Origin of the sequence: Pseudomonas sp. PDM25 (assembly GCF_019219045.1) — a bacterium.
Taxonomy (GTDB): domain Bacteria; phylum Pseudomonadota; class Gammaproteobacteria; order Pseudomonadales; family Pseudomonadaceae; genus Aquipseudomonas.
This window is the reverse complement of sequence record NZ_JAHUWL010000002.1, coordinates 1-57671: the sequence shown is the minus strand read 5'-3', so window position 1 is coordinate 57671 and position 57671 is coordinate 1. Positions and strand designations below refer to the sequence as shown.

Annotated in this window: 49 protein-coding genes, 1 rRNA gene and 2 pseudogenes (1 of these 52 running past the window's edge); 18 read left to right on the top strand and 34 right to left on the bottom strand. The window is 59.8% G+C overall.

What is annotated here, in order from left to right:
- Nucleotides 1-70, top strand: the end of a protein-coding gene (locus KW848_RS02740; protein ID WP_218535509.1) for a queuosine precursor transporter. The gene continues 809 nt to the left of window position 1, outside the view; the window shows 70 of its 879 coding nt (coding positions 810-879); the start codon falls outside the window, past its left edge; it ends in the stop codon at nucleotides 68-70.
- A 52-nt stretch (nucleotides 71-122) separates the two neighbouring features.
- Here KW848_RS02740 and queC read toward each other — a convergent pair whose 3' ends face one another.
- A complete protein-coding gene (gene queC, locus KW848_RS02735) occupies nucleotides 123-812 on the bottom strand; it encodes a 7-cyano-7-deazaguanine synthase QueC (protein WP_218535501.1) in 690 nt (229 codons plus the stop codon).
- Between the two features lie 256 nt (nucleotides 813-1068).
- On the opposite strand from queC, the gene KW848_RS02730 reads away from it, so the two are divergent.
- Together KW848_RS02730 and KW848_RS02725 are read left to right on the top strand one after the other, a co-directional pair.
- Nucleotides 1069-2190 carry an HlyD family secretion protein gene (locus KW848_RS02730; protein ID WP_218535491.1) on the top strand — a complete coding sequence of 374 codons (1122 nt, stop codon included), beginning with the start codon at nucleotides 1069-1071 and terminating at the stop codon, nucleotides 2188-2190.
- Nucleotides 2187-3779: a DHA2 family efflux MFS transporter permease subunit gene (locus KW848_RS02725; RefSeq protein WP_218535489.1), complete on the top strand. Its 1593-nt coding sequence runs from the start codon at nucleotides 2187-2189 to the stop codon at nucleotides 3777-3779. Before KW848_RS02730 ends, KW848_RS02725 begins: the two co-directional genes overlap by 4 nt.
- A 9-nt stretch (nucleotides 3780-3788) precedes the next feature.
- Here the strand turns inward: KW848_RS02725 and KW848_RS02720 are convergent, their stop codons facing one another.
- The 4 genes from KW848_RS02720 to KW848_RS02705 form a co-directional block, all read right to left on the bottom strand.
- Nucleotides 3789-4229, bottom strand: coding sequence for a carboxymuconolactone decarboxylase family protein (locus tag KW848_RS02720; protein WP_218535479.1), 441 nt, complete (start codon nucleotides 4227-4229; stop codon nucleotides 3789-3791).
- Between the two features lie 164 nt (nucleotides 4230-4393).
- Nucleotides 4394-5836, bottom strand: coding sequence for a mechanosensitive ion channel family protein (locus tag KW848_RS02715; protein WP_218535477.1), 1443 nt, complete (start codon nucleotides 5834-5836; stop codon nucleotides 4394-4396).
- A 194-nt stretch (nucleotides 5837-6030) separates the two neighbouring features.
- Nucleotides 6031-6657, bottom strand: coding sequence for an isochorismate family cysteine hydrolase YcaC (gene ycaC / locus KW848_RS02710; RefSeq protein ID WP_074878621.1), 627 nt, complete (start codon nucleotides 6655-6657; stop codon nucleotides 6031-6033).
- Between the two features lie 128 nt (nucleotides 6658-6785).
- A complete protein-coding gene (locus tag KW848_RS02705) occupies nucleotides 6786-7652 on the bottom strand; it encodes a pirin family protein (RefSeq protein ID WP_218535475.1) in 867 nt (288 codons plus the stop codon).
- 104 nt (nucleotides 7653-7756) lie between these two features.
- Here KW848_RS02705 and KW848_RS02700 point away from each other — a divergent pair, with 104 nt between their 5' ends.
- Both KW848_RS02700 and dkgB read left to right on the top strand, forming a co-directional pair.
- Nucleotides 7757-8665 (top strand): LysR substrate-binding domain-containing protein, encoded by a 909-nt coding sequence (locus KW848_RS02700; RefSeq protein WP_218535473.1) that lies wholly within the window; start codon nucleotides 7757-7759, stop codon nucleotides 8663-8665.
- A 266-nt stretch (nucleotides 8666-8931) separates the two neighbouring features.
- Entirely contained in the window at nucleotides 8932-9735 is an 804-nt protein-coding gene (dkgB, locus tag KW848_RS02695) for a 2,5-didehydrogluconate reductase DkgB (RefSeq protein WP_218535471.1), read from the top strand.
- A 3-nt stretch (nucleotides 9736-9738) separates the two neighbouring features.
- Here dkgB and KW848_RS02690 read toward each other — a convergent pair whose 3' ends face one another.
- The 6 genes from KW848_RS02690 to KW848_RS02665 form a co-directional block, all read right to left on the bottom strand.
- Nucleotides 9739-12957 (bottom strand): transporter substrate-binding domain-containing protein, encoded by a 3219-nt coding sequence (locus KW848_RS02690; protein ID WP_218535469.1) that lies wholly within the window; start codon nucleotides 12955-12957, stop codon nucleotides 9739-9741.
- A gap of 12 nt (nucleotides 12958-12969) precedes the next feature.
- Nucleotides 12970-13596 carry a response regulator transcription factor gene (locus KW848_RS02685; protein ID WP_218535467.1) on the bottom strand — a complete coding sequence of 209 codons (627 nt, stop codon included), beginning with the start codon at nucleotides 13594-13596 and terminating at the stop codon, nucleotides 12970-12972.
- Nucleotides 13597-13706: 110 nt separating this feature from the next.
- Nucleotides 13707-14120, bottom strand: coding sequence for a response regulator (locus tag KW848_RS02680; protein WP_218535465.1), 414 nt, complete (start codon nucleotides 14118-14120; stop codon nucleotides 13707-13709).
- Nucleotides 14121-14342: 222 nt separating this feature from the next.
- Nucleotides 14343-17045: a magnesium-translocating P-type ATPase gene (gene mgtA, locus KW848_RS02675; protein WP_218535462.1), complete on the bottom strand. Its 2703-nt coding sequence runs from the start codon at nucleotides 17043-17045 to the stop codon at nucleotides 14343-14345.
- A 589-nt stretch (nucleotides 17046-17634) separates the two neighbouring features.
- Entirely contained in the window at nucleotides 17635-18369 is a 735-nt protein-coding gene (locus KW848_RS02670) for a thioesterase II family protein (RefSeq protein ID WP_218535454.1), read from the bottom strand.
- A 168-nt stretch (nucleotides 18370-18537) separates the two neighbouring features.
- Entirely contained in the window at nucleotides 18538-19710 is a 1173-nt protein-coding gene (locus tag KW848_RS02665) for an MFS transporter (protein WP_218535451.1), read from the bottom strand.
- Between the two features lie 209 nt (nucleotides 19711-19919).
- Here KW848_RS02665 and KW848_RS02660 point away from each other — a divergent pair, with 209 nt between their 5' ends.
- The 5 genes and pseudogenes from KW848_RS02660 to KW848_RS32365 all read left to right on the top strand — a co-directional run.
- Nucleotides 19920-21443 (top strand): family 2 encapsulin nanocompartment cargo protein terpene cyclase, encoded by a 1524-nt coding sequence (locus tag KW848_RS02660; RefSeq protein ID WP_218535449.1) that lies wholly within the window; start codon nucleotides 19920-19922, stop codon nucleotides 21441-21443.
- A 152-nt stretch (nucleotides 21444-21595) separates the two neighbouring features.
- Nucleotides 21596-21718, top strand: a pseudogene (locus KW848_RS31675) (sugar dehydrogenase); the annotation flags it as partial.
- A 25-nt stretch (nucleotides 21719-21743) separates the two neighbouring features.
- The gene (locus KW848_RS02655; protein ID WP_218535447.1) at nucleotides 21744-23570 is read left to right on the top strand and encodes a glycoside hydrolase family 15 protein; all 1827 of its coding nucleotides are present in this window, start codon (nucleotides 21744-21746) and stop codon (nucleotides 23568-23570) included.
- A 166-nt stretch (nucleotides 23571-23736) separates the two neighbouring features.
- A complete protein-coding gene (locus KW848_RS02650; protein WP_218535445.1) occupies nucleotides 23737-24126 on the top strand; it encodes a hypothetical protein in 390 nt (129 codons plus the stop codon).
- 11 nt (nucleotides 24127-24137) lie between these two features.
- Nucleotides 24138-24236: pseudogene (locus KW848_RS32365) on the top strand (alpha/beta hydrolase); the annotation flags it as partial.
- Here KW848_RS32365 and KW848_RS02645 read toward each other — a convergent pair.
- Nucleotides 24205-25188 (bottom strand): GlxA family transcriptional regulator, encoded by a 984-nt coding sequence (locus KW848_RS02645; protein WP_218535442.1) that lies wholly within the window; start codon nucleotides 25186-25188, stop codon nucleotides 24205-24207. The pseudogene KW848_RS32365 and the gene KW848_RS02645 sit on opposite strands and share 32 nt — an antisense overlap.
- 90 nt (nucleotides 25189-25278) lie before the next feature.
- Here KW848_RS02645 and inhA point away from each other — a divergent pair, with 90 nt between their 5' ends.
- Nucleotides 25279-25974: an isonitrile hydratase gene (gene inhA / locus KW848_RS02640; RefSeq protein WP_218535440.1), complete on the top strand. Its 696-nt coding sequence runs from the start codon at nucleotides 25279-25281 to the stop codon at nucleotides 25972-25974.
- Between the two features lie 575 nt (nucleotides 25975-26549).
- Here the strand turns inward: inhA and KW848_RS02635 are convergent.
- Nucleotides 26550-27038, bottom strand: a complete 489-nt coding sequence (locus KW848_RS02635) for an SRPBCC family protein (protein WP_008145327.1) — start codon at nucleotides 27036-27038, stop codon at nucleotides 26550-26552.
- Nucleotides 27039-27269: 231 nt separating this feature from the next.
- On the opposite strand from KW848_RS02635, the gene KW848_RS02630 reads away from it, so the two are divergent.
- Together KW848_RS02630 and KW848_RS02625 are read left to right on the top strand one after the other, a co-directional pair.
- Nucleotides 27270-27659 carry a GFA family protein gene (locus KW848_RS02630; RefSeq protein ID WP_218535438.1) on the top strand — a complete coding sequence of 130 codons (390 nt, stop codon included), beginning with the start codon at nucleotides 27270-27272 and terminating at the stop codon, nucleotides 27657-27659.
- A gap of 66 nt (nucleotides 27660-27725) precedes the next feature.
- Entirely contained in the window at nucleotides 27726-28127 is a 402-nt protein-coding gene (locus tag KW848_RS02625) for a lysozyme inhibitor LprI family protein (protein WP_218535435.1), read from the top strand.
- Between the two features lie 138 nt (nucleotides 28128-28265).
- Here KW848_RS02625 and peaD read toward each other — a convergent pair whose 3' ends face one another.
- The 4 genes from peaD to peaA form a co-directional block, all read right to left on the bottom strand.
- The gene (gene peaD / locus KW848_RS02620) at nucleotides 28266-29384 is read right to left on the bottom strand and encodes a quinohemoprotein amine dehydrogenase subunit beta (protein ID WP_218535433.1); all 1119 of its coding nucleotides are present in this window, start codon (nucleotides 29382-29384) and stop codon (nucleotides 28266-28268) included.
- A 22-nt stretch (nucleotides 29385-29406) separates the two neighbouring features.
- The gene (gene qhpC, locus KW848_RS02615) at nucleotides 29407-29730 is read right to left on the bottom strand and encodes a quinohemoprotein amine dehydrogenase subunit gamma (protein WP_008145336.1); all 324 of its coding nucleotides are present in this window, start codon (nucleotides 29728-29730) and stop codon (nucleotides 29407-29409) included.
- 1 nt (nucleotide 29731) lies between these two features.
- Complete coding sequence (gene peaB / locus KW848_RS02610) at nucleotides 29732-31162, bottom strand: quinohemoprotein amine dehydrogenase maturation protein (protein WP_111452476.1); 1431 nt, start codon at nucleotides 31160-31162, stop codon at nucleotides 29732-29734.
- 81 nt (nucleotides 31163-31243) lie between these two features.
- Nucleotides 31244-32824: a quinohemoprotein amine dehydrogenase subunit alpha gene (gene peaA, locus KW848_RS02605; RefSeq protein ID WP_218535417.1), complete on the bottom strand. Its 1581-nt coding sequence runs from the start codon at nucleotides 32822-32824 to the stop codon at nucleotides 31244-31246.
- A gap of 344 nt (nucleotides 32825-33168) precedes the next feature.
- Between peaA and KW848_RS02600 the strand changes: the two genes are divergently transcribed.
- Entirely contained in the window at nucleotides 33169-33528 is a 360-nt protein-coding gene (locus KW848_RS02600; protein WP_192410398.1) for a hypothetical protein, read from the top strand.
- A gap of 50 nt (nucleotides 33529-33578) precedes the next feature.
- Here the strand turns inward: KW848_RS02600 and KW848_RS02595 are convergent, their stop codons facing one another.
- The gene (locus tag KW848_RS02595; RefSeq protein WP_008145342.1) at nucleotides 33579-33833 is read right to left on the bottom strand and encodes a DUF1652 domain-containing protein; all 255 of its coding nucleotides are present in this window, start codon (nucleotides 33831-33833) and stop codon (nucleotides 33579-33581) included.
- Nucleotides 33834-34107: 274 nt separating this feature from the next.
- Here KW848_RS02595 and KW848_RS02590 point away from each other — a divergent pair, with 274 nt between their 5' ends.
- Nucleotides 34108-35598 carry an aldehyde dehydrogenase gene (locus KW848_RS02590; protein WP_218535408.1) on the top strand — a complete coding sequence of 497 codons (1491 nt, stop codon included), beginning with the start codon at nucleotides 34108-34110 and terminating at the stop codon, nucleotides 35596-35598.
- 137 nt (nucleotides 35599-35735) lie between these two features.
- Here the strand turns inward: KW848_RS02590 and KW848_RS02585 are convergent, their stop codons facing one another.
- The 7 genes from KW848_RS02585 to KW848_RS02555 all read right to left on the bottom strand — a co-directional run bounded on the left by KW848_RS02585 (nucleotide 35736) and on the right by KW848_RS02555 (nucleotide 45267).
- Nucleotides 35736-37025, bottom strand: a complete 1290-nt coding sequence (locus KW848_RS02585; protein WP_218535406.1) for a tryptophan 7-halogenase — start codon at nucleotides 37023-37025, stop codon at nucleotides 35736-35738.
- Entirely contained in the window at nucleotides 37022-37699 is a 678-nt protein-coding gene (locus KW848_RS02580; protein WP_218535404.1) for a S8 family serine peptidase, read from the bottom strand. Before KW848_RS02580 ends, KW848_RS02585 begins: the two co-directional genes overlap by 4 nt.
- Nucleotides 37689-39407 (bottom strand): ABC transporter ATP-binding protein, encoded by a 1719-nt coding sequence (locus KW848_RS02575; protein ID WP_201182516.1) that lies wholly within the window; start codon nucleotides 39405-39407, stop codon nucleotides 37689-37691. The genes KW848_RS02580 and KW848_RS02575 overlap by 11 nt, the downstream gene beginning before the upstream one ends.
- The gene (locus tag KW848_RS02570; RefSeq protein WP_218535402.1) at nucleotides 39407-41311 is read right to left on the bottom strand and encodes a sigma-54-dependent Fis family transcriptional regulator; all 1905 of its coding nucleotides are present in this window, start codon (nucleotides 41309-41311) and stop codon (nucleotides 39407-39409) included. The genes KW848_RS02575 and KW848_RS02570 overlap by 1 nt, the downstream gene beginning before the upstream one ends.
- 247 nt (nucleotides 41312-41558) lie before the next feature.
- Entirely contained in the window at nucleotides 41559-42584 is a 1026-nt protein-coding gene (locus KW848_RS02565) for a histone deacetylase family protein (RefSeq protein ID WP_218535400.1), read from the bottom strand.
- A 118-nt stretch (nucleotides 42585-42702) separates the two neighbouring features.
- Nucleotides 42703-43932: a Zn-dependent hydrolase gene (locus tag KW848_RS02560; protein ID WP_218535398.1), complete on the bottom strand. Its 1230-nt coding sequence runs from the start codon at nucleotides 43930-43932 to the stop codon at nucleotides 42703-42705.
- Between the two features lie 24 nt (nucleotides 43933-43956).
- Nucleotides 43957-45267: an MFS transporter gene (locus KW848_RS02555; protein WP_218535396.1), complete on the bottom strand. Its 1311-nt coding sequence runs from the start codon at nucleotides 45265-45267 to the stop codon at nucleotides 43957-43959.
- A 162-nt stretch (nucleotides 45268-45429) separates the two neighbouring features.
- Between KW848_RS02555 and KW848_RS02550 the strand changes: the two genes are divergently transcribed.
- On the top strand, nucleotides 45430-46362 hold the full coding sequence (locus KW848_RS02550; RefSeq protein ID WP_192410389.1) for a LysR family transcriptional regulator: 933 nt from the start codon (nucleotides 45430-45432) through the stop codon (nucleotides 46360-46362).
- A gap of 9 nt (nucleotides 46363-46371) precedes the next feature.
- On the opposite strand, the gene KW848_RS02545 is transcribed toward KW848_RS02550, so the two are convergent.
- The 7 genes from KW848_RS02545 to KW848_RS02515 all read right to left on the bottom strand — a co-directional run bounded on the left by KW848_RS02545 (nucleotide 46372) and on the right by KW848_RS02515 (nucleotide 53253).
- Nucleotides 46372-47682, bottom strand: a complete 1311-nt coding sequence (locus tag KW848_RS02545; protein WP_218535394.1) for an OprD family porin — start codon at nucleotides 47680-47682, stop codon at nucleotides 46372-46374.
- A gap of 48 nt (nucleotides 47683-47730) precedes the next feature.
- Entirely contained in the window at nucleotides 47731-48351 is a 621-nt protein-coding gene (locus KW848_RS02540) for an RraA family protein (protein ID WP_192410387.1), read from the bottom strand.
- Nucleotides 48344-48736: a RidA family protein gene (locus KW848_RS02535; RefSeq protein ID WP_008145457.1), complete on the bottom strand. Its 393-nt coding sequence runs from the start codon at nucleotides 48734-48736 to the stop codon at nucleotides 48344-48346. The genes KW848_RS02540 and KW848_RS02535 overlap by 8 nt, the downstream gene beginning before the upstream one ends.
- 18 nt (nucleotides 48737-48754) lie before the next feature.
- Nucleotides 48755-50134 (bottom strand): MFS transporter, encoded by a 1380-nt coding sequence (locus KW848_RS02530; RefSeq protein WP_218535392.1) that lies wholly within the window; start codon nucleotides 50132-50134, stop codon nucleotides 48755-48757.
- Nucleotides 50135-50261: 127 nt separating this feature from the next.
- Nucleotides 50262-51203, bottom strand: a complete 942-nt coding sequence (locus KW848_RS02525; RefSeq protein WP_218535390.1) for a glyoxylate/hydroxypyruvate reductase A — start codon at nucleotides 51201-51203, stop codon at nucleotides 50262-50264.
- Nucleotides 51200-51955, bottom strand: a complete 756-nt coding sequence (locus KW848_RS02520; protein ID WP_218535388.1) for a class II aldolase/adducin family protein — start codon at nucleotides 51953-51955, stop codon at nucleotides 51200-51202. The genes KW848_RS02525 and KW848_RS02520 overlap by 4 nt, the downstream gene beginning before the upstream one ends.
- A complete protein-coding gene (locus KW848_RS02515) occupies nucleotides 51952-53253 on the bottom strand; it encodes an MFS transporter (RefSeq protein ID WP_056741990.1) in 1302 nt (433 codons plus the stop codon). Before KW848_RS02515 ends, KW848_RS02520 begins: the two co-directional genes overlap by 4 nt.
- A gap of 156 nt (nucleotides 53254-53409) precedes the next feature.
- Here KW848_RS02515 and KW848_RS02510 point away from each other — a divergent pair, with 156 nt between their 5' ends.
- The gene (locus KW848_RS02510; RefSeq protein ID WP_192410382.1) at nucleotides 53410-54369 is read left to right on the top strand and encodes a LysR family transcriptional regulator; all 960 of its coding nucleotides are present in this window, start codon (nucleotides 53410-53412) and stop codon (nucleotides 54367-54369) included.
- A gap of 12 nt (nucleotides 54370-54381) precedes the next feature.
- On the opposite strand, the gene mrdA is transcribed toward KW848_RS02510, so the two are convergent.
- Nucleotides 54382-56274 carry a penicillin-binding protein 2 gene (gene mrdA, locus KW848_RS02505; RefSeq protein WP_008145469.1) on the bottom strand — a complete coding sequence of 631 codons (1893 nt, stop codon included), beginning with the start codon at nucleotides 56272-56274 and terminating at the stop codon, nucleotides 54382-54384.
- 273 nt (nucleotides 56275-56547) lie between these two features.
- Between mrdA and KW848_RS02500 the strand changes: the two genes are divergently transcribed.
- Nucleotides 56548-57471, top strand: coding sequence for a TIGR03571 family LLM class oxidoreductase (locus KW848_RS02500; RefSeq protein ID WP_218535381.1), 924 nt, complete (start codon nucleotides 56548-56550; stop codon nucleotides 57469-57471).
- 115 nt (nucleotides 57472-57586) lie between these two features.
- On the opposite strand, the gene rrf is transcribed toward KW848_RS02500, so the two are convergent.
- Nucleotides 57587-57671 (bottom strand): 5S ribosomal RNA (gene rrf, locus KW848_RS02495); the annotation flags it as partial.

Here is a 57671-nt window from a genome sequence, read left to right as displayed (position 1 = left end):
TAATATTCTACCTGCCTACGGGGCGAGGTCATTGTTTAAAAGGTACACCGCTCGTATCCAAACAGCATAAAACCAAGGGGAGCTAGCAGCTAATAGCTCCCCTCTGGTCAGGAAGTTTCATTTCAAATACCTAGTTTAATTTTTAGACTGCTCCAGACCTCCGCTCTGTTCCCCAAAAACTCACTCAACCCTTTCGCACGAAGAGCACAAGCATCACAGTCGCCGCACCCACTTCCCATTATCCCGTTGTAACAAGTCAACGTATGGTAACGAATCAAATCCAGCTGCTTATGGTAATCAGCCAAAGCCCAGGTCTCAGCTTTATTCAGCCGCATAAGCGGCGTCTCGATCCGTACCTTATAGTCCATGCCCAACTGAATGGCGCTATTCAACACCTTAACAAACTCTTCACCACAATCCGGGTAACCAGAGCTCTCTGTTTCACACACACCCGTGATGACAGCTTCGGCACCCACTTGATAGGCATAAATAGAAGCCAACGTTAAAAACAGAATATTCCTGCCGGGCACGAACGTATCAGGCACGCCCTCCCCCGTACTCCTTGCAATTAGAATGTGGTCCCGCGTCAAACTGCTAATGGCCAGTTCGCTTAACAACGAAGTGTCCAATACCTTGTGCACCTTCACGCCAAGCTGTTTTGAAAGCTGTTGCGCCACTTCGATTTCCGCACGATGACGCTGGCCATAATCAAAGGTAATGCAGTGAATTTCATCGTATATCGGCAATGCATGGATCAAGCAGGTGGTTGAGTCTTGTCCGCCGCTGAAAACGATAACGGCCTTTCTGGTCATGGTTCGTTCTTCCTTGGAGGTGCCCCGGCAGGACGCCGGGGGCCGTTGACCCTACCGGGAAGCTCAAATTCTGGGTGTGGGAGGTTTCCGAAATGATCGTCTCCGATTTCCGTTTGTGTGATTTCCCTGTTGAGGGTCAACAGCCAGCCCTCCTCCGCTACCACCTGACGACCGGCAACAAAAATCAATTGCCACAAAATATTACCTACGTCATATTACACGCGTAATAAGGACCCGTTTCCCACAGGTAATCTCCATGACCAGCATGCCCACCCTTGAACCCGACCTTGCTGTCCCGGTGAGCACACCCAAGCCTCCCCTGCTCAAACGGTTGATCTTGCTGACTGCGGTCATCGCTGCCCTGGTGTTCGCCGGGCTGTATGCGACTCACTGGTGGACCGCCGGCCGTTTCATCGAAGAGACCGACGACGCCTACATCGGCGGCGATGTGACGGTGATCGGGCCGAAGGTGGCGGGTTATATCGAAGAGGTGTTGGTGACCGACAACCAGAAGGTCAAGGCCGGCGATGTGCTGATTCGTCTCGACTCCCGCGATTACCGCGCCAACCTGGCCAAGGCCGAAGGTGCGGTGGCCGCCGAAGAAGCGCTGCTCGCCAATCTCGATGCCACCGAAGAATTGCAACACGCGGTGATCGGCCAGGCCCGCGCGGGGATCGATGCCGCTGGCGCCGAAACCGCCCGTTCACGGGATGACGATGCTCGCTATAAAAAACTGGTCGGCAGCAACGCCGTCTCGGTGGAAAGCGCCCAACGCGCCAACGCCACCTTCAAAACCGCCCAAGCCCTCAGCGCCCGGGCCCAGGCGGAATTGCTCGCCGCACAACGTCAGTTGAATGTGATCGCAACCCAGAAACAACAAGCCCGCGCTGCACTGATGCAGGCTCGCGCCGAACGTGATCTGGCGCAGTTGAACGTGGGTTACACCGAACTGAAGGCCCCGGTGGACGGCGTGATCGGCAATCGCCGGGCGCGGGTCGGCGCTTATGCCCAGGCCGGTTCGCAATTGCTGTCAGTGGTACCGGCCAGCGGGCTGTGGGTTGATGCCAACTTCAAGGAAGATCAGCTATCGCGAATGACACCGGGGCAACGGGTGATCATTCATGCCGACGTGCTTTCGGGGCAGGAATTCCACGGTCATCTGGACAGCCTCGCGCCGGCCAGTGGTTCGCAGTTCAGTGTGCTGCCGCCGGAAAACGCCACCGGCAACTTCACCAAAATTGTTCAGCGGGTGCCGGTGCGCATCGTGCTTGATCCGGCCGATGGTGTGCTCGGCCATCTGCGTCCGGGCCTGTCGGTCACCGCTGAAGTGGACACTCGCAAGGAACCTGCAACCCCGGCCGTGGCCAGCGCGCCATGAGCCGCGCCCTCGCCGCCCCCGCGCAACCGTTCAATGCCGCCGATATGGCAACGGCGACCAAGGTGTTTGCCTTCGCCACGATGTGCATCGGCATGTTCATCGCGCTGCTGGATATCCAGATCGTCTCCGCTTCGCTGCGCGACATCGGCGGCGGGCTCTCGGCGGGCACCGATGAAACGGCGTGGGTGCAAACCAGTTACCTGATCGCCGAAATCATTGTGATCCCGCTGTCCGGCTGGCTGTCCCGAGTGTTCTCGACGCGCTGGCTGTTCTGCGCTTCAGCGGTGGGTTTCACCCTGGCCAGCCTGCTGTGTGGCGCGGCCTGGAACATTCAGAGCATGATCGCCTTCCGCGCCCTGCAAGGGTTTCTCGGCGGTTCGATGATCCCGCTGGTGTTCACCACCGCGTTCTTTTTCTTCACCGGCAAGCAACGGGTGATCGCGGCTGCAACCATTGGCGCAGTGGCGTCGTTGGCACCGACCCTGGGGCCGGTCATCGGCGGCTGGATTACCGACATTTCATCCTGGCACTGGCTGTTCTACATCAATTTGGTGCCGGGGATTTTCGTCGCGGTGGCGGTGCCGATGCTGGTGAAAATCGATCAGCCGGAATTGTCGCTGCTCAAAGGCGCCGACTACTTGAGCATGGTGTTCATGGCGCTGTTTCTCGGTTGCCTGGAATACACCCTCGAAGAAGGCCCGCGCTGGAACTGGTTCAGCGACAGCACGATTCTGACCACGGCATGGATCAGCGGACTGGCCGGCCTGGCGTTCATTGGTCGAACCTTGCACGTCGCCAACCCGATCGTCGACTTGCGCGCCCTGAAAGACCGCAACTTCGCCCTTGGCTGTTTCTTTTCGTTCGTCACCGGCATCGGCCTGTTCGCCACCATTTACCTGACGCCGCTGTTTCTCGGCCGGGTGCGTGGCTATGGCGCGCTGGACATTGGTCTGGCGGTTTTCTCCACCGGGGTGTTCCAGATCATGGCGATTCCGCTGTACGCCTTTCTGGCCAACCGCATCGATCTGCGCTGGATCATGATGATCGGCCTGGGGTTGTTCGCATTGTCGATGTGGGATTTCAGCCCGATCACCCATGACTGGGGGGCCAAGGAATTGATGCTGCCGCAAGCGCTGCGCGGGATTGCCCAGCAACTGGCGGTGCCGCCGGCGGTGACGTTGACCTTGGGTGGTCTGGCACCGGCGCGGCTCAAACATGCTTCGGGGTTATTCAACCTGATGCGAAACCTGGGGGGTGCCATCGGTATCGCCGCGTGCGCGACCATTCTGAATGACCGCACCAACCTGCACTTCACCCGGTTGGCGGAAAACCTCAACAGCACCAATGAAGCACTGAATCAGTGGCTGTCCCAGGTCGGCAACAACTTCGCCGCCCTTGGCCAAAGCGGTGACGCGGGTGTCACCGCCAGCCTGCATCAGCTGTGGCTGCTGACCTACCGCGAAGCGCAGACGCAAACCTACGGCGATGCATTCCTGATGATCATGGTCTGCTTCATCATCGCCACGGCGATGGTGCCCTTGATGCGCAAGGTGCAACCACCGGCCGCGCCGAGTGCCGATGCGCATTGAGCCCAGGTGTCACTCCTGAGGCATTTTGCGGAAGCCTACTGCCAGGCGGTTCCAGCTGTTGATGGTGGAAATCGCCACGGTCAGGTCGACCATTTCCTTAGGCGTGAACTGTGCGCAGACCAGTTCGTAGTCTTCATCAGGGGCGTGGGTCTGGCTCAGCAGCGTCAAGGATTCGGTCCAGGCCAGCGCCGCACGTTCACGGGGTGTGAAGAACGGCGTTTCACGCCAGACCGACACCGCGTACAGCCGACGTTCGGTTTCACCGCCCTTGCGGGCATCGGCAGTGTGCATGTCGACACAGAAGGCGCAGCCATTGATCTGGGAGGCGCGCAGCTTGACCAGTTCAATCAAGGTTTTTTCCAGAGGCAGCTTCGAAACAGCGGTTTCCAGCGCGATCATGGCTTTGAGTGCATCGGGGGAAGCGGTGTAGAAATCGATACGCGGTTGCATGGTGGGCTCCAGTCATAAAGGGCGTGGAGCTACGTTAATCCCGCACTGAGATGCAGCAAATAGCCAATTATTGGGAAGTTGAGGATGCCAATGGGGTACCTCCTGCCCATGTCGTCCTCATCCGAAATGCCTTTGCCACACCCGCGCCCATGACCTTCAAGCCCCTACGCTCGATTGCGCAGCCACTGCAAAAACCCCTTCTTCTGCACAACCCTAGGCGCTTCCTGAGTCAACGTCTGCGCCTTGTTCAAGCGGAAATCCAGTAACGCCTTCATCGCTTCGCTGATGTCATGTCGCGCATCCAGACACGGTTTGAGGTATTCCTTCTCGATCCGGTACAAGCTGCAGAACGTCTTGGCGCTGAAGTCCGCCGGTAGCGCCGTATCGGACAAAATACCGCCCTCGCCGATCACCTCACCCGGCCCCATGCGCCCGGACTCGAACTTGACCCCACCACGGCTTAGCTCCACCGACACGACACCGGATTCGATGATGAACAAATGATCGCTGACCTCCCCCGCTGGCAGGATCATTTCACCGGCGCGGAAGTTCTGCAGGGTCATGTTCTGGCTGAAGGTTTCTTTCTCTTCCTGACGCAGGGTCGAGAAAATGTTCGACGCCTCCAGCAATGCCCGTGGCCGCGACAGGTTGGCAGGTGCATTGGGTTCGACGTTCGACAACAGGCTGACACCGCTGGCCTGCAAGTGCCGGAATGCCAGGTCGAACAGCAGATTACGGACCATGCGCTTCTGGTCCATGGAGACCACGAAACCACTGATTTCGTATTCCACGCCGGTGGCGCTGGAGCCTTTCAACGCGACACACGGCGCCGGTTTGCTCAACAGATAACGGCACCCTTGCATCGCCCGTTCCAGCGCGTCGATCACCGTTTGCGGACGCGCGTGCGGGCTCAGTTGCAGGCTGATGGAGACACCAAAAATGTCGCTGGGACGGCTGAAGTTGATGATCTTGGCCTTGGCCGCCAGCGAGTTGGGAATCACCGCCATGCTGCCTTGCGAGGTTTGCAGGCGCGTCGCGCGCCAGTCGATATCGATGACCCGACCTTCGGTGCCGTCGATCGAGATCCAGTCATCCAGTTGATAGGGTTTGGTGGTGTTGAGGACGATGCCGGAGAACACGTCGCTGAGGGTACTTTGCAAGGCCAGGCCGACGATGATCGCCAATGCGCCTGAAGTCGCCAGCACACCCTTGACCGGCAGATCGAGTACGTACGCCAAAGCCGCGATGATCGCGATCAGGAAAATCACCGCGCCGAGCAAATCCTGGAGCAAGCGCCCGGTGTGCCCGACCCGTTGCATCATCACCGCGCCGATCAGCACCGTCAGGGTACGCGCACCGAACAGCCACCAGCCGATCTGCAATCCGGTGGCGGCCAGGTGCAGCGGCACGTTGTCGGCCCAGGGCGCCGTTTCCATGGGGTTCAGACCTTCGTTGAACAGCAGGACACTGAACAACGAAAAAATCACCACCCGCACCAACAGTTTCCAGTTGCTGCCATTGGCACTGAGCAGGCGCCACAGCCCCAGATCGATAAGGATCAAAGCCATTGCGCAGATCAATGGATGATCGGTAAGCAGTGACAGCATCAAGCAACTCCAGCAAGGACCATTGGCGCGAAGATCTCACAGATTGGCCACATTGTAGGAGGATTTAACGCAAAACCAATGTGGGAGCGGGCTTGCTCGCGAAGGCTGATTAACATTCAACAACTATGTTGACTGTTACACCGCTTTCGCGAGCAAGTCGAATCGTCGCACCGCCGCTCCCACAGGGGATTGTGTTACTTGCTGTTGGTCAGGGTGTTGTAGCTGGTCATCAGGTTGCGATAGTCCGGGATGTGGTTGGAGAACAACGTGGCCAAGCCTTCCACGTCATTGCGCCAGTCGCGATGCAGCTCACAGGCCAGGCCGAACCAGGTCATCAACTGCGCGCCGGAGGCCGACATGCGGTCCCAGGCCGATTGACGGGTCAGCTCGTTGAAGGTGCCGGAAGCGTCAGTCACCACGAACACCTCGAAGCCTTCAGCCAGTGCCGACAGCGCCGGGAACGCCACGCATACTTCGGTCACTACGCCAGCGATGATCAGTTGTTTCTTGCCGGTGGCCTTGATCGCCTTGACGAAGTCTTCGTTGTCCCAGGCATTGATCTGGCCAGGACGGGCAATGTACGGCGCATCCGGGAACAGCGCTTTGAGCTCAGGCACCAGCGGGCCGTTGGGACCGGTTTCGAAACTGGTGGTGAGGATGGTCGGCAACTTGAAGTACTTAGCCAGGTCAGCCAGGGCCAACACGTTGTTCTTGAAACGGTCCGGCTCGATGTCGCGCACCAGAGAAAGCAGACCCGCCTGGTGATCAACCAACAGAACGGCGGCGTTATCCTTGTCGAGACGTTTGTAAGAGGTAGTCATGGGAGTAATCCTCGCTTTTTATCGATGCCGAACGGGTCGGCGTGAGAGAAACCTGATAGTTCGTTAAAACGCGGCCAAGCAAGGCTAGTCGCCCTCGCCCGACACGCCACAGCGTTACAACATTGAGTTCAACCGTGCATCCGACCGAACCGACCGGACTGGAAGTCGGCGAAGGCCTGGTGAATCTCTTGCTCGGTGTTCATCACGAACGGACCGTGACCGACGATCGGCTCGTCGATCGGTTCGCCACTGAGCAGCAACACGACGGCGTCGTTATTGGCTTCCAGGCTGAGCTGCTGGCCATTGCGTTCGAACAACGCCAACTGCCCTTCGCGCACCAGTTCCACACCGTTGACCTGAACCGTGCCACGCAACACTACAAGTGCCGTGTTACGACCTTCGTGCAGGTCCAGGGTCAGCAACTTGCCGCCGTTGAGGCGCAGGTCCCAGACGTCAATCGGGGTAAACGTGCGCGCCGGGCCGGTGTGGCCATCGAACTCACCGGCGATCAAACGCAGGCTGCCGGCCTGGTCCTTGAGCGCGATGCTCGGGATGTCGCCATCGAGAATCGTCTGGTAACCGGCGTCGGCCATTTTGTCCTTGGCCGGCAGGTTGACCCACAGCTGCACCATTTCCAGGGTGCCGCCGGTTTTGGCGAAACCTTCTGAGTGGAATTCTTCGTGGAGAATCCCCGAGGCTGCGGTCATCCATTGCACGTCGCCTGGCCCGATCTTGCCGCCGCTGCCGGTGGAGTCGCGGTGCTCCAGTTCGCCCTTGTAAACGATAGTCACGGTTTCGAAACCACGGTGTGGATGCTGACCAACGCCACGACGCTCGGTGGTCGGGGTGAATTCAGCAGGACCGGCGTGATCGAGCAGCAAAAACGGACTGATGTGTTTGCCCAGGTTGTCGTAGGAAAACAGCGTGCGAACCGGAAAACCGTCGCCGACCCAATGGGTCCGTGGGCTGGTGTAGATACCGATGATGTTTTTCATTCCGCCTCCGAATCTGGTGTGTGACGCGATGGACAAAGCTTAAAACTGAACCCTTTGATGCACTAGACTGCAAAAATCAGCCTTAGCGTTCTATATGGAGAACGATGGTGGAAGACCTCAACACCCTCTATTACTTCACCCAAGTGGTGGAACACCACGGTTTCGCCCCGGCCGGTCGGGCGCTGGACATGCCCAAGTCGAAGCTGAGCCGACGCATTGCCGAGCTCGAAGACCGCCTCGGCGTACGCCTGCTGCACCGCACCAGCCGGCATTGTTCACTGACGGAAATCGGCCAGGCCTATTACCAGCGTTGCCTGGCGATGCGCGTGGAAGCGGAAAGCGCCGCCGAACTGATCGAACGCAACCGCTCCGAACCCCAGGGCCTGGTGCGCATCAGTTGCCCGACCGCGCTGCTCAACTCCTGGGTCGGGCCGATGCTGACTCGCTACATGCTCAAGTACCCGCTGGTGGAGTTGTTCATCGAGAGCACCAACCGCCGGGTCGACCTGATCCACGAGGGGTTCGACATCGCCCTGCGGGTGCGCTTTCCGCCGCTGGAAAATACCGACATGGTGATGAAGGTGCTGGGCAACAGCACCCAGTGCCTGGTGGGCAGTCCGGCCTTTGTGCCGCGCCTGTCATCACCGGCCTCCCCAGCCGACCTCAGCGGGTTGCCAAGCCTGCACTGGGGCGCGGCGCAGCGTGAGTATCAGTGGGAATTGTTTGGGGCCAATGGCGCCAGCGCGGTGATCCGGCATGCGCCACGAATGGTCACCGATGACCTGCTGGCGCTGCGTCATGCCGTGGTGGCCGGGATCGGCATCGCTCACCTGCCCAGTGTGGTGGTGCGCGATGACATTGCCGCGGGCCGACTGGTGGAACTGGTGCCGGGCTGGGCCCCCAAGTGCGGGATCGTCCACGCGATTTTCCCGTCACGCCGTGGGCTGCTGCCGTCGGTGCGCGCATTGATCGACTTTCTGGGCGAGGAATTCAGCCACAGCGATATTGCCTAGAAGCCCGAACACGGGGGTAAGGACCTTAAACCGAGTCGCGGCTATCGCGAGCAGGCCCACTCCCACATTGGGATTTGCGTACACCACAAATCCCCTGTGGGAGTGAGCCTGCTCGCGATAGCGTCCAACCAAACACTACCAATCCCCCAGACTGCCCCCCGATTCATGACTTGCGGTAAACATTGCTTTGCCGATCCAGCGGTTTTTCCCATGGGTGCGGGCGGGGATACTCGTGCCCATTCCCACTGCAACCCCTGGAGTCATTGATGTCTATTCCCGCATTCGGCCTTGGTACTTTTCGCTTGCAAGGCCAGGTGGTCATCGATTCGGTGAGCACTGGCCTGGAACTGGGCTATCGAGTCATCGATACCGCGCAAATCTACGAGAACGAAACCGAGGTCGGCGAAGCCATTGCCGCCAGTGGCATCGCCCGTGACGAGTTGTTCATCACCAGCAAGATCTGGGTGGCCAACTTCGCCAGGGATCGCCTGATCGACAGCCTCAAGGAAAGCCTGCAAAAGCTGCAAACCGACTACCTGGACCTGACACTGATCCATTGGCCGTCCCCGGAAGATCAGGTGCCGGTCGAGGAATTCATGGGCGCCCTGCTCGAAGCCAAACAACTGGGCCTGACCCGGCAGATCGGCGTGTCCAACTTCACCGTGGACCTGATGAAACGGGCGATCGCCGCGGTCGGTGCCGAACACATCGCGACCAACCAGATCGAATTGCACCCGTACCTGCAAAACCGCAAGGTCGTCGAATTCGCGCAGAGCCAGGGCATCCAGATCACCTCGTACATGACCCTCGCTTACGGCGAAGTGCTGAAAGACCCGGTGATCCAGCAGATCGCCGATCGCCTGCAGGCGACGCCGGCACACGTCACATTGGCCTGGGCCATGCAACTGGGTTACGCAGTGATCCCCTCGTCGACCAAACGCACCAACCTGCAAAGCAACCTGCACGCCCGCACACTGACCTTGAGCGACGCCGACATGGCGCTGATTGCGGGTCTGGATCGTGGCCAGCGACTGACCAGCCCCAAAGGCATCGCGCCCCAGTGGGATTAAGCGTCAGTCTCGCTTGAGGTTCTGATCCAGGCGTGCCATGGCGTGTTGCAATTGATCGACGGCCTCGTCGATCAACGCCGCGCGCCCTTCGGCGCAGGCACGTTCCAGATGTTCGCAGCACTCGATCAAACGTTTTGCACGAACCATCCGCGCCCCCCCTTTGATGCGGTGCGCCAGGTCTTGCAGTCGGTGACGATTGCCAATGACGTGCGCAGCAAGCAGATCATCGCGATCATAGCGATTGGTCTCGGCCAGTTCGTGCAACAACTGATTGATCAGCGTCCGGTCTTCACCGACGTAGAGCTCCAGGCCGGTCAGGTCGATTTCGGACGTTGATTTTTCTGCAGCCGGCGCTGGCGGCTCATTCACAAATCGGGACGCCAGCCAGGCACTCAAATCTGCCAGCCGGATCGGTTTGAACAGACAATCGTCCATGCCCGCTTCAAGGCAACGGATCTTTTCCTCCGGCTGCGCATTGGCGCTAACCCCCAGAATCAGCGTGGGAGGCAAACCATTGGCGCGCTCTTCATCGCGTATTGCACCCGCCAATTCATAACCATTGACCACCGGCATGTTGCAATCGGTGATGACCAAATCGAGCTCATGCTCGCGCCACTTCACAAGACCCTGCTCGCCATTCTCAGCCTCCAGCACCTGATGCCCCAGGTAACTCAGCTGCCGCGACAGCAACAATCGATTGGCCGGGTAATCGTCGACCACCAGAATCGTCAGCAGCCGAGTGGTCACCTGCAATCCGCTATCGGCACACTCGCCGCAGGTCAACGGTTGCAACGCAATCAGATCAACGCTGATGTCGACTTGCGTACCCAGTCCGAGGACGCTGTCGAGCTGCAATCGGCCGCCCATCATTTCGCACAGCGTGCGGCTGATCACCAGTCCCAGACCGGAGCCATTGTGGCCTGACTGCTGGCTGTTACCGGCCTGCACGAACGGGCTGAACAGCCGTTGCTGATCGACCACACTGACACCGATGCCGCTGTCCTCAATACGCACATTGACTGCCAGATGTCCCGCTATACCGGGCTCCACTCGCAGTGTCAGACTCACCTCACCTTCACGGGTGAACTTGATCGCGTTGCTCAGCAGATTGGACAGCACCTGCTTGAAGCGCGTGGGGTCGACTAACACGTCACGATCGCTGTGTTCGGCCAATTCGACCCGCCACTGCAAGTTCTTCTGCCGTGCCAGGCCTTCGAAAACCCGGCACACCGACTCCACCAGCGTGCGTAGATTGGCCCGCTCAGGGGTCAGCGACAAATGCCCGGACTCGATGCGGGCGATGTCCAGGATGTCGCCGATCAGCGCCAGCAATTGCTGCGCGGCAGTGGAGGCCACTTCGATGGCGGAGCGATCAGTGAAGCCCTCTTGCGCTCGCTTCAGCGCCAGTTCGAGCATGCCGATCAGGGCATTCATCGGTGTGCGGATTTCATGACTCATGGTCGCCAGAAAGGTGGTTTTGGCGCGGTTGGCATCGTCGGCGGCGTTCTTGGCATCCTGCAATTGCGCGAGCAGTTGTTGGCGTTGAGTGATCTGCCGACGCTGCCAGGCAATCCAGGCCAGTGCGAGCAACAGCAAAACGCCCGCAGCGGCAAACGCCTGGAGAATGCGTTGGCGATGCCGCAGCCAGTAGCTGTCATCGACCACCACATCGTTGCTCCAGCGGGCTAACAGCTCATCCATCTCCCGGGGCGAAATGCTCAGCAGTGCCTTGTTCAGAATCGAGTGCAACTCCAGCGCACCACGGCTGGTGGCCAGAGCGATACGCGCCGGTTCATCCCCCACGGTGCTGCTGATCCGCAGACGCTCGCGGTATTGCCGGGTGACCAGATACCGAGCCACGATCAATGAGCTGACGACCCCGTCGGCCTGGCCCTTGATCACCCATTCCATCCCCTGCGCCGGACTCGCCACTTCGACCAGACGTACAGTGGGCGCCCGAGCGCGGATGAACTCGAGCAACGGATGACCGCGATAAATCGCCAGGCGTTTACCGGCCATATCGTCCAGGCTCCTGGGGCTTCCCGGGGTGCTCGCACTGACCAGTACAAACGGATTGTTCAGGTAGGACCGAGTGAAGCGCAGTTCGGCTTCGCGTTCGATTCCGGGCGTGACCACCGGTAACACGTCGATCGTGCCGTCCTTGAGTTGCTGGATCTGCTGATCGAGGGAGTTGCCCCGCTGCACCTTGAAGGTCAAGCCGCTGCGCTGGCTGATCAGCGTCAGCAATTGCGCGGTCAACCCGCTGAGTTGTCCCTGTGCATCGTAAAAAGTCAGCGGTGCGAAGTCCTCGACAACTCCCACTTGCACCGTCGGATGTCGATCCAGCCAACGTTGCTCGCTGGCGCTCAAACGTACTCGCTCTTGACCCGCCATGTTGGCTCTTCCAGCACTCCAGCGCTGCTCGATGGCCGTGCGTTGATCCATGGAAATTGCCGCCAGAGTCTTATCGACAATGCTCTTCAGACGAGGGTTGCCCCTACTGAAGGCAAAGCCGAACGGATTGGCGTCCAGGCCGGAAGGCCCCACCAGGCGTACGTTGCTGAGGTAGTTGTTATTGATGAGGTAATTGGCGCTGATGAAGTCCCCGAGGTACACATCATCCTGCCCGAACGCCACCGCCCCGATCGCGTCGAGTGCCGAGGGGTAGCGTTGCAAGCTCGCATCGGGATAGAAGGCTTCGACAGTCTGCGCCTGCAGATAGTCATCGACCATGGCGATGCGCTTGCCCGCGAGGTCGGCGGGCATCCAGTCGTCCAGGCGGGTAACCAGCATCGGCTGATCTTCGGCATAGGCACTGGATCGGGTCAGCTGCGGGTCAGCCGCCTCAAAGTTGTTGGACGTGCCGAGCAGGTCCAGATCATCGCGCTTGAGCGCCTCCATGGCCGCCTCGCGTGTGCGATAACGAAGCACGTCGATTTTGACGTGCAGCAGTTGCCCCAACAGGGCGGCATAGTCTGCGGTGATGCCTTCCAGCTCATCAACGTTTCGCGTGATCTCGAACGGCGGGTAGTCCGGCCCCGACACCCCGAGGCGCAAGACTCGCTTGCCACGCAACCACTGCCAGTCTTTTTCATCCAGCTGGACCTGATAATCCTCCACCGCTGAATGTCCCAGCACATGCAAAAGCTTTGGCTCATCGGCTGCGGTCACCGATGCTCCCAGTCCACAGAACAGCAACAGAGCCCACAAACAATTGCGCATGATCGGGCTCACTCAGATCAGATGATTACGCTTGGCAAAATCCCTCAAGTACACCGCTGATTCCACGTTGAGTTTTCCAATCAGACGGGTCTTGTAGGTGCTGACGGTCTTGTGACTCAAGTGCATGATTTCAGCGATCGCCTTGTTACTGATGCCCCGGGCCAGATGCTGAAAGATCGTCAGTTCCCGGTCGGAGAGTTTATCGATCATCTGTTTTTCACTCAGTTGTATCGAGTTCAGCGACACCGACGCCGAGGGTAGCTGGGCGAAATAGGTGTAACCGCCCATCACGGCGTGCACGGCTCGGTGCAAGTGCTGCAAGTCGTTGGTCTTGGCGATATAGCCTGCGGCGCCGGCGTGCATGCAACGATCCTGATAAAACGTGGGTTCCTGGGACGTGAAGACCAGTACTCGACAGGGCACCCCACTGGTCTTGATCCGCGCCAGTACATCCAGCCCGTCGAGCGAGGGCATCACCAGATCCAGGATCACCAGTTCAGGCTTGTGTTCGCGGATCTTCGGCAAAACCTCATTACCACACGCCGCTTCGTATATCTGCTTGAAACCTTCCTGCACCAGTACGATTTTGACTGCGGCGCGAACCACCGGATGATCGTCCACAATCAGCACTGACTTCATGGCAACTCCCTGAGCAACAAAAACGACGATTGAATAATCAATGCCAATGAGCCCGGCCCGGTTGATCGCACCGGCTGCGCAAAGACTTTTGCATGGAAAACCGGGCGCAACTACCTGACAGAAATGACAGAGCCGACGAACGGTAGACGAGGGTCGATGATCGCCATCAGCCGCGTAATGGACGCCAGATCAGGCAATATTGCGTGGCTCACCTCAACACTCTGTTGAACGCAGGCAGGAATGGGCGGCAGTTGCGCCTGCTGACCGTCATAGATCAAGGCGTGATGAACCTGCTGGTTATCAAGAAAAAAATCGAACAGGTTCAACGCCCCGCCCGCCAGCGAGGCATTGATGACCACCAGATCAAATGGCTCGCCACTGTATTCGACCAGGGTCAACAGCTCTTCAAGGCTGTGCACCGGTGCTATCCGGTAGTAGTCGAGTTGATTGAACAATCGCTCGACCTTCATGCGGTGAAAATGCAACTCGTCGGCGATCAGGATACGTAAGGCTTTGTTCGACAACGTGGGCCCCCAGAAGGGTATCGAATTCGTGAGGGCGCAAGGCTACGGAAGAGCCGTCGAGCTTTCTGTAGGACTTTTCCTAAAAATCGGGACGATTCACTTCAGCCTTAGTACGATTTTCTGTAGGAGCAAGGCTTGCCCGCGATGAACGATGACGCGGTGTATCAGTTAAACCGCGTCATCGTTCATCGCGGGCAAGCCTTGCTCCTACATTTGGCAGCATTACTGCCAGCCAAACCGGCGAACATAAAATCCTTTCACTGCCTGCGTCAGGCCCATGTACGCCAACAGAATCACCGGCAGGAACACGAAGTACAGCGACGGCAGCGCCTGCAATTTGAAGTAGTGCGCCAGCGGTCCCATCGGCAGGAAGATGCCGACGGCCATGATGATTCCAGTCATCACCATCAGTGGCATCGCTGCGCGGCTTTGCAGGAACGGGATTTTCGGCGTGCGGATCATGTGCACGATCAGCGTCTGGGTCAGCAGCCCGACCACGAACCAGCCGGACTGGAACAGGGTTTGATGATCCGGGGTATTGGCATCGAAGACGTACCACATCAAGGCAAACGTGGTGATGTCGAAGATCGAGCTGATCGGCCCGAAAAACAGCATGAAACGCCCGACGTCCGCCGGCTGCCAGCGTTGTGGTGTTTTCAACATGTCCTCGTCGACGTTATCGAACGGGATGGCGATCTGCGAAATGTCATAGAGCAGGTTCTGCACCAGCAGGTGCATCGGCAGCATCGGCAGGAACGGGATGAACGCACTGGCCACCAGCACCGAGAACACGTTGCCGAAGTTAGAACTGGCAGTCATTTTGATGTACTTGAGCATGTTGGCGAAGGTCCGACGCCCTTCCAGCACGCCCTCCTCCAGCACCATCAGGCTTTTCTCCAGCAGGATGATGTCCGCCGCTTCCTTGGCGATGTCCACGGCGCTGTCCACCGAAATGCCGATGTCGGCGGTGCGTAGCGCTGGCGCGTCGTTGATGCCGTCGCCCATGAAGCCGACCACATGACCGTTGCCCTTGAGCAAACGCACGATGCGTTCCTTGTGCGACGGAGTGAGTTTGGCGAAGACGTTGGTGCTCTCCACCGCCACCGCCAGTTCGGCGTCGCTCATGCGTTCGATGTCGTTGCCCATCAGCAGGCCTTGTTGCTCCAGGCCGACTTCGCGGCAGATCTTCGCGGTCACCAGTTCGTTGTCGCCGGTCAGCACTTTCACGGCCACGCCGTGAGCGGCCAATGCCTTGAGCGCCGGCGCGGTGCTTTCCTTGGGTGGATCGAGAAACGCCACGTAACCGATCAGCGTCAGCGCCTGTTCATCCGCCAGGCTGTAGGTATCGCGCCCTTCACTCATTGGCCGTGCGGCAACGGCAACGACACGAAGTCCTTCGGCGTTGAACGATTCGGTGACCTGACGAATCCGCGCCAACAGTTCATCGGTCAGCGCTTCATCGACCTCGCCATGACGCACCCGCGTGCACACCGCCAACACTTCTTCCACCGCGCCCTTGCAGATCAGCAGGTGCGAATGATCGCGCTCGGCGACCACCACCGACATGCGCCGGCGAGTGAAGTCGAACGGGATCTCATCGACCTTGCGAAACGCGGTGCCGACTTTGAGTTCACGGTGGACTTCCACGTGTTCGAGCACCGCCACGTCCAGCAGGTTTTTCAGGCCGGTCTGGTAGTAGCTGTTGAGGTAGGCCATTTCCAATACGTCATCGGAATCGTTGCCCCACACATCGACGTTACGCGCCAGAAAGATCTTGTCCTGAGTCAGGGTGCCGGTCTTGTCGGTGCACAGCACATCCATGGCGCCGAAGTTCTGGATCGCGTCGAGGCGTTTGACGATGACTTTTTTACGCGACAGGAACACCGCGCCCTTGGCCAGGGTCGAGGTGACGATCATCGGCAGCATTTCCGGGGTCAGGCCCACGGCAATCGACAGCGCGAACAGCAGCGCCTGGGTCCAGTCGCCCTTGGTGAACCCGTTGATGAACAGCACCAGCGGCGCCATGACGAACATGAACCGGATGAGCAGCCAGCTGACTTTGTTGACTCCGGTCTGGAATGAAGTGGGTGCGCGATCGGTAGCGCCGACCCGCTGGGCCAAGGCACCGAAATAGGTGTTATTGCCGGTGGTGAGGATCACCGCCATGGCCGTGCCGGACACCACGTTGGTGCCCATGAACAGGATGTTGTCGAGGTCCAGCGGGTTGCTGGTGTCACTGTCCTGCTGACGGGGGAATTTTTCCACCGGCATTGATTCGCCGGTCATCGCGGCCTGGCTGACGAACAAATCCTTGGCGCCGATCACCCGGCAATCGGCGGGAATCATGTCGCCAGCCGAGAGCACGATCAGGTCGCCTGGCACCAGTTGCTTGATCGGCAGCTCGGTGCGCGACGCATCCCGACGCAACACCGTGGCGGTGTTGCTCACCATCGCCTTGAGCGCGTCGGCGGCCTGGTTGGATTTGGTCTCCTGCCAGAAGCGCAGCAAGGTCGAGAGCACCACCATGGAGAAAATCACGATGGCGGCTTTCATGTCTTCGGTCAGCCAGGAGATGACCGCAAGCAAGGTCAGCAGCAGGTTGAACGGGTTCTTGTAGCAGTGCCACAAGTGGGTCCACCAGGGCAGAGGCTGTTCGTGCTCGACTTCGTTGAGGCCGTATTGCACACGCAGCGCATCGGCTTCGAGTTCGCTCAGGCCATCGGTGTGGCTGCCGAGGTTGTTCAGCAGTTGGCCGATGTCGCTGTTGGCGGCGCTCACCAGGGTTTGCGCCAGGGTGGGCGGCACCTCGCGGCTGACCGTGGTGTCGGTGAAGTTTTCCAGCAGCGCCAGGCGACGGAAGTGTCGGGCGATGTGGCGCGTGCGCAGGAATCCGGCGAAGAATTCTTTGAGCAGGGTCAGGTTCATGGCAGTTCCCCCAGGGTCAGCCGGGAAACCGTCGAGCAGGCGTGTCGATACGCCGCGATGGCGACACAAAGTCGAACATCACGCACGGTTCAGCGTCGATGAGAGTGACGTCGGGACACGGACCAGGACTGGCCGCGATCGGGATGCCGCTGCTCGCTTTTGGGCGAGACAACGGCAAAAAAGGTTGCGCGTTATCTTGCCGGGAAGGTGCCGGTTATCGAAACCGGCCGACTACTGTCACTCGAACAAGTACCCACTGTGGGTCTCCGCTATTGATTGAAAACGCGCGAAGCTTACGTTCCGATTTCTGCAGAGTAAACGATGCAAAGCCGTGTGGAGGGGGAATTGCGGGGTTCTTCAGGAAGGGTTCAGGATTCTGGATTTGTGCTGTTCTTCAGGGCCTCTTCGCGAGCAAGCCCGCTCCCACAGTCGATCTTCAGTGAACACAGAATCTGTATACGACCGAGACCAAATGTGGGAGCGGGCTTGCTCGCGAAGGCGGTGTGTCAGGCAACAATGTTTTTGACTGTGCCATCGCCTTCGCGAGCAAGCCCGCTCGCACAGGAATTGAGTGACGGCTGGGATTGCGTCAGGCGCTGGCGGCCATGGCATGCCGCCGATGATGAACGTCCAGTTGATCCTTGATCACCCGCAACACCTTGGCTTCGTGTTCATGGATAAAGAAGTGCCCGCCCGCCAGCATGTCCACCGAGAAACTGCCACGGGTTTCCTTGCTCCAGCCGATCAACTGCTCGGTGGTGGTGCGATCAGCTTTGCCGCCGAGCACATGGATCGGGCACTTGAGCAACGGGCGCTGTTGCGGTTCGAAACGTCCGCACAACAGAAAGTCCGCACGCAGCACCGGCAGCCTCAGGCTCATCAGCTCGTCGTTGGCCAGCACCTCTTCACGGGTGCCGTTGAGGGTGCGCAATTGCTCGATCAATTCAGCATCGGTTTTGGGCTCGGCGAAACCCCGGTCGTAGTCAGCCCGCAGTGTCGGTGCAGCCGTCCCCGAAGCAAACAGCGCCACCGGTTCCGGGCAGCCCAGCGAGCGAAACGCGTGGGCCATCTCACAGGCGAGCAACGCGCCAAGGCTGTGACCGAACAGCGCGTACGGCGCCTTGAGCGTGGCTTTTTGTTCCTGCGCGAGTTGCAGCGCCAGACGTCGCATGTCGGTGTGCAAGGGTTCGCCAAACCGGGTGCCCCGTCCCGGGAGTTCCACGGGTTGCAGCTTGAGCCACTCCGGCAGTTTGCGCCGCCAGCGGCTGTAGACCATGGCACTCGCGCCCGAATAGGGCAGGCAGAGCAATGTCAGCTGGGTCACCGGGTTTACCTCAGAAAGTTGTCTGTTAAGAGAACGGATGAGGCAGGTCTTGAATTAGTCGAAGATCCCATGTGGGAGCGGGCTTGCTCGCGAATGCGGTGGGTCAAACAACATCAACGTTGACTGACACACCGCATTCGCGAGCAAGCCCGCTCCCACATTCGTTCTTTATTTCAAGTGGCGGAAGCTTTGCACTGCGGAACCGAGGACCACCGCGCCAGCGGCGACGGCGACCCAGAATCCGCTCCGGGCTCCAAATGCATCGATAAGCCAACCCGAACTGGCCGCGCCAATCGCCACGCCGATACTCAATCCAGTCACCAGCCAGGTCAGGCCCTCAGTGAGTTTGGCCGGCGGCACGATGCGCTCCACCAACGCCATCGCCACAATCAGCGTCGGCGCAAAAAGCAGCCCCGCGACGAACACCGCCAGCGACAGCCCGAGAATGTCCGTCGCCAGCAGCAACGGCAGCGTGGTCACCGCCGTCGCCACCCCGCCGTACAGGAACAGTTGCGGCAGCGGCAGTTTCGAGCGCAACGCCCCGAACGCCAAACCGGCCAGGCACGAGCCGATGGCATACACCGACAACACAATGCTCGCCGCCGCCGGCTGGCCCTGCTGCTGGGCGAACGCCACGCTGACCACATCCACCACACCGACGATGGTGCCCATGGCGACCATCAACAGCATCAGCAGCTGAATCTCGCTGGAACGAATGATCGAGACCTGATGATGGTCTTCATGAGGATGAATCGCCGGCTCGGTGTCACGTTGCAGCACAAACGCCGTCACTCCGATCGCCAGCATCAGCAACGCCGCCAATGGCCCCGCCTCGGGGAACGCCACCACGCACAACCCCACCGACAGTGGCGGCCCGACGATAAAACAGACCTCGTCCAGCACCGACTCCAACGCATAAGCGGTTTGCAGTTCAGGCTGGCCGCGATACACCTCGGTCCAGCGTGCTCGCACCATCGCCGACATGCTCGGCATGCAACCCGCCAGCGCGGCGAACACAAACAACGTCCACTGCGGCGCCTGCAAGCGCGTGCAAAGCAACACCAGCAACAACGCCCCGCCACCGATCAGCGCCGAGACCGGCAAGATCCGACGCTGCCCGAAGCGGTCCACCAGCCGCGAAACCTGCGGCGCACAAAATGCCGTGGCCAGGGCAAACGTCGCCGCCACTGCGCCAGCCAGTCCATACCCGCCCTGCCGTTGCGAGAGCATGGTGATCAGGCCGATGCCGGTCATGGAAATCGGCATGCGCGCGATCATCCCGGCCAGTACAAAAGCTCGAGTGCCCGGGGAGTTGAACAATTCGCGGTAGGGGTTTGCCATGGAGTCCTCTCATCTTTGCGGATGCACGGTGCCACAAACCCGACTGACAGTAAAAAGTACCAGGACGCAAGCCTCTGCAACGCCTTGCGACGCCTTGCGACGCCATCGAAACTGAACTAGATTTTCTATTCCCGAAAACAAGTCTGAAGTTCACTACGAAGTCTGGTCCGAAGTAATGTCCAGTAGCGAAGGCACGCTGGAGTCTTGCTATGGAAGAGTTACTGATTCTGGTCAGCCCGAAAGATCGCCAGACCGGCTTCGCCCCCAAATTGCAGGTCCATCAACAAGGCCTGCGACACCGCGCATTTTCCATTTTCGTTTTCGATCACAACGGGCATCTGCTGCTGCAGCAACGCGCGCTTGGCAAATACCATTCGGCGGGGCTGTGGACCAATACCTGTTGTGGCCATCCTCGCTTGGGTGAGCGAACGCTCGCAGCGGCGCAACGGCGGCTGCGCGAAGAAATGGGCATCACCTGCAAATTGTTCAAGGTCTCGACGCTGCTCTATCACGAGCCCGTCTCGAACCAGCTTATCGAGCATGAATACGATCACGTATTTGCTGGCGTCTGCGATATCGATCCCGTCGCCAACGCCGAAGAGGCCGAAAACTGGCAATGGATGGATCTCTCGAAAATCCCAGCCGCCATCGACGCGGCACCGAAGACGTTCACCACATGGTTTCGCAAGATGTTCGAACAATTCGGCCTGAACGGCATACGCCAATGGCATGAGCTCGCACGGAGCGGCACACCGCGCAGCCAGGCAGTCTCGAACTGGAAGGTACCGCCGCTGCATTGCGTGGCGCCTTTGCGAATCGATGAAACACTCGCCTCAGAGGTCGATGACCGGCTCATGCACTGGATTGAAAAAACCGGCATTTTCGCGGGTCAACAGGAAAAAATTCGTGCCTCGGGATTCGGCCGCTTCGCCATGTTGTGCCACACGGACACCGACGATCCTGACCGCCTGCTTTTATCCGCTCAATGCATCGCTGCGTTGTTCGCCGTGGACGATTACTACTGCGACGATGAACGGACCGGCTCCATACCGGCGCTGGTCGGCCCTCGCCTGTCGGTCGCGCTCGCCGCGCTTGAGCCTGTGCATTTAACCGAGGATTATCGCCTGGCACTTGAAACTGCCCTGGAAAGCGACCCTGTCCTGGTAGGCCTGCGCGCGTACATGGCACGCGTCGCCGAGTTCGCCACATTCAGCCAGATCGCCAGGGTCCGCCATGAAATCATCGCCATGTTCGTCACCATGACCGCCGAAGCGGCCTGGCGCTTCAGTGGCGTCACACCTGCCCTCTGGGAATATCTGGCCCAGCGCCAGACCAATAGTTTTCTGCCCTGCATGTCGCTGATTGACGTCATCGGCGGCTATGAGCTGCCGGCCAATGTCTATTCCTCTCCCGCGGTGCGCCGTGTCACTACGTTGGCGGCCAGCGCGACAATCATCGCCAACGACCTGTATTCAGCCCCCAAGGAAAACCTTGCCCAAGTCGGTGACTTCAATCTGCCGTTGCTGCTGGCGAATGAGAGGCAATGCTCTATCGCACAAGCCATGAAACTGAGCGCGGCAGTTCATGACGACGTCATGCGTCTGTATGAAGCCGCCGAAAAAGAGTTGCTCGTGGATGCTTCGCCCCTGCTCAAGCGCTTTCTGGCAGGCATGAAAAGCTGGGTAGCAGGAAGCCTGGAGTGGCATCGCCACAGTGGCCGCTACCGGACCTGAGCCATGAACACATGACTGTCTGCCTATGGGAAAAGGCCGGCGGTTGCAGATAAAGATCTTTTCATGGCCGAATCTGAACTCTCGCCACCGTGTGCCAGTCAGCTAGTTAAGCCCTCTATTCAAGGCTTTAACCTTGATGCAGATTTCTCTCGACCAACCAGTTTTTCTGCACCCGCGCGGCCCTGCGAATTTTCAATCAACAGGGTATCCGCGAAGGCGTGTCCCGTGCCGCTGACAAAATCATTCACATGAGCTCGGCGCACCAACGGGTTCCCTGTCTTTATCCGGAGTTTCGCGGCAATGACTGATCATCATCCCGAACGACAAAGCGCTATCGATGCCCATGGCATCATCGGCGACATGCGCAGCGTGGCACTGGTCAACGACAAGGGCAGCGTGGACTTTTTCTGCTGGCCGGAATTCGACAGCCCGTCAATCTTCTGCTCGCTGCTGGACACCCCTGAGGCCGGGATTTTCCAACTGTCCCCGGATTTACCCGACGCTCGCCGCGAGCAGATTTACCTGCCCGATACCAATGTGCTGCAAACCCGTTGGCTCAGCGACCGCGCAGTCGTCGAAGTCACCGACCTGCTGCCCATCGGCGACAGCGAAGATGACACGCCGATGCTGATGCGCCGGGTGCGTGTGGTCAGCGGCCAGGCAACGTTTCACATGCGCTGCGCCGTGCGTCATGACTACGCTCGCGCCAAGACCCGCGCACGCATGGATGAAGAAGACGTGACCTTCGAGGCCACCGATCAGCCGTCCCTGCGCCTGTCTTCGGATCAGGCTTTGCGTATAGACGGCCATGCGGCAGTCGCCGAATTCACCCTCGAACAGGACCAGAGCGCCGAATTCCTGCTCGGAGGTATCGCCGACCCACGGTTCAAGGAAGGCGCCGCCGCGATCTCTCTGGAGCGTACCCTGAAGTTCTGGCGCGACTGGATCGGCCAATCCAACTACCGGGGCCGCTGGCGGGAAATGGTCAATCGATCGGCCCTGGCGCTGAAGTTGCTGACCTCGCGCAAACACGGCGCAATCCTCGCCGCCGCGACCTTCGGCCTGCCGGAAACACCTGGCGGCGAGCGCAATTGGGATTACCGCTACACATGGATCCGCGATGCCTCGTTCACCGTCTACGCGTTCATGCGCCTGGGCTTCGTCCAGGAGGCCAACGATTACATGCGCTGGCTGCGCGGGCGGGTCAGTGATTGCCACGGCAAACCGATGAAACTCAACATCCTCTATGCCATCGATGGCCGCCAGGAACTGCCGGAAACCGAACTCTCGCACCTCTGCGGCCATGGCGGCGCAACACCGGTACGGATCGGCAATCAGGCTTACGACCAGGTCCAGCTCGACATCTTCGGCGAGCTGATGGACGCGGTGTACCTGGTCAACAAATACGGCGACGCCATCTCCCATGAAGGCTGGAAACACACCGTAGAAGTGGTCGATCAGGTCTGCGAAACCTGGGAGCAAGAGGACGTCGGTATCTGGGAAATGCGCGGCGAGCAGCATCACTTCCTGCACTCACGACTGATGTGCTGGGTCGCACTGGATCGAGCCATTCGCCTCGCCTCCAAACGCTCACTGCCCGCCCCGTTCGCCCGCTGGGACCAGACCCGACAAGCGATCTACGCCGACATCTGGGAAAACTTCTGGAACGAAGAATGTGGACACTTCGTCCAGTACATCGGCGGTACCGCGCTCGATGGCTCGATGCTGCTGATGCCGCTGGTGCGCTTCGTCAGCGCCAAGGACCCGCGCTGGCTCGCGACCCTCGACGCCATCGAAAAGAATCTGGTGCGCGACGGTATGGTTTACCGCTATCGCAATGAAGACGCCCGGATCGACGGCCTCGACGGCACCGAAGGCGCCTTCGCCGCGTGTTCATTCTGGTACGTCGAATGCCTGGCCCGCGCCGGACGGGTGGAAAAGGCGCATCTGGAATTTGAACAGTTGCTGAGGTACGCGAACCCGCTGGGGTTGTACGCCGAAGAGTTCGACAGCCATGCGCGGCATCTGGGGAATACGCCGCAGGCGCTGACGCATTTGGCCCTGATCAGTGCGGCGTGTTTTCTGGATCGGAAATTGAGTGGGGAGAAGAGTTTCTGGCAGCCTTGAGACCGCGCCACAGGTTTTGTGTAGGCCAAAGCCTTACATTTCATAAACAAAACCCGCGTTCACTACCAGAAAATCCTTTGTTGCCAGCCGTAACATCCCCCCCTACCATCGACCGTCAACGGGTACAGCGGAGCTGTCCAACAAAACCCGAATTCAAGGAACCCGAATGACCCAGCGCATCCACCGCAGCATCGACACCCCACTCCGCTCAGGCCTGAACCGCGATGAATTGTGGGAAGGCCAGGACAAGGGCCTGATCAAATGCTGGGAAATCGGCCGCCAACGCGCCGCCCGTTTCCCCGAACTCGCCCAACGCTGCCTTGCCGGCGAACTGCCGGTGCTGGGCTGGAAAGGTGGCGTCAGCCGCAGCCTGAAAAAACTCGAAAAATACGGATCCCTCAAGTACCTCGCCCAATGGCAAGGGTTGCGCGGGGAAGATCTGGATATCGATTTGAGTGAAGAACGGGCATTGACCTGTTCGCGGACCAACATGGTGGTGACGTTTACGCCGGACCGGTCGAAATACTTCAATCAGGTGGCGGAAATTGAAGCCTAGGAAAAACAGGCGAAGGCATCGCCCACTTCACCGGGGGCGTCGGGCATAACATTCCCGAAGAAGCGCCCGAGGCAACGGTCAGAGCGTTACTGGATCTGCTGGAGGGCTGACGCTGAAACGTTCGCGATAGGCCTGCGGAGTTACGCCCATGGCCCGCAGAAAACTGCGCCGAAGCGTCTCTTCGCTGCCGAATCCGCATTGCACCGCCACCCGTTTGATCGGCACGCCGGTATCGCTGAGCAAACGTCGGGCGGTCTCGACCCGAATCAGTTCGATGGCCCGGGCCGGAGTCTGGCCAGTGTCGGCGCGGTAATGGCGGACGAAGCTGCGTTCGCTCATGCCGGCCTGCAAGGCCAGGGTCGGGATGCCCAAATCCTTGGTGAGGTTTTCGCTGATCCAGGCATGAAGTTCGTCGAAACGGTTGCCTTCCTTCTGCAAAGAGAGGGTGACGCTGAACTGCGACTGGCCACCGGGACGTTTCAGGAACACCACCAGTTGCCGGGCGACTTCCAGGGCCATCGTGCGGCCGAGATCCTCTTCCACCATGGCCAGCGCCAGATCGATACCGGCAGTGACCCCGGCCGAGGTCCAGACCGGACCGTCATTGATGAAAATCGGATTGGGTTCAACCTGCAGCCGCGGATGCTGCTGCGCCAACTGCTCGCAACGGGTCCAGTGAGTGACCACCCGCCGGCCATCGAGCCAGCCGCTGGCCGCCAGCAAAAATGCCCCGGTGCACACCGACGATACCCGCCGACACCCCGTCGCGTGTTCACGTACCCAGGCCACCAGCGGTTCATCTCGCGCCGCGTCGTAAACGCCCCAGCCACCGGCAATGATCAACGTATCACTGGCCACTTCGGGCAGCGGTTCGGCCAACAGCGCCAGCCCCGCCGACGACATCACCGCCCCGCCGCCGCTGGCAATCACCGTCGGCGCATAAGGTGGCGGAAAACCTTGCTGGCGGGAAATATCGTTGGCCGAAGCGAACACCTGCAACGGCCCGGTGACGTCGAGCAATTGCACATTGGCAAAGGCGAGCACGTGAATGGTTTTCGGCATGATTGGCGTAATTCGTGGGGTTATTGGCGTATACGCCAAATCCTACGAGCCTAAAGTGAAGTCGTCCACCCACTTCATGAGAAAAATGCCATGACGTTGCAGATCGGTTTTCTGTTGTTTCCACAGGTTCAGCAACTGGACCTCACCGGCCCTTACGACGTACTGGCCTCGCTGCCGGACGTGAAGGTGCATTTGATCTGGAAGGACCTGATGCCCGTCACCGCGAGCACCGGCCTGGTGCTGAAACCGACCACCACGTTCGACGATTGCCCGCCGCTGGATGTGATCTGCATTCCTGGCGGCGGTGGCGTCGGGCCGTTGATGGAGGATGAACAGACGCTGGCCTTCATCAAGACGCAGGCTGCCAACGCGCGTTATGTCACGTCGGTGTGTACCGGTGCGCTGGTGCTCGGCGCGGCGGGTCTGTTGAAAGGCAAACGCGCCACCACTCACTGGGCCTATCACGAATTGTTGGCGCCTTTGGGAGCGATCCCGGTGAAGGATCGAGTGGTGCGCGACGGCAACCTTCTGACCGGTGGCGGGATCACGGCGGGCATCGATTTTGCCCTGACCCTGGCCGCGGAGTTGTTCGATAAGGACACGGCAGAGCTGGTGCAGTTGCAGCTCGAATACGCCCCGGCTCCGCCGTTTACCTCGGGCAGCCCTGAAACGGCTCCGGTCAGCGTGCTGGAGGAAGCCCGTGAACGCGCCGCTGCGTCGTTGAAACTGCGCTCGCAAATCACTGAGCGTGCAGCGGCGAAACTCGATCGGTTGTCAGCACGCTGATCCATCCCGACCGGCAGCCAATGCCTGGCTGCCGTTCACCCGGCCAAAATGATGCACCGAGGATTTTCCATCGCCCATAAAAAAACCCGCCTAAGCGGGTTTCTCAAGACCATTTCGACATCCTGTCGGCAGCCATCCTGGCCAATGGTCGATCATCCTTGATCCTGAGCGCTTCCTGCGACTCAGTTGATGGATCCAGAATAAACACATCGCTTAAGGGTAAACAGAGGACATACCCACCTGTGGGTGTAAGCCATTGACCATTTCAGCCTTGAAGCCCTCTTCCGTAGCAGCTGCCGAAGTCTTTTCGACAGGCGAAAAAAAACCCGCCGAAGCGGGTTTTTCCCAAGACCATTACGACTCCCTGTCGGCAGCGATTCCTTGCTTATGGTCGATCATCCGTGATCCCGAACACTTCCTGTGTTTCGGTTGATGAGGCTAGATTACGCTTCGGATCCAATGTGCAATAGACGATATAGCTACTATCGCGTGTAGGACATTCGCTATAGCCGCCCTTCCGAAAACCCTTAGACGGGTAAGGTTTCAAGCATCGAAGCCGCGCGTTCATGCTGCGATCACTCTTCCTGACGCTCGCGTTGCTTGGCACTGACCTTGAGAAATTCTTCGATATTGCTCATCTGCTCATCCCAGCCGCGACTGTCCATGCGGAACGCCTTGAGCCGGCGCGTCTGAGGGATGTGATCGAAACCGGACTCGGTGACCTTGAGTAACGTGCCTTCATCCATGTCTTCGAGCTCGAACTTCACCAGTGTGGTGGGTTCCTGGGAGTAATCGATATCGGGCTCGATCGCGTACGGGTGCCAGCGAAACGAAAACACCCGTTCCGGCTCGACCCGCTCCACCAGTACGTTCCACAGCAAGTGCTCATAACCCGGGTACGTAATCTGCCCCTGGGTCCACTCACCGGCGACAAAACGCTTGCCCTCCAGCGCCACGCCAAACCACTGTCCGAAGGCTTCGGCATTGGCCAGCACGCGCCAGACCTGCGAGCGCGGCGTTTTGAGCAGGATCTTCCTTTCGATGCGATCTGATGCTGGATTCATAAGTCACCTCCTGTACTGAACAGTAGGCCTGTAAGACCACAAGACCAACCCTAAAGTTGTATCAAATGGGTATCGCAATCAACCCTACCTGAAATATTCGGCTGCATTTCAAGGTGTAAGTTCTGGCTTGAAGACGAAACTCAGCGCCCGAAACTGCTAACGTTCAGGACGAAGTTGACTCAGACAAGGACGATTCATGCAGCTTCACCCTCACGCAATCAGGAGCACGCGATGAATAGCCTGCATGGCAGCTGCTTGTGCAAAGCCATCGAATACGAACTCGATAGCCTCGACATGCCCATCAGTCATTGCCACTGCCAAACCTGTCGCAAGGCACACGCGGCGGCATTCGCCTCGACAGCCGGGGTCATGCGCGAACATTTTCGCTGGACCAAAGGCCAGGACCGCCTGAGCAGTTACGAATCGTCACCGGGCAAACTTCGGCATTTCTGTTCAGTCTGCGGTTCACACTTGATGGCTGAACGCTTGGCCCAACCCCACGTCATTGTTCGTGTGGCGACACTGGACGATGACCCGCAAATGACGCCTCAGGCGCATATCTGGACGACACATGATGTGCCGTGGCTTGCTTATGAATCGATTGAAAAATGCCCTGAATGACAAACATAAAGGGTCGAATACGGCACTAAACTGCGTCCCAACTTTCCTGTCACAGCGAGAACCCCCATGTCCCCACGCTTTCTTCTGGCACTGACGCCTCTGCTGTTCGCCACTGCCGCTTATGCTGCGGACTGCGACAACGCCGTCGATCAGGCGACGATGAATGAGTGCGCGGCGCAGCAGCACAAGACGGCGGACAAGGAGTTGAATACGCTTTACCAGCAGATCAATGAACGTTTGAAGAGCAACCCCGACAGCAAAAAGCTGCTGATCGAGGCACAGCGTTCGTGGATTGCGTTTCGGGATGCCGAGTGCAAGTTCTCGAGCGCCGGGGTGGAAGGCGGGAGTGTGTATCCGCTGATCTATAGCAACTGTGTCACTGAGTTGACCAAGGCGCGGGTGGAGACATTCAAGAATTATCTGAAGTGTCAGGAGGGGGATTTGAGTTGTCCGGTGCCTGGGGCTTGATGCTTGGGTGCCTTTGAGGGCCTCTTCGCGGGCAAGCCCGCTCCCACAGTGGATCTGCGTCGTACACAAGGTTTGTGTTCAACATAGACCCATGTGGGAGCGGGCTTGCCCGCGAAGGCGCCAGTTCAAGCACCGAGGTTATCGGACGAATATCTGCGCGGTCGTGATCGCCATATCCCCACCCGGCAACTTGATGCTGCCGATCTGCTTCATGCTCTCGGGATCAAAAATCGCCACATCGTTAAACGTCCCCGCCAGATAAATCTTGCTGCCGTCCTTGTTGAACGAAATGCAGTAGTAGGAATGATCCAGCGTCGCTGCCTGGAGCATTTTCTTCTCCTTGATGTCGTACTTCGCCAAACGGTTGAGCACGCCGAACATCAGGTTCGGATCCTTCGGCGAGCGCATGCCGCTGAAGTAGATTTCCGTCAGAGGGCCGAAGTCGGTGGTTTCGGTCTTGCCGGTTTTCAGGTCGATGCTGAACAGCCCGTAAAGGTACTCGGCGGTCAAGGGGTCCTGTTTCTTGTCCTTGAATTTCGCCGCGGTGTAGAGCAGCGAGAAGTCATGGCGATAAGTCTGCTGGTTCCACACGTAGAGCACGTCCGGCGCGCTGTAGTTCGGGCGTTTCCAGTGGCGGCTGGGGATCAGCACGTCGAACTTTCCGGTCTTCACATCGACCTTGTAGACGTCCGCCCCGGCCACGTACAGCGTGCCGTCGTCACCACTCTGCATGATCGTCAACTGCCGGGGCGCCGGGAAACTGCGCACGGGTTTGGCGTCCATACCGGCGTCGGTGGCGTACACATCGAGCCGTGGTTGCTGCACTTCATAGCGGTCATTGAGCATCAACGTCGGGTTGGCAATGGTGAACAATTCCTTGCCGTCGTGGCTGAGGGTGAAGGCGAACATGGACCTCGCTTTCTCCCCCGGTTTCTGAGTGATGCTGGCGTGAAACACCTGCTTGCAGCTGTCGATTTCAACGCCGTAGACATCCGCGTAGTGATTGTTCAGCACGTAGGCGGTCTTGCGGTCCGGCGACAACTGAACGGTGCCGGGACCGAAGGCATCCGGCATCTTGCAGGTCTTGAACAAGGTGTCGGTGGCCAGGTCGATGACGTGCAGGTTGTTCGGGTAATTGGTGGTCAACATGTACTCGTGACCGTCTTGCAGTGCAGCGTTTTCGTCGGCCAGAACAGTGAGCGAACAGGTACTCAGGACGGCGAATGCGGCCAGGCCGCAGGCTTTGATATTACGCATGCTGGAATCCTTCTCTGTCCGATTACTTGTCTTTTGGAAAGACAGTCCCGAGGTTGCGCCAGTTTTCATTGGACGCCTGGGCATCCTTGTTCCAGTCCGGGTAGGTGCTCATCATGTCGGGCACCTGGGCCGGCCACCAGCAAGGGTCGGAACAACCGTAAAGGTCGGCTTCCATCGGCTGGCACAGCGACGACACACCGCCAAAGGCGTCGATTTCCCAACCCGGGTCGGTGGTCGAGGCGCAGCCGGCGACGGAACTCATCGCCACCACCTCTTCGATGCGGTTTTCGGCCGCGGCCTCATCGAGTTTCAGCGCTTTATTATTGATTGCCTTGAGATGTTTCATATCAGTGAGCCTTGCGCGGAGTGATGTAGCTGCTGATAAACGCAGGGTTGTGGGCCATGATCCGGGTGTAGACCTCGATGCCGAAGTCGACCCAGTCACGCATCAGTTCGCAGTAGTGATAGGTCGGGTGGGTCGGGTCGCCGTAACGGGCGTAGCTCTCGTGATAGCAGCCGCCGGAACAGAGGTTGCGGATCTGGCAGTCCTCGCAACCGGTGTTGGTACGGTCCAGGCGTTGGGACAGGAAGTCGTTCAACTCCACCTGCTTCACACCGCTGTGGACGTTGCCGAAGGTCGGCAGGCTCGAACCGGTAAAGCGGTGGCACAGATTCAATTCGCCCTTGTGATCCACCGCCAGCATCTTCAGGCCCGCGCCGCAAGGCAGGGCTTTTTTGTGGCCTTCGTGGATGTCGGTGATCAACTGGTGCAAGTTGGAGAAACCGATATTGCGGTGTTCCAGCGCCGCTTCCAGATAACGTCGGCCGAGTTTCTTCATGTTGGCGAAGACTTCGATCAGCTCATCGCTGGACAGGTTGAAGGTGCTGATGTCACCGGAGGTCACCGGGGCAAAGCCGACTTCGGCAAAACCCAGTTCGTTGAACAGGTGATCCCAGATGGTTTCGACGTCGGTAACGCCGGTGGTCAGGGTCACGCGGGCACCGACCGGACGACTGTTGTAGCGCGACAGCAGCATTTCAGCCTTGCGCCGCACCACGTCGTACGTGCCCTGCCCGCCCACGGTAATGCGGTTGCGGTCGTGCACGGTTTTCGGTCCGTCGATACTGACTGACAGGCCAAAACGGTGGGCGTTGAGGTAGTCCACGGTCTCTTCGGTGAGCAGCGTCGCGTTGGTGGTCATGACGAACTCGACGAACTTGCCCGCCTCGCGGAAACGCTTCTCGCAATAGTCGACCATGTACTCGATCAGCTTGCGATTACTCAGCGGTTCACCGCCGAAAAACACCACGGTGAAACGCTCTTCGTCGGGCGATTCACGCAGCAGCATTTCCACCGAGGCGACCGCCGTTTCGACGTCCATTTTCTTGCCGGCCGACGGCTTGTCCAGGTCTTCCTTGTAGCAGTAGGTGCAGCTCAGATTGCAGCCGGTGTTGACGTTGAGCACCACGGTATTGATCGCCGTGCGCTCGACGCGTTTGGTGCCAATGTCGGGGGTCAGCGGCGAGCCGTCGCTGACCAGCTCCAGGGCCATCAACTCGCGCAGGGTCTCGGTGATTTCTTCACCGTTGAAGCGCGCGGCCAAGCGCTGGATCAGGTCCTCGGATGAACAGCCGGGACCGCGCAAGGTATCGATGATGGTGCCGGTCAGCTCATCGCTGGCGAACAGCGAACTGCTGGGGATGTGAAACAGCATGCGGTCGGCATCGACATGCACTTCGTGCAGATTCCGCTCGACCAGATTCAAAATAGCGCCCATTGCAACCTCCTGTGCAAACCCCGTTCTACGGGGCCTGCGGTCATTCCGAAAAGTGTCTGAAATCCGATGGGATCGGCCAACTCATGGAATGGGTGGATTGTTCCAGCGTTGCACAGTGACGATCATGTGGCCTTCGCCGCTCAGGGATTTCCCTGCATCGTCGACGGCGGCGATCACCTTGAGGTTGCCGGCATTGTTGGTGGACATTTTGCGCTGCGGGTTTGGCCCGGCATCGCCCGGTGTGAACACGCCGCTGTCAGCCTGCATGGTGCCGGCGAACTTGACGTCCTCGTCTTCCTTGGCGCGGTCGTCGAACGCTTCGACCGACCACTGCGCCGGGAACACGCCGATGCGATACGGCTTGCCGTCGGTGCCCTTGCCCCAGGCTTCGGCATCAAAACGGCCCTGGACTTTCGGCGTCGAACCACCGCCCTCGCCGATCCGCGCCACCGAGAACTCGGGCACGACTTTGACTTCGGCGATTTTGCTGTAGACCGACAGGGTCGGGCCTTTCAGCGTGCCGACGGTGACATTGCGCAGACCCGGTAGCGCATTGGCGGCGGCCTTGAGTTTGACCTTGATGCGCTCCGGGCTCTGCTCGATGACTTCGACCACTTCCACGCCTTTGCCAAAGTTCGGTTTGCCGGTGAGACCGCTGCCGACAAGGGTCACTTCAGTTTCAGCGCCAGCCTTCAGATAACCCGGCTGCACCGCCAGCAAACGGCTGCTGCCCTGCTTGGCTGCGACGAAGTCCAGGCCCCGCTCATCGTGCTCGGCCTCGAACATCCGGCCCTGCATGGCATTGCCTTGGGCGGCGAACACCTGGCGCATGGTTACGCCGTCGATGGTCACGTTGCCGCGCCATTCGTAGCCGGTGTAGAGAATCGCACTGCCGTCGCCATTGAATGGGCTGCCGTCGGCGTATTGGCCTTTGACGCTGACCTTGAACGTGTCGCTGCCATCGGCCGTGACGCTCATCACGCCGGCCAATTCACCCTTGCCCGGCAAGTGGCCGCTGAAGCTCCAGTCGCCCACCAGCGCTTCGGCTTTTGGCGCGCTGCTCAGCCATTTTTTCCAGGCCGGGTTGTCCAGCGGATAACGTTTGGCCAGCAGCGGCACCATGTCTTTTCGAGCAAGGTCGAACCAGTCGCGGTCTCGAGCCAGCGCCTGGTATTCCAGGGACGGCCATTGGCCGAGGTGGAAGTTCACCAGACGCTCCCATTCCTGGGCCGGACGCCGTTGCAGCGCGACCCGCGCACCGGAGTGGCAGCGGCCGCACATCTGGCTGGTCTGGTCGTCGAACTTCTCGACAGTATTGAGTCGACGCTCCAGCGCATAACGCACGCCATCGGTCTCGCTTGGGGCCAGGCCCTGGGTGTCGGCCAGGTATTTGACCAGGGTGCGGCGATCGTCATCGCTGATCTGCAAACCGTGCATGGTTTGCATGCGGGCGATGCTCATCAGCCAGCCTTCCGGCGTTTTACGCTGGTGACTGATGCGGCTCAGGGCGCTATCGGCTTCAGGGGTATGACAGCCCTGACAAGTTTCCTTGAGGATGGTCTGAGCGTCGCGGGCTGCCAGGCTGTAAGGCGAATGCAGCGCCACACAAGCGGCCAGGGCCAGCAGACTGGCACTCAGGCCTGATCGGAGTTTTCTCTTCATCAACGTCGAACCTCGCACGGTGCTTTCTTATTTTTGTGGCTTATCGTTTTTATGGTTTCTGCCGTCGGCGGCGCACCGCTGACGGAGGCAAGAGAAACGTCTGCAATGAGCAATACACGGAGCGTGCCAGCTTGGCGATTATCTTTTTAATCAATTAGTTACGAGAAAATCAATACGTTGCGACAGCGCTGAACAAGATCACCTGCGTCTAATATCGCGACAGGTGTTGCAGTCTGAGACAAGCATAGATGGCCTGACCGGAACAGCTCATCGGCCGACGATTGACGTCGCTCCCCTGCAAGCGCGAAATGGTTGTTCACCGATTGCCACCAGGGGATAAAAACATGGCAAGCATCACTGTCCTGGCGGGGGACTTTCTGCAGGGTGATGGAGAATACAGAGACGGCGTTTTCACCCTCAGAACGTCGCTTCACCCATGGCCCGGCATTACCCTCCCGCTCTCATCGTTCAAGAGCATGGAAGTGGCCAACGAGGATTCGATCAACAACATCAAGGATGCCATCGGCTTTGGCGTGGCGGGGGCCATGCTGTTGGGGCCCATCGGCGCAATTGCCGGATTCATGCTGGCCGGCAAGGAAACCGAAGTGACCTTTCTGGCGACGCTCAAGGACGACAGAAAGCTGTTGGCTGCCGTGGATGGCGACACGTTCGAGGAAATTACCCGGAAGTTTGCAGCAGCCTGAACAATCGGCGCGGGCCGCACCGTCTTCCAACGGTGCGGCGTGACGCCGGTTCAGATGTCATAGGTGGGGGAAACGCTTTTGTGTACGTCGATCTCGTGCTGCATGTCCGCCACCAGCGACGCGATCGCATGGGGACTGTCCAGTGTCCAGAGAGGAACGTGGGTGGCCACTATATCCACTTTGCCGGTCATGCAGTCGCAGACCCGAATCGTCAGCGACTGGTCCGCCGCCATGGTGCAAGTACAAACGGACGGCAGAAAACTGTGTTCAATGATGTTTTGAATTTCCAGGGTTGAAAGGAACATCGTTACCTCCCTCACGCCAGATGTATTGCCGGATGAACGGTCCCTCATTTCACCCACCGATCCAGAAAAGTCTAGCCCTCAATAATGGGTGCCTCAAGGTCTTCACCCGGTTGCTCGTCGTCTCATAGCTGTCGCAATTTGCAACAATATCACAGCACCAGCGATTCCCTTGAATGCCCCAAAACCCCGCCGATCAAGGGTGGTCCTGCCTTTGCGGGCACTTGGCACAGCCATTGCGAAAGCCCTGTTCTCACGAACAACAAGAGGCCTTGCCATGTCGCTCCCTTATCTGCTTCCTGCCACCTCGGCGTTCATCCAGCGCGCCCCACGCATGCTCATCGGCGGCGACTGGGTCGAGGCCGCCGACGGCCAGACCATGTCCCTGCACAACCCGGCCACCGGAGAAGTGCTGTGCGTAGTGCCGCGGGCCACGCCTGCGGATGTCGACCGCGCCGTGCTCGCCGCCCGTCAGGCCTTCGATGATTCGGCCTGGACCCGCACCCGACCTCGGGAGCGGCAGAACCTGCTGTGGAAACTCGCCGACCTGATGGAACGCGACGCCGAACTGCTGGCGCAACTGGAATGCCTGAACAACGGCAAAAGTGCGGCGGTGGCCCAGGTGATGGACGTGCAACTGTCCATCGACTTCCTGCGCTACATGGCCGGTTGGGCGACCAAGATCGAAGGTTCCAGCGTTGAAGTGTCGTTGCCGTTGATGCCCAACGATCAATTCCACAGTTTCATTCGCCGTGAAGCGGTGGGCGTGGTCGGCGCCATCGTCGCCTGGAACTTCCCGCTGCTGCTGGCCTGCTGGAAACTCGGCCCGGCCCTGGCCACCGGTTGCACCGTGGTGCTCAAACCCGCCGACGAAACCCCGCTGACCGCGCTGAAACTCGCCGAGCTGGTGCTGGAAGCCGGTTACCCCGAAGGCGTGTTCAACGTGGTCACCGGCACCGGCATCACTGCAGGTTCCGCCCTGACCCACAATCCGCTGGTGGATAAGCTGACCTTCACCGGCTCCACCGCCGTGGGCAAGCAGATCGGCAAGATCGCCATGGATTCCATGACCCGGGTGACCCTGGAACTGGGCGGCAAATCGCCGACCATCGTCATGGCCGACGCCGACCTGAAGTCCGCCGCTGCCGGTGCCGCCAGCGCGATTTTCTTCAATCAGGGCCAAGTGTGCTGCGCAGGCTCCAGGCTGTATGTGCAGCGTAAGCATTTCGACAATGTGGTGGCGGACATCGCCGACATCGCCAATGCCATGAAACTGGGTAATGGCCTGGACCCAACAGTGGAAATGGGCCCGCTGATCTCGGCGCGTCAGCAGGAGCGGGTTTATGGGTATATCGAAAAGGGCCGGGAAAGTGGCGCGACGATCGCCTGTGGTGGTGAGCAGTTCGGGCCGGGGTTCTTCGTTAAACCGACGGTGATCGTCGATGTCGATCAGAAGCACTCATTAGTGCAGGAAGAGATCTTCGGGCCGGTGCTGGTGGCGATTCCGTTCGAGGATGAAGCCGATGCGTTGCGCATGGCCAATGACAGTCCGTATGGGCTTGGGGCGAGTATCTGGTCGAACGATCTGGCGGCGGTGCACCGGATGATTCCGCGGATCAAGTCCGGTTCGGTGTGGGTCAACTGCCACAGCGCGCTGGACCCGGCGTTACCGTTTGGTGGGTACAAGATGTCCGGGGTTGGGCGCGAGATGGGGTATGCGGCGATTGAGCATTACACCGAGTTGAAGTCGGTGTTGATCAAGTTGTAATTGCGGCGCCCTCCAGGCCGCCTTCGCGGGCAAGCCCGCTCCCACAGGGTTTTATGGTGAAGCTACCCTCTGCGGCACACACCAATCACTGTGGGAGCGGGCTTGCTCGCGAAGGGGCCAGCCCCGTCGCCCCAATCTCAGGGTTTGAAGCCTTGCGACAGTAACCAACTGCGGACCACCCGTCCCTGCTCCACCGTCAACCCGGACAACGCCTGCTCGGCCGGTTCGGTCCGCAACCGCCGCACCAACGGCGCCAACTCAACCCCTTGCACATGCCAGATCCCCAGCGGCTGATCCGCCGTGATCACCACCTCGGCTTCATCCACAAAACCATCTTTCAACACCGGCGCACGCTCAATCCTCAGTGAGGAAAAATCCGCCTCGGCATGCGCCACTTCAGCATCCGGCCACTGCCGCCGCGTCTGCCAAAAAGGTTGATCCAACCAACGCTGCTCATCGGCATAAAAATCCCGCCCGATCCGCGCAAAACGCAAAAACAACTGCTCCACCCGTTGCTGATGAAAGCGCTGAGCCAGCGCCGCTCGCTCGGGTTTACGCAACAACGTGTTGATCACCGTCGGCGCCTGTAACGCCGAGGACAAGGACTGAAAAATCCCATTGCCCGACAGCGGATCCACCGCCATCGCCGCATCCCCTACCCGAATCCAGTGATCGCCACACACCTGCGGGCACAAAATCGCCGTGCTGCTGCGGGCATGCAGCTGTAGATCGACCTCAGGCTCGACACCGAAAAACGCCCGGGCCAACGCCGAATCTTGGCGCCGCTGCCGACAGTAATCGAGTAACTGCGCCTTGCCCGGCAATTCAGCGCTGGCCACGTCCACCGTCCATTGCCAATAACACTGACCGTCAGCTCGCCGAGCCATCCAGGCCCAGCCGTCCTCAAGACTTTCCACCGCGCTGGCGGTGCTGCCCGGCGTGCCTTGCCAGCGATTGAGCAGGCTGACCGTCTCCGGTCCGCGCAGGCCTTTGCCAAGCGCTGGCGCCTGACGCCCGCGCGCCTCAACCAGAAAATCCGCCAGCAGCGCCTCGCGCCCTTCGACCTCGATCCGATGCCCCGAAGCCGATGGCTGAACCGTCAGCACACGGCCTTCGATCAGCTCAACGCCCGCCAGGCGCAGATCCTCGCGCAAGCCTCGATCAAAGCTCGGGCGATCCAGTAAAAATTCGATGTTCTGCGCATGCTGCTGGCCGTTCCATGACACCTGTCTTTGGGACGGCAGCGCCGCATCCGCCAAGGCTTGATGAAGCCCGGCGCCACGCAAGGCCTCCAGCACCCGAATCGAAACGCCCTCCAGCGCCGCAAATCGCCGCCATTCACTGACAAGCGTCACCGGATAACCGAGCCGACGCAAACCCAAGGCAACCGCCGCTCCCGCGGGCCCTGCGCCAAGAATCAAAATCATGCTCCGATGCGCCGTTCAGGGCCGCGATAGCGGGCATTTTCCCGCAACCACTCGATGACCTGTTCGTTGCTTGCCTCGGGATGCGCCACCAGGAAACCTGCAATGTGCCCGCTCAACGCCGCACAGCCGAGGCTGGCGCCGGACTGCCCCGGATAGGTGCCATGCACGCACGCGGCGAAATCCGCTTGAGCGCTGTTGAGCCACGACCATTCCTGTTCGGCGCAACGGGCATCGCCGGTGACTCGCAGCACCTGTGGATAATTCGCCGGAAACACGCCCTCGCCCTGAGCCGGACTGGACGCACAGAGCAAAATACCTCGCGCTACCGCCGCGGCACAGGCTTCACGCAACAGGCTGCGATCCTGACGCAAACCAAGGCTCAAATTGATCAGCCGAACGTCCTGCGCCACCAGCCAGTCAATCGCCGTGGCAATCTGCAACGCGCTGGTGACCCCGCGCTGGTCGAACACCTGAGCCACGCAAAATACCGCCGAAGGCGCCCGTCGACCGATGGCCTCGATCACCGCGCTGCCGTGGCCCAGCGGATCGTCGCGCAAGTCGCTTTCGGCCAGGCCATCCGCCAGCAACGAGAAGCGCCGCCCGGCGACCACTTGCACCCGCTGTGCCGCCGAGTGACCGCTGTCCACCACGCCAATCCGCAGCTCAGGCTTCATGCAGCACCGTTTTTGAAGTGAGTACGCCGTCGAGCAATTCGAAACGCAAATCGGCATCGGCCAAGGTTGAAGGACGGTGGCTGATGAGGATCCGCGTACGCCCGGCAAACAGTCGATCGATGGCTTCGATGACTTCACGTTCTGTGGCTTCATCCACCGCCGAGGTCGCTTCGTCCAGCACCAGAATCAACGGATCCTGCAACAGCGCCCTGGCGATGGCGATGCGCTGTTTCTGCCCGCCGGACAACTGCTGACCGCGTTCGCCCAACGGGCTGTCGAGGCCTTCGGGCAAAGACTCGATCAGACTGTCGAGTTGCGCCAGCCGCGCCACTTCGGCAATCGCTTCACGGCTGGCGTCCGGCACTGCATAGGCGAGGTTGTCGGCGAGGCTGCCGCGAAACAGCACGATGTCCTGACTGACCACCGCAATCCGCCGACGCAGCTGGAACAGGTCCAGTTCGCGCAGATCGACCTCTCCCAGCAACACCCGGCCGGATTGCGGATCGTGGTGCCGTTGCAGCAGGTCGATCAGGGTCGATTTACCGACCCCGGAGCCGCCGCTCAGGGCGACTTTCAAACCGTAGGGAATTCGCGCTTCGATGCCGCGCAGGGTGGTCGGGCGACCGGGATGGCTGAAGTGCACGTTGTCGAAACGCAGCTCGCCGGAAGTCGGCATCGGTTGCGGCGTAACCGGTGTGAGAACGGTCGGTTCTTCGCCGCGCAATTCCATCACGCGCCCGAGGCTGACGGTCATTCGTTGGACCGCGACATAGAGCCCAAGCAGGCTCTGTACCGGTCCGACGGCCATGCCCAGATAGGTGGAAAACGCGATCAGTGCGCCCAGTTGCCAGGTCCCCTGCACCACCCAATATCCGCCGATCAGGAACGCGCAGGCACGGGACAGCGACGTCAGTGTGCCCGGCACCGCCTGGGTGAAAAACTCGGTGACTTGCAGGCGCAACAACTGGCTCATGTAGCCTTGGCCCAACGTCTCCAGGCGCCGCGATTCACGCTGTTGCTGGCCGGCGGACTGGATGAATTTCATCACCGGCAAGGTCTCGACCATGAACGAGGACATGTCCGCCGAGCGCTCGCGCAATTGCCGCACATCGCGCTCGACCTTGCGCCGCATCCAGCGCAGCCAAAGTACGTCGAGGGGAATCAGCACCAGCGCCAGCAGCGAGAGTTTCCACGACAGGGTCAGCAGCATCGCCACGGCGCAGACCAGACCGATCACGCTCGACACCGCCGAGAACAACGAGTCCACGGCAAAACGCTGGATCTCCGCGACGTCGCCATCGAGGCGCGACATCAGGTCACCGATTCGGCGCTGTCCGTAGAAACTCGGCGAGAGGGTTTGCAGATGTCGATAGAGGTCGTCGCGCAGGGCAAACAGAATCCGCCCGGACAGCCGCGTGTGCAGGTAACGGTTGATCCCCGACAGCCCCGTTCCGAGCAGCCCGGCCACGATCATCAACCCGGCGATCAGCACCAGCATCGGAAAGTTGCGCGCCAGCAGGCCATCGTCGATCAGTAGTTTGGTCAGCCAAGGCTGGACCAACACCAGCAACGAGGCACAGACCGATAACCCGAGCAACCCGGCAATCGCCAGACGATGGGGCCGTACGAAGCTGTAGAGCCAGCGCAACGCCGCTTGCAGGGCTTCGGGGTTTTGGCTGTCAATCAGCCGAACGATCAAGCGCTGCATCACGAGCGCAACTGTTTGAGCTTGCGATACAAGGTCGCGCGGCTGATGCCCAAGGCGTCGGCCGCGGCCGAGACGTTGCCCTGGTGAGTGTCCAGGGACTGGCGAATCAGCTCCAGTTCGTTTTCACGAATGCTGCCGGCCTGAGGCCGTTCGGTGGCGCTCAACTCGTCGAGCATGCTGTCGGGCAAGTGGTCGAGGGTGAGTACGGTGTCCCCCGGCTCGCGCATGGCCAGTGCCGTGCGTAAAACCATTTCCAGTTGGCGAATGTTGCCTGGCCAGTGATAGCCGCCGAGCAAACGGTTCAAATCGTCATGCAGGACCATCGTCGGCGCATCCAGTTTGGCCAGCAGTCGAGTGACCAGCCCGCTGAAATCCTCACGTTCGCGCAGAGCCGGGAGCATCACGCTGATGCCGTTGACCCGATAAAACAGGTCCTCCCGGAAGTGCTTGTCTTCGACCAGTCGCTTGAGGTCGCGGTGGGTGGCGCAGATCAGTGCGACGTCGATGTCTTGCTCTTCGCCGGCGCCCAACGGTGCCACTTTACGGTCCTGCAACACCCGCAGCAGGCGGGCCTGCAAGGCCAGCGGCATGTCGCCGATTTCATCGAGAAACAAGGTGCCGCCATGGGCCTGTTGCAGCCGACCGATCATGCCGCCGCGGCGCGAGCCGGTGAACGCGCCTTCGCGGTAGCCGAACAATTCCGACTCGATCAGGCCTTCGGGAATCGCCGCGCAGTTCACCGCGACGAAGGGTTTGTCGCAGCGGGTGCCGGCCATGTGCAGGGCGCGGGCGATGACTTCCTTACCGGTGCCGGTTTCGCCCAGCAGCAACACTGGCAGCTCATTGGCCAGGCCTTGACGGGCCATGCGCAAGGCTCGGGCATAACGGACATTGCTGCCGGCCAGGGATTCGAGATCCGGTGGTGCTTTGGTGGTTTTCGCTGGGCTGCGCGGTGGCGTGCTGACGTTGATCGAACGCTGCGGCGCACGCAGGGTTTTGTAGAAGAACTCGCCTTTGGCCGTTTGCAGACTGCCGACACCGCCCTGATGCAGACGCGAGAGAAGTTGCAGGCCATCGACGCCCAGAAACTCTTCACAGCGTCGACCGACCAGCGCCGAGCGCTCGGCGTGGAGCAACTGACAGGCCTGGGCGCTGACCGCGAGAATCTGCCCGCCAAGGCTCACTGCCAACAAGCCCTGCCAAGGGGATTCGAGGTATTGCCGACGGCTATGGAAAGCCAGGACGATCTCGTCCGGATAACTGGCGTTGAACACCCGGCTTTCGATCTGGCTGACAGCCATGGCCAGCAACGCGGTGCTGTCGTGCACGCGGCCCAGCGGGCCTTCGCGGGTCAGGTCGAGTACGCCGAGGATGTCGCCCTGCGGGCAATGGATCGGCACCGAGGTGCAAGAGAAATCGGTCAGGCGATCGAGGTAATGTTCACCGCAATCGATCATCGTAGGCCGGGCTTCCACCAGTGCGGTGCCCAGCGCGTTGGTGCCGCGAGCGGCTTCGCTCCAGCAGGCGCCGAGGGTGATGTCTTGCAGGCCGCTGCCCTTGAGGCGATCGGCGCGGCCTTCGACAGCGAGAATGGTGGCGTCGGAATTGGCGAGGATGATCAGCCCTTCCTTGCCCTGACGTTCGGCCAGGTAATCGATGGCCGGCAATGCCGCATCGATCAGCAGCCGATTGCTCGCCAACAGCACGTCGAGGCTCGCGCTCGATTCCAGCGCCAGCTCGTGCTTGGCATTGAAATGCACGCCATGGCTGAGGCTACGCCGCCACGACGCATCGATTTCCGCCCGCAACACGCCATCGGGGACTTCGCCCTCGAGATGGAGTTTTTCCCGGGCCAGCCGGGCTTCGCGGTGCAGCTTGGGAGGAGTTGTTTTTATTAGTGTCATCAAGCGCTCCGGATCGGTCCGCCCTGCGCTTTTTCAAGAACAGCGCCCTGCCGCAATCTTTACGTTAACGTCAGGGCGATGGCAAGTGCCTTACGGCGCTTGTGTTCCGTCAGGTGGACCGCGTTATCGTTCTTCGCGAGCAAGCCCGCTCCCACAGTTGACCCGGTTGAACCGCAGATTTGTGAACGACGCCAAACCTGTGGGAGCGAGCCTGCTCGCGATTACGGTATTTCAGACAACCCAAGGCTCAGAGCTGCCACACCTCGGCATTCACAAAAAACGCCCGCGCATTATCCTCCAGACTCTCCAGGTGATACCCGCCCTCCTGCACAATCAGGCACGGCAACCCAAGGCTGCGAATCCGCTCGCCCAGCCGCGCAAACCCTTCACGGGTCACCGCCACTTTGCTTTGCGGATCCAGCTCGAAAATATCGAACCCCAAGGACAACACCAGCACCTCGGCGCCGAAGTCTTTCACCGCCGCCAATGCCACGTCCAATTGCCCCAGGAAGTCCGCCTCACTGGCACCATGTGCCATCGGCAAGTTGAGATTGAAGCCCTCACCCTTCCCGACACCCCGCTCGTCAGCGAACCCGGCAACCCCCGGATAGAAGTTGGTCGGATCGCCATGCACCGAGACGTAGAGCACGTCATCGCGGTCGTAGAAAATCTCCTGAATCCCCTGACCGTGGTGCATGTCGGTGTCGAGTACCGCGACGCGCTCAAAACCGGCACGTAATACCTGCGCGGCCACCGCCGCATTGTTCACATAGCAGAAACCCCCGGCCGCCTCGGCCCGGGCGTGGTGACCAGGTGGACGGCATAAGGCGTAAGCGGCCGGCTCGCCATCGAGCAACGCCTGAGCGCCGGCAATGGCGCTTTGCGCCGACCAATAGGCCGAACGCCAGGTCAGCTCACCCACCGGGCAACTGCCATCGGCCAGATAGCGCGCGGCCTGGGCGAGAATCCCGCGTAGGGCGTTGGGCTCGCGGACGAAGATGTTCGACATCACCTCGTCGCCCCAATCCTCGGGAATTTCCTTCCAGCGCTGATGCGCTTCCTGCAAAAACGTCAGGTATGGCGCGCCGTGGACCGCCAGCAGCGGATCGAGTCCGGCATCGACCGGTTGCTCGACTTTGAAGCCCAGCGAATGAGAGGCCTGCACCAATCGCTGAGCGCGTTCGGGCACTTCCTGCGGCGTGCGCATCTGCCCGCGGGAGTAGTAGCTGCGGGGGTGATGAAGCAATTGTTCGGGGTGGAAAAAACTGCGCATGGATGAATACCTGTCAGTGTGGGAGCGGGCTTGCTCGCGAAGAGGGAGTGTCATTCAACAATGATGTCGACTGACACTCCCTCTTCGCGAGCAAGCCCGCTCCCACAGGGATTGCGTTTTATTCGACTTTACCGGCGCGGGCCAGGACGGCGTTGAGCAGCACATCGGTGCCCTGACGCACATCTTCCGGCAACACATCTTCAGCTTCGTTATGACTCAAGCCGCCAACGCACGGGATGAACACCATCGCCGTCGGGCAGAACCGCGCCAGATGAATCGCATCATGCCCGGCGCCGCTGACAATCGATTGCTGAGCGTAGCCCAGCGCGTCCACCGCCTGCTGCACCGCCGCCACGCATTCGGCATCGAAGGGTGTTGCCGGGCTGATCCAGTGCGGCGTAATCATCAGGTTCAAGCCTCGGCTATCGGCAATCGCCTGAAGCCGCTCGCGGACTTGCTGCTCCATCGCCTCAATCGCTTCGTCGCGGTGATGACGCAGGTCGACGGTGAAATTCACCAAGCCCGGAATGGTGTTGCGCGACGATTTATTGATGCTCAACTCGCCGACGGTGGTCAGCCCTTCAGGGGTGAAATCACTGGCCAGGCCTTCGATGGCCTGGATCATTTGTGCCACGCCATACAAGGCGTCTTTGCGCAGCGGCATCGGCGTTGTACCGGCGTGGGCGGCCATGCCTTCGACCCGCACGTCGAGCCAGCGAATCGCCTGGCCACCGCTGACCACGCCGATGCTTTTGGCGTTGTCTTCGAGGATCGGACCTTGCTCGATGTGCGCTTCAAAGTACGCATCCACCGCGCCGCCCAACGGGCGCTCGCCGGCGTAACCGGTGCGTTGCAACGCCTCGGCAACGCTGATGCCGTCGATGTCACGCACCGCCAGCGCCGCGTCCAGTTGCATGATCCCGGTGAACACCGCCGAGCCGAACATCGCCGGGGTGAAGCGTGCGCCTTCTTCGTTGGTCCAGACCGCCACTTCCAGCGGCTTGCGGGTCTGGATGCCGAGGTCGTTCAGGCAACGGACCACTTCCAGGCCGGCGAGTACGCCGTAGACACCATCGAAACGTCCGCCTTCAGGTTGGGTGTCGAGGTGGCTGCCCATCATCACGGGCGCGGCATCGGGGTCGGTGCCGGCGCGGCGGGCGAACAGGTTGCCGATGGCGTCCACGCTCAGGGTCATGCCGGCTTCGCGGCACCAGTGGGAAAACAGTTCGCGACCGGCCTTGTCTTCATCGCTCAGGGCCAGGCGGCAGCTGCCGCCACGGGCGGTGGCGCCGATTTCGGCCATGTCCATCAGACTCGCCCAGAGGCGTTCACCGTTAATTTTCAACATGAGTTACTCCAGGAAATACGTTAATCAAGCGTTAGCCATTTCGAGGCGTTCAGCGCTGGCATGGCGACGGGCAAGGGACAGGACACAGATCAGCGAAGTCGCGGCAATCAGGCTGTAGAACACCGCCATCGGCCACCATTGGCCGGCAAACTTGTGCGCCAACACAGTGCCGATCAGCAGCGTCAGGCCACCGGCCACGGCGCCGCAAATCTGATAGGCCAACGAGATCGCGGTATAGCGCACGCGGGTTTCGAACATGCCGCTGACGTAACCGGCGATCACCGCATAGAACGACGCCATGCACACCACCGCCAGGGCGATGCCGAGGATGATCAGCGGCGCCTGTGCCGAGCTGACCAGCACAAACATCGGGTACGGCGAGGCGATGGCCAGCAACGACACCAGGCACAGGAATCGGGTGGCGCCCATTTTCTCGGCAACCCACGCGGCCAACGGTTGAATGCAGAACTGAATGATCGCCACCACAAACAGGCACTCAAGAATCAGTGAGCGCGGCAGTTCGAGTTGCTGGGTGGTGTAGGCGATCATGAAGGTGTTGGTGAAATACACCCCGGCGATCCCGAGGGTGTTGGCGCCGATGCACAACAGCAGCGGACGCCACGCGGTGCGCAGGACTTCCATGACCGGTGCCTGCTCCTTGCGTGTGCTTTTGCGGGCCAGTTCACGGCTGGCGAGGAACTCCGGCGACTCATTCACCCCCAGACGAATCGCCAGGCCCACCAGCAGCAACAACGAACTGGCGAGGAACGGCAGACGCCACCCCCAGCTCATCAGGTCTTCTTCCGGCAGACGGGTGACTGCGCTGAAGGCCAGCAGCGACAGGATCAAACCGGCCGGGCTGCCGAGCTGCGCAAAGGAGGCGAAGAAATTGCGTCGACCTTTCGGCGCATGCTCCCCGGCCATCAACACCGCCCCGCCCCACTCGCCACCGACGGCGATGCCCTGGACGATGCGCAGCAGAATCAGCAGCACCGGCGCCGCTGCGCCGATTTGTGCATAGGTCGGCAGCAAGCCGATGCAGACCGTGACCACGCCCATCATCAGCAACGTGATGATCAGCGACTTTTTGCGGCCGATGCGATCGCCGACATGGCCGAAGATAATCCCGCCCAACGGCCGCGCAAAGAAGCCCACGGCGAAGGTGCCGAAGGCGGCCATGGTGCTGAACAGTTTGTCGTCGGAGGGGAAGAACAGCGCGCCGAATACCAATGCGGCGGCGGTCGCGTAGATGTAAAAGTCGTACCACTCGATCATGGTGCCGATAAAGGCTGCGGCTGCCGCACGGCGCGGCTGAGGCGAAGCTTGGGGCTTCATGGGTCGATCTCCTTTGGTTATTTTTTTGGCAGGAGTGAAACTGCAAAATCAAGGCGCTCTGACGGCGCCTGTCTGGAGATGATTTATCGTCTCGGGGCTATGATTAGTCAATTTTCTATTTATTATGCAAACTATTACACCAGCTTATAATCGAGAGCCGCCATGGCCGAACGCGATGTACAACGCCTGCTCAATGACCGTCTGGACTGGAACCTGCTGCGCACCTTCCGGGTGATCGGTCAGGAGCTGAGCATCAGCCGCGCCGCCGCCCGCCTGCACCTGACGCAACCGGCGGTGAGCCAGGCATTGAAGCGTCTGGAGGAGCAACTGGGTCGACAACTGATCGCCCGTCGCGGGCCGCGGTTTGCCCTGACCGAAGTCGGCGAACAGATCTTCGAACTGGCCGGGGAAATCTACGGGCAGATGTCCCAGGTCAGCAGCGTGCTCGAGCAACCGGCCGACGAAGTGATCGGCAAGGTTCGCTTGCTGATCATCAGCCGGATCTTTTCGGAGCGCTTCGATGACTTCCTCGCGGACTTTCATCGCCAGCATCCGCGAGTGGATCTGGAAGTCGACGTGATGCGCAGTTCCGACATCGTCAGCGCCCTCCAGGAAAAAACCGCGACCCTCGGCCTGAGCCTCAATCGGCGCCCGCAACCGCGCCTGGAACAAAGGCTGTTCCTGCGTCAACGCTATGCATTTTTCTGCGGTAAACACCATGCGCTGTTCGGCCAGCAGAACGTGGCCGAAGGGGATTTGCAGCGGGAGAATTTCGTCAGTTTCACCAGCGATCAGATCGGCGGCATGCTCTCGCCGCTGACGATTTTTCGTGATCAGCAAGGCTTCAGCGGACGGATCGTCGCCTCGTCACCGAGCCTGGAAGAAGTCCGGCGACTGGTGATCGCCGGGTACGGGATCGGCTGTTTGCCCGAGCACGTGGTGGCGGCGGACGTCGACGCCGGATTGCTCTGGCGCCTGCCGCCCCACGAAGGGATTGCCGATGTGGACATTCATTTACTGTGGAACCGCGAGCAGCGCATGAGCCGGGCCGAGATGATTTTTCTCGAGAGCCTGCAACAGTGCTTGCTGGACTGAGTGGCCCGATCAGAACAACGGCAGGCTGTAGCTGACCACCAGGCGGTTCTGGTCCGCATCGCGCGACGCTTCACTGCGCGACATGCCGTTGCGCCAACCCAGTGCGACGTTTTTCAACGGCCCGCTCTGGATCACGTAGTCGAGGCTCAGGTCGCGCTCCCATTCCTCTTGTTCAGGCCCGGCCACCGTTTTGATTCCGCTGCCTGAGAGGTACATCGCCGAAGCCTTGAGCCCCGGCACGCCAAGGGCGGCGAAATCGTAGCTGTACTGGGCGAAACCGGTACGCTCTCCGGCGCGGGTGAAGTTCTGGATGTAGCGGTCGGTCAGCAGGTAGACGCTTGCGCCGCCAGCACCTTTGTCCGGCAAACCACCCTGGTTGAGCTGCACGAATCCGCTGTCACTGGACACCTGCTGATAACCGGCCATCAGCGCGTGAGCGCCGATGCTCCAGGTGAACGCCAGGCTCCAGGTATTGTTGTTGATCTTGCCGTCGCCGTTCTGCGTATAGCCGCTGGTGCGGTAGCCGCTGGCCCGTCCGCTGGACGAGTCATTGGCGCCGTCGGCGGAGGTATTGAAGTAGCGCAGATCGGTTTTCAGCGCGCCGAAATCCCCCAGTGTCAGGTTATGCACCAGACCGGCGAAATGCTGTTGGTAATAGTCTTCGAGATTGGCGTAGTAGTACTGCGCCAAAAGCGCATCGGTGACTTTGTAATCGACACCGGCAAAATTGAACGCGTTGCTTTCCCGAGTGCCGCCGGCCACGGCCAGGCCGGTACTGTCGCTGGAACCACGGCCCGTGGCGTGTTCGAGATGGCCACCGGTCAGCGTTAGATGCTCAAAGTCATTGGAGACGATCTGCCCACCCTCGAACGTCTGCGGCAGCAGCCGTCCGTCATTGGCCTGCAGAATCGGCAACTTCGGCGTCAGCGTGCCGTAACGCATTTCAGTCTGGGCAACGCGCATCTTCGCCGTCGCACCGAAACGCGACCATTGCTCGGCGGCGCCGTTGCCATCGTTGGGGATCATCGAACTGCCGACATGGCGACCATCACCGCTGTCCAGGCGAATACCCAGCAACCCTAGCGCATCGACACCAAAGCCGACGGTGCCTTCGGTGAATCCCGACTGATAGTTGAGCATGAAACCCTGCGCCCATTCTTCGGTTCTGGAAGGGTTCGCGGCGCCATCGCGATTATCGTTATTGAAGTAATAGTTACGCATCCCGAGGGTCGCTTTACTGTCTTTAATAAAGTCCGCCATGCTTAACGGACTGAATAGCGCACTGCCGATCGCAATAAGTGCCAACGGTTGTTTGTTCATTGGTTTTGAAGTTCCTGAGCAGCCAGCTCTGGGGCTGGCTGCCGGTCATTAAGAGAGATTGATACTCAAGACACTGGACACCGGCTCGCCCGCCATTAACCGAGTCAGCAGTTGCGGCTCTGCCCGGTCCGATGCCAGCGCACGCTCGATGACGTTTTGCGCGGTGACCGGATCGAGAAACAGCACGCCGTTGTCGTCCGCCAGCACGAAATCCCCGGGGTGCACCGTGACGCCGGCACAGTGAATCGGCTGATTGATCTGACTGTCGCCACGGCCATGCAACTTGGTGGTCAGCAGGCTGGTGCCGCGAGCGAAGACCGGCAACCCGGCCTCGCGCAGTTCGAGCAAGTCGGTCACCGCACCGTCCACCACGATTCCCACCGCACCGGCGCAGCGCGCCGCGCAACTGGTGACAGCGCCGACTGGAGCGTGTTGCCAGTCCCCGTCGGTGTCGATCACCAACACATCGCCGGGTTTGATCAGTGCCAGAGCCTGGTTGACCGCGATGGCATCGGCGCCCACCAGTTTCAGGGTCAGCGCACGGCCGACCAGTTTCACATTGGGCACCATGGCCCGCAGCTGCGAGTCGGCAAAGCCCTCCTCGAGAAAATGCCCGAGGGTTGGAAAACTCACCGCGTTGAGCTGCTCGATCAGCTGCGATTCATCCATGTTGCGCCTCCTTGGCAATCAACTCGGCGACGCAGTCGATTTCCAGCGACACGCCCCACAACGCCACGCACACCGTGGTGCGTGCCGGCGGTGCATGGCCGAGAAACTCGCGATACACCGCGTTGAACGGCTCCAGTTGTGCGGGATCGGTGAGGTACGCGTTGACCTTGATCACGTGGCTGAAATCGGACCCGGCTTCAATCAGGATCGCTTCCAGGTTGCGCAAGGTTTGTCGCACTTGTTCGGGGAAATCAGCGGGCTGGTCATCGAGCCCGCTCTGGGCCGGGATCTGCCCGGCGGTGAACACCAGGTGGCCACTGACCACCGCTTGGGAGTAAGGGCCGACCGGGCCGATGAAGCCCGGGGCTGACTGAATTCTGCGCATGTTGTTGAACTCCATTAATCAGGCAGCGGCCGATTTGATCGGTTTGTCGAGAGCTGGATCAGCGGCTGGCACTGCCGTTGGGACGTCGCTGATGTCTCGCTTGAAGGTCTCGGTCAGCAACAACAGCGCCACCAACGAAATCAACGCCGCGCCGATCATGTACCAGGCCACCGAAGAGCCTTTGCCGGTCGCCGCCAGTAATGCAGTGGTGACGATGGGCGTCGCCGCACTGCCAAGCAGACCGGACAACATGTAGCTGATCGACAACCCGGAATAACGCACTCGAGTGCCGAACAGTTCGGCAAGGAAAGTTGCGATCGGCCCGTAATTGGCCGCGAATGCGGTCATCAACAGCAAGTAACCGAAGATCACACAGGGCAACTCTTTGGTGTCCATCAACCAGAACATCGGGAACGCGACCAACGCTTCGGCGACGATGCCGGCAACGATGATCGGTTTGCGTCCGTAACGGTCCGACAGCGCGCCGAACACCGGCAACATGACGATGCACCAGGCGCAGGACAGCAACACCACGCCGAGCATCACGCTGCGGCTGAAACCCAGATTCTGCGTGCCGTACGTCAGGCCGAAGGCAACGATGATGTTGAACGACGCCCCGGTCGACATGGTGGCGATCCCGCCCAGCACCACTTGTTTCCAGTACTTGCGGAAGACTTCCGCCAGCGGCATTTTCACCTGCACCTCGGCTTCCTTGACCTTGTTGAAGGCCGGGGTTTCAGAGATGTTCAAGCGGATGTACAAGCCCACGGCGATCAGCAGTACGCTGCCCAGGAACGGAATACGCCAGCCCCAGGCCAACAGGTCTTCAGGGGACAGCCACGCGGCAATCAGCAGGAAAGCCAGGTTGGCAATCATGGTCCCGGCCGGGACGCCGATCTGTACCCACGAGCCGTACAAACCGCGTTTGTTGGCGGGCGCATGTTCTACGGCCATCAGCACCGCACCGCCCCACTCGCCGCCCAACGCCAGGCCTTGAATCACCCTCAGCAGCAACAACAGAATCGGCGCCCAGATACCAATGGCCGCGTAGTTAGGTAATAACCCAATGGCGAACGTTGCGGCCCCCATGGTCAACAGTGAAACCAACAACATCGACTTGCGTCCCAAGCGGTCACCGAAATGACCGAACAGTGCCGCGCCGACAATCCGGGCCAGGTAGGCCGAAGCAAACGTACCGAAGGCCAGTAATGTACCGATCAACGGATCGAAATCCGGAAAGAACACTTTGTTGAACACCAACGCCGAAGCCGTGGCGAACACAAACAGGTCGTACCATTCCACCGTGGTGCCGATCACACTGGCCACGGCAACTTTCTTCATGCTAATTGCAACTTCCGGAGGTGCGCCGGACTTTTCTACAGGCGATAGATCGCTCATTACTGTCTCCAGGAGTTCATCAAGAACTCATATGTAATTGTTTTAACTGGCAGTAAAACGTTTGAGATAAGGGATTGTTGTTATACGTCGCCCAACTCAATGGGCGAGTTTGCAAGGCGCTTTATTATCAATAACCGAGTGTTCGGTCCGCACAATTCAATAACGGTTCTCCGCTATTTAAACGGCGAAAGTTCTCTGCTACTTGTTCAGCGATACAGTCATGGGAGGCTGCGGACGCCATGTGCGGGGTGATGGTGACGCCGGGCATTGCCCAGAGACGGTGATCGACCGGCAGCGGTTCTTGTTCGAAAACATCCAGCAAAGCGCCGCGCAGTTTTCCTCGGGCCAGGGCCTGTTCGAGGTCGTCGATATTCAGATGACCGCCGCGACCACAATTGACCAGCGCGGCGCCATTGGCGAGCCGCTCGAACGTTGCACTGCCGAGGATGCCGCGGGTTTCGCTGGTCAGCGGCAACAGGTTGATCAGCAATTCCAATCCATCGAGAAACGGGTTCAGTTTTTCCGCACCGGCGAACGTCTGTACGCCCGGCAAGTCCTTGCTGCGGCGCGCCCAGCCACGCACGTCGTAACCGGCGGCGGCCAGGTCCTGGGCAATCGCGCTGCCCAACGACCCAAGCCCCATCACTCCGATCTTGAACTGCCCCGCCGCCCGTTGCAGCGGCCGCTCCCAACGCTGGTCCTGTTGCTGCAACAGCACCTGATCGAAGCCGCGGTGATAGTGAATCGCCGCCCAGCGCACGTACTCGGTCATGCCTTGGCGGTGGCCGGGATCGACCACTCGGCAGATCGGCAGATCCGGGCACGACGGGTCGTTATCGAGGTGATCGATGCCGGCGGCCACCGAGTGAATGACTTGCAGGTTCGGCAATGCGGCGAGGCTGCCCGGCAAGGGAAACCAGCACGCGGCAATCTGCGCGTATGCAGCCTGCGGATCATTGGCCAGAACTGCCTTGAGTTGCGGCGCACTGCGGGCAAAGGCTGCCTGCAGTTGCTTGAGCAGCAGGTTGTCACGGGACAGCAGAACCACGGTGTTGGTGACGGTTTTCACGATAAGTAGGACTCGCGCTGGGATTCGATCAGGGTTAAAGCGGCCTCCCAGGCCAGGTCGATGATGTTGTCCTGCTCATCTCGGTCAAACTGTTCGGCGGTGTGCGCACAGACTTCCGGCGACGGGTAATGCAGCGCCGAACCACCGGACAACGCCGCAACTTGCGCCTGACAGGCACGCTCCAGGAAGTGAATCTCCTGAAACGCCTGGGCCACGCCGGAACCACCGACCAACAGTCCATGATTGCGCAGGATCATCGCCCGGTGCGGCCCCAAATCGGCAATCAACCGCTCGCGCTCATCCAGCGACAGCGCGATGCCTTCATAGGTGTGATACGCCAACTTGCCGTAGAACTTCAGCGCGTGCTGACTGATCGGCAGCAAGCCTTGCTTCTGGGCGGCTACCGCCATGCCGGCAGCCGTGTGAGTGTGAATCACGCAGTTGAGGTCCGGGCGGGCCATGTGGATCGCCGAGTGAATGACGAAGCCGGCGGCGTTGACCCGATGACCTTCATATGCCGGGTCAACGACTCGTCCGTCCTGATCGATACGCACCAGGTCCGAGGCGCGCATGCGGTCGAAAATCACCCCGTAGCGGTTGATCAGGAAGTGATGCTCAGGCCCCGGAATTCGCAGGGTGATGTGGGTGTCGATCAGGTCGGTCATGCGAAAGTGCGCGACCAGGCGATACAGCGCAGCCAGCTCGCAACGGGCTTGCCATTCAACCGGGCCGATGTGTTCAGGTTTACTCACGAATACACCTCTTTAGCAGCGTGGGTGACGACCGGGTTGGCGCGCAGGCGGGCCAGGCCGCAAACACCGATCAAGGACAGGGCCGAGAGCAAGGTGAAGAACACCGCCAACGGCAACCATTGTCCGGAAAACTTGCTCGCCAGCAGCGTGCCGATCAGCGGCGTGGTGCCGCCGGCCAGCGCGCAGCTGAGTTGGTAGGCGATAGAAATGCCCGAGTAGCGCAGGTGCACCGGGAACGCCTGGGTCATGTAACCGGCGATCACCGCGTACAGCGCTGAGAGAATCACCACCGCCAGTGCAATGCCGACAGTCATCAACACAATGTTCTGTGTGCCCACTAGCATGAACATCGGGTACGGCGTGACCATGCACAGCAACGCGACGAGTTTGAGGAAGCGGCCTTCGCCAATACGCTCGGCCAGCAATGCGGAGAGCGGTTGCGAGAGCAGCTGAATGACGGTCACCAGGAACAGGCAATCGAGAATCGTCGAACGTGCGATGCCCTGATACTGGGTGACGTAGGTGATCATGAAGGTGTTGGTAAAGAAGAACCCGGCCGAACCGATGGTCACGGCAGCGGCAGCAAACAGGATCTGCCGCCAGCAGGTACGGATCACGTCCTTCACCGGGTACTTGGAAGTCTCGTTGTTGTCCCGGGCCTTGGCGAATTCCGGCGACTCGTGAACCCCTGAACGGATCATCAGGCCGACCATCATCAACACACCGCTGGCGAGAAACGGCAGACGCCAGCCCCAGGCGAGGAAGTCCTCTGGCTCAAGGGAAGTCACCAGACGAAAGGCGATCAACGCCAGCAACAAACCGGCCGGGCTGCCGAGTTGCGCGAATGATGCATAGAACGTCTTGCGCTTGGCCGGTGCATGCTCGCTGGCCATCAACACCGCCCCGCCCCACTCGCCTCCGACCGAAATGCCCTGGATCAAACGCAGCACAATCAGACCGATCGGCGCCCAGATACCGGCGCTGGCGTAGCTCGGCAACAGACCGATTCCGGCGGTCGCCAACCCCATCAGGGCCATGGTCACCAGCAGCATTTTCTTACGACCGAGGCGATCACCCAGATGACCGAACACCATGCCGGCCATCGGGCGAGCGATGAAGCCGACGGCGAAACTGCCGAACGCTGCCAGGGTACTCATCACCGGGTCGTGGCTGGGAAAGAACACTTGCCCGAGCACCAGCGCGGCCGCCGTGGCATAGATGTAGAAGTCGTAGAACTCGATGGTCGTGCCAATGAAGGCTGCCGCCGCCGCTCGACGCGGTTGAGGGGTAGTGTGCATGCAAGGACCCTGTGTATTTATAGTTTTGGGCAGGTACTGAAGGCTGTTTACGGGTTGCACTCTGTGGCGCTTGTTAGCTTTATCGCTTCCGTGCCAGGATTAGTCAATTTTCAAATTCTTATCTTTACTATTAGCCCTGCTACTACCAGGAGTTTTATGCCCTCCACTTCTAACCCTTGGGTCGGTCGCCGCTTTCTGAATGACCGCCTCGACTGGAACCTGCTGCGCACCTATTTGGTGATCGGCCAGGAAGGCAGCATGAGCCGGGCCGCCGCGCGATTGCACATCACGCAGTCAGCCGTCAGCCAGGCACTGAAACGGCTGGAAGAACAATTGGAATGTGTGTTGATTGCCCGTAGCGGGCGACGGTTTGATCTGACGGAAACCGGGGAGGAAGTCCTGCGCATTGCGGCGGATATTTACGGAGATATTTCACGACTGGGTACGGTGGTGGAAAGTCGTAACGACGACGTGGTCGGCAAGATTCGCATCCTTACCGTCAGCGGCGTGCAAGCACGGCATTACGACGAGTTCCTCGCCGATTTCCACGAAACCCATCCGAAAATCGAGTTTGAAGTCGAAGTGATGGGCAGCTCGAACATCATCAGTTCACTGCTGCAAAAGACGGCGACCGTTGGCGTCGGCCTGTGCCGTTTACCGCAGCCGCGACTGGAGCAGCGAGTACTGTTTCGTGAGACGTATGCGTACTTTTGTGGGCAGCGTCATCGGTTGTTCGGGCAAGAGAATCTGACCCTGGAAGAGCTTGCGGCGGAGAACTTTGTCAGCTTCACCAGTGACCAACTCGGGGGCAATCTTTCACCCCTGACATTGTTCCGCGACCAGCAAGGCTTTACCGGCAAGATCGTCGCTTCATCGACGAGTTTCGAAGAGATTTATCGCTTGATCTGCTCAGGATTCGGCATTGGCTGCCTGCCGACGCACCTGGTACGAAGGGATGTCGAGCAAGGTTTGCTCTGGCGCTTGCCGCCGGAAGATGGGGTGGTGGATTTCGATATCCAGCTACTGTGGAATCGCGAGCAGAAGATGAGTCAGGCCGAAACCGTGTTCCTCGAAAGCTTCCAGCACATGCTCAGTATCCGTGAGCCTGTGCTGTGAAGCCTTGATCACTTAGACGTGAGGGTCGCCCGGTGCTTTGCTCGGTGTAGCGTATTGCGGCTTCAAGTGACCGTCCTGATCGAGTAACCAGGCATCCATGATCTGCCGCACTACGGGACCTGCGACGCGACCGCCAGCCTCGCCGTTTTCGATCATCACCGAGATGACAATCTTCGGATGTTCGGCCGGGGCAAAACCGACGAACAAGGCGTTGTCGCGGTTACGCTCCAGGGTTTTCGCCCGGTTGTAACGCTCGCCCTGTTTGATCGCCACCACTTGCGCCGTACCACTCTTGCCGGCGATGCGGTACTGAGCGCCCAGCGCTGCCGCCCGCGCAATCCCGCGAGCGTCGTGCATTACCATTTGCATGCCGTGGTTGACCTGCTCCCAGTCACGCGGGTCCTTCAACAGGATGTTTGGAATTGGGTGCTCATCCACTGGCGCAACACCGTCCACCGTTTTGGCCAGGTGCGGCCGGTTCCACACACCTTTGTTGGCGATCAGTGCAGTAGCCTGGGCGAGCTGCAATGGAGTGACCTGCATATAACCCTGGCCGATGCCGAGGATCACGGTCTCACCCGGAAACCATGCCTGACGGCGCGTGGCACGCTTCCAGGCTTGCGATGGCATCAGGCCCGCAGACTCTTCGAACATGTCCAGCGAGACTTTCTCGCCGAGGCCGAACATGGCCATGTAGTCATGCAGTCGGTCGATGCCCAGCTTGTGGGCCAGGTCGTAGAAGTAGGTGTCGTTGGAGCGCATGATCGCCGCGTCCATGTCCACCCAGCCATCGCCGCTGTGGTTCCAGTTGCGGTACTTGTGATCGAAGTCCGGGAGTTGGTAATAACCGGGGTCGAAGACACGGGTCTGCGGGGTAACGACGCCGGCGTCGAGGCCGGCAATGGCCACTTCCGGCTTGATGGTCGAACCCGGTGCGTAGAGACCGCGTAGTACTCGGTTGAACAGCGGCCGGTCGATGGAGTCGTGGAGCGCTGCGTATTCCTTGAAGCTGATCCCGGTAACGAACAGGTTCGGGTCGAAGCTTGGCTTGCTGACCATCGCGAGCACTTCGCCGGTCGACGGATCGAGTGCGACCACCGAACCGCGACGATCACCCAAGGCTTCCTCGGCGGCTTCCTGAAGTTTGACGTCGAGGCTCAGTACGATGTTTTTGCCTGGGATCGGATCGGTGTGCTTGAGCACTCGCAGGACCCGGCCCTGAGCGTTGGTTTCGACCTCTTCGTAACCCACTTGGCCGTGCAACTGCGACTCGTAGAATTTTTCGATGCCGGTCTTGCCGATCGATTGAGTGCCACGGTATTCCACCGTGTCCAAGGCTTTGGATTCTTTCTCGTTGATGCGGCCGACGTAGCCGATCGAATGCGCAAAGTGCGCGCCCATCGGGTAGTGGCGAACGAATTGCGGCTCTACGTCGATCCCTGGCAGACGGAACTCGTTGACCGCCAACACCGCGATTTGTTCTTCGCTGAGCTCGTAGAACAAGGTGACCGGCACGAATGGATGTCGGGTCTGCTTCATTGCCTTGTCGAACAGCGCTCGATCTTCTGTCGGCAAGTGCAGGAGGCTGACAACTTCATCCAGCTCCTCTTTAACATCGGAGGCGCGTTCGCGGGTGATGGTCAGGTTGAAGCTGGGACGGTTGTCCGCCAGAACTACGCCGTTGCGGTCGTAGATCAATCCGCGCGTGGGGGTGATCGGCAGGACGTGGACCCGGTTGTTTTCAGAGATCGTCGAGTGATAATCAAATTCGACCACCTGCAGGACATACATGCGCACGACCAGCGCGCAGGTAATGGCAACAACGAACAGGGCGCAAGCCATCAGTCTTTTGTTGACCAGGCGCGTCTCTTTTTCGTGGTCCTTGATCGGTATCGGTTGGGGCATTTCTGCAGCAGCTCTTTTACTTAAAGGGGGCGCCAATCCGTAGGCTTGAAATCAGTCCGTTAAAAAAACGAGCTGCACCATACCAAAAACCGGGCGGTCACTTTAGTGCGATTTCCTCTAACGGTTGTCCTTGAAGGCCAAAACGACGGTCGGCTTTTTTTATAACTCGTGCGTTTTGCTCAAGATTGATATTCCCATTCATGCATTTTTCTTGAAGAAGGGCCTGTAGATACTGGGTGCATGTCATTCCGTTTGGTTTTTTTGGAGTCTTTCATGCATCCACGATTTCAGCGTTTACTGGGTTCCAATGGATTTTCCATTGGGCTTGAACTGCCGCTGGATAACGATTGGTCCAGCGATGGGCAGCGACAGCGAATTGCCGAGGAGCGGCCGTTTGGTGTTCCGGACCTGAAGCAGCACGCCGCTATGGCAAGCCTCGCAGACAAGGCTGGTTTCAGTGCTCTGTGGGTACGCGATGTGCCGGTTTATGATCCCGAATTTGGTGATGCGGCACAGGTGTTCGAAACCTTTTCCTATCTTGGCTACCTGGCTGGAATCACCGACAACATCATGCTGGGGACAGCGGCGGTTGTATTACCGCTACGTCAACCTTGGTTAACGCTCAAGGCAGCCAACAGTGTTGATGAACTGAGTGATGGGCGTCTGCTATTGGGTGTGGCCAGTGGCGACCGACCTATGGAGTATCCGTTATTTGGTGTGGACTACGATCAGCGGGGAGAGATCTTTCGCGATACGGTCGAGTTGTTGCGAAGCCAAGGTGAAGGCCGCCTGCCGGAAGGTGCTCGCCTGTTACCGAAGCGAGATCAGCCGGTGCCATTGCTGGTTGCAGGTCTTGGTCAGCAATCCCCGGCGTGGATTGGCCAACATATGGATGGCTGGCTCGCCTACCCTGGCACTCCGGATGAGCATCGGCGCCGAGCGGGACTGTGGCGGGAGGTCGGTGGCGACAAACCCTACATCAGCTTCGTTCACCTGGATCTGGCGGCCAATCCTCATGCACCGATGCGACGTGTACGTTTTGGCGGCAGCTGCGGGAGGCTGGCATTGATTGATGAGCTTCAGGCTTTGCGTGACGCCGGTGTGCAGCACGTTGGCTTACATCTGCGTCGTAGCGAACGACCGGTTGCCGAGGTTATTGAAGAGATCGCTGAATACGTTCTGCCGAAGTTTCACTAACGATGCTGCTGGAACCAGGGATAGCCGATGGGCTGTCCCTTTTTTGCCACGACACTTTCCTGCGGGCAAAACAAAACCCCTACCTGCATACGCAGATAGGGGTTTCGGAATTTAATCTTGACGATGACCTACTCTCACATGGGGAAACCCCACACTACCATCGGCGATGCATCGTTTCACTGCTGAGTTCGGGATGGGAT

Excerpts from the sequence above, each read along its gene's own strand:
- KW848_RS02720 (WP_218535479.1), bottom strand. The coding sequence starts at position 4,229 with ATGCAACCGCGTATCGATTTCTACACCGCTTCCCCCGATGCACTCAAA.
- KW848_RS02535 (WP_008145457.1), bottom strand. The coding sequence starts at position 48,736 with ATGCGCAGAATTCAGTCAGCCCCGGGCTTCATCGGCCCGGTCGGCCCT.
- dkgB (WP_218535471.1), top strand. The coding sequence starts at position 8,932 with ATGTCTATTCCCGCATTCGGCCTTGGTACTTTTCGCTTGCAAGGCCAG.
- mrdA (WP_008145469.1), bottom strand. The coding sequence starts at position 56,274 with ATGCCCCAACCGATACCGATCAAGGACCACGAAAAAGAGACGCGCCTG.
- KW848_RS02545 (WP_218535394.1), bottom strand. The coding sequence starts at position 47,682 with ATGAACAAACAACCGTTGGCACTTATTGCGATCGGCAGTGCGCTATTC.
- KW848_RS02560 (WP_218535398.1), bottom strand. The coding sequence starts at position 43,932 with ATGTTGAAAATTAACGGTGAACGCCTCTGGGCGAGTCTGATGGACATG.
- KW848_RS02725 (WP_218535489.1), top strand. The coding sequence starts at position 2,187 with ATGAGCCGCGCCCTCGCCGCCCCCGCGCAACCGTTCAATGCCGCCGAT.
- KW848_RS02575 (WP_201182516.1), bottom strand. The coding sequence starts at position 39,407 with ATGCAGCGCTTGATCGTTCGGCTGATTGACAGCCAAAACCCCGAAGCC.
- KW848_RS02715 (WP_218535477.1), bottom strand. The coding sequence starts at position 5,836 with ATGCTGTCACTGCTTACCGATCATCCATTGATCTGCGCAATGGCTTTG.
- KW848_RS02690 (WP_218535469.1), bottom strand. The coding sequence starts at position 12,957 with ATGCGCAATTGTTTGTGGGCTCTGTTGCTGTTCTGTGGACTGGGAGCA.
- peaD (WP_218535433.1), bottom strand. The coding sequence starts at position 29,384 with ATGCGTAATATCAAAGCCTGCGGCCTGGCCGCATTCGCCGTCCTGAGT.
- KW848_RS02655 (WP_218535447.1), top strand. The coding sequence starts at position 21,744 with ATGACTGATCATCATCCCGAACGACAAAGCGCTATCGATGCCCATGGC.
- KW848_RS02515 (WP_056741990.1), bottom strand. The coding sequence starts at position 53,253 with ATGCACACTACCCCTCAACCGCGTCGAGCGGCGGCGGCAGCCTTCATT.
- KW848_RS02540 (WP_192410387.1), bottom strand. The coding sequence starts at position 48,351 with ATGGATGAATCGCAGCTGATCGAGCAGCTCAACGCGGTGAGTTTTCCA.
- inhA (WP_218535440.1), top strand. The coding sequence starts at position 25,279 with ATGACGTTGCAGATCGGTTTTCTGTTGTTTCCACAGGTTCAGCAACTG.
- KW848_RS02665 (WP_218535451.1), bottom strand. The coding sequence starts at position 19,710 with ATGGCAAACCCCTACCGCGAATTGTTCAACTCCCCGGGCACTCGAGCT.
- KW848_RS02555 (WP_218535396.1), bottom strand. The coding sequence starts at position 45,267 with ATGAAGCCCCAAGCTTCGCCTCAGCCGCGCCGTGCGGCAGCCGCAGCC.
- KW848_RS02530 (WP_218535392.1), bottom strand. The coding sequence starts at position 50,134 with ATGAGCGATCTATCGCCTGTAGAAAAGTCCGGCGCACCTCCGGAAGTT.
- KW848_RS02635 (WP_008145327.1), bottom strand. The coding sequence starts at position 27,038 with ATGAATCCAGCATCAGATCGCATCGAAAGGAAGATCCTGCTCAAAACG.
- KW848_RS02510 (WP_192410382.1), top strand. The coding sequence starts at position 53,410 with ATGCCCTCCACTTCTAACCCTTGGGTCGGTCGCCGCTTTCTGAATGAC.
- KW848_RS02650 (WP_218535445.1), top strand. The coding sequence starts at position 23,737 with ATGACCCAGCGCATCCACCGCAGCATCGACACCCCACTCCGCTCAGGC.
- qhpC (WP_008145336.1), bottom strand. The coding sequence starts at position 29,730 with ATGAAACATCTCAAGGCAATCAATAATAAAGCGCTGAAACTCGATGAG.
- peaB (WP_111452476.1), bottom strand. The coding sequence starts at position 31,162 with ATGGGCGCTATTTTGAATCTGGTCGAGCGGAATCTGCACGAAGTGCAT.
- peaA (WP_218535417.1), bottom strand. The coding sequence starts at position 32,824 with ATGAAGAGAAAACTCCGATCAGGCCTGAGTGCCAGTCTGCTGGCCCTG.
- KW848_RS02580 (WP_218535404.1), bottom strand. The coding sequence starts at position 37,699 with ATGAAGCCTGAGCTGCGGATTGGCGTGGTGGACAGCGGTCACTCGGCG.
- KW848_RS02565 (WP_218535400.1), bottom strand. The coding sequence starts at position 42,584 with ATGCGCAGTTTTTTCCACCCCGAACAATTGCTTCATCACCCCCGCAGC.
- mgtA (WP_218535462.1), bottom strand. The coding sequence starts at position 17,045 with ATGAACCTGACCCTGCTCAAAGAATTCTTCGCCGGATTCCTGCGCACG.
- queC (WP_218535501.1), bottom strand. The coding sequence starts at position 812 with ATGACCAGAAAGGCCGTTATCGTTTTCAGCGGCGGACAAGACTCAACC.
- KW848_RS02590 (WP_218535408.1), top strand. The coding sequence starts at position 34,108 with ATGTCGCTCCCTTATCTGCTTCCTGCCACCTCGGCGTTCATCCAGCGC.
- KW848_RS02585 (WP_218535406.1), bottom strand. The coding sequence starts at position 37,025 with ATGATTTTGATTCTTGGCGCAGGGCCCGCGGGAGCGGCGGTTGCCTTG.
- KW848_RS02570 (WP_218535402.1), bottom strand. The coding sequence starts at position 41,311 with ATGACACTAATAAAAACAACTCCTCCCAAGCTGCACCGCGAAGCCCGG.
- KW848_RS02660 (WP_218535449.1), top strand. The coding sequence starts at position 19,920 with ATGGAAGAGTTACTGATTCTGGTCAGCCCGAAAGATCGCCAGACCGGC.
- KW848_RS02595 (WP_008145342.1), bottom strand. The coding sequence starts at position 33,833 with ATGTTCCTTTCAACCCTGGAAATTCAAAACATCATTGAACACAGTTTT.
- KW848_RS02730 (WP_218535491.1), top strand. The coding sequence starts at position 1,069 with ATGACCAGCATGCCCACCCTTGAACCCGACCTTGCTGTCCCGGTGAGC.
- KW848_RS02550 (WP_192410389.1), top strand. The coding sequence starts at position 45,430 with ATGGCCGAACGCGATGTACAACGCCTGCTCAATGACCGTCTGGACTGG.
- KW848_RS02700 (WP_218535473.1), top strand. The coding sequence starts at position 7,757 with ATGGTGGAAGACCTCAACACCCTCTATTACTTCACCCAAGTGGTGGAA.
- KW848_RS02685 (WP_218535467.1), bottom strand. The coding sequence starts at position 13,596 with ATGAAGTCAGTGCTGATTGTGGACGATCATCCGGTGGTTCGCGCCGCA.
- KW848_RS02625 (WP_218535435.1), top strand. The coding sequence starts at position 27,726 with ATGTCCCCACGCTTTCTTCTGGCACTGACGCCTCTGCTGTTCGCCACT.
- ycaC (WP_074878621.1), bottom strand. The coding sequence starts at position 6,657 with ATGACTACCTCTTACAAACGTCTCGACAAGGATAACGCCGCCGTTCTG.
- KW848_RS02705 (WP_218535475.1), bottom strand. The coding sequence starts at position 7,652 with ATGAAAAACATCATCGGTATCTACACCAGCCCACGGACCCATTGGGTC.
- KW848_RS02645 (WP_218535442.1), bottom strand. The coding sequence starts at position 25,188 with ATGCCGAAAACCATTCACGTGCTCGCCTTTGCCAATGTGCAATTGCTC.
- KW848_RS02600 (WP_192410398.1), top strand. The coding sequence starts at position 33,169 with ATGGCAAGCATCACTGTCCTGGCGGGGGACTTTCTGCAGGGTGATGGA.
- KW848_RS02630 (WP_218535438.1), top strand. The coding sequence starts at position 27,270 with ATGAATAGCCTGCATGGCAGCTGCTTGTGCAAAGCCATCGAATACGAA.
- KW848_RS02500 (WP_218535381.1), top strand. The coding sequence starts at position 56,548 with ATGCATCCACGATTTCAGCGTTTACTGGGTTCCAATGGATTTTCCATT.